This is a genomic window from Acinetobacter sp. 797_lipA (assembly GCF_058243025.1).
This window is the reverse complement of the sequence record NZ_JBZAYQ010000001.1, coordinates 1,843,920-1,901,590: the sequence shown is the minus strand read 5'-3', so window position 1 is coordinate 1,901,590 and position 57,671 is coordinate 1,843,920. Positions and strand designations below refer to the sequence as shown.

Annotated in this window: 48 protein-coding genes, 2 tRNA genes, 3 rRNA genes, 1 pseudogene and 1 riboswitch (2 of these 55 cut by a window edge); of the genes and pseudogenes, 36 read left to right on the top strand and 18 right to left on the bottom strand. The window is 40.2% G+C overall.

Translation table 11 applies throughout. The features are described from left to right. Nucleotides 1–290 carry the end of a DEAD/DEAH box helicase gene (locus AC4CU2_RS09245; protein ID WP_490768697.1) on the top strand. It extends 3,094 nt beyond the left edge of the window, so only the last 290 of its 3,384 coding nucleotides appear in the window; the start codon falls outside the window, past its left edge; the stop codon is at nucleotides 288–290. After that, nucleotides 274–1,449 (top strand): hypothetical protein, encoded by a 1,176-nt coding sequence (locus AC4CU2_RS09240; RefSeq protein WP_490768696.1) that lies wholly within the window; start codon nucleotides 274–276, stop codon nucleotides 1,447–1,449. Before AC4CU2_RS09245 ends, AC4CU2_RS09240 begins: the two co-directional genes overlap by 17 nt. Before the next feature lie 13 nt (nucleotides 1,450–1,462). On the opposite strand, the gene AC4CU2_RS09235 is transcribed toward AC4CU2_RS09240, so the two are convergent. Further along, a complete protein-coding gene (locus AC4CU2_RS09235) occupies nucleotides 1,463–2,491 on the bottom strand; it encodes an IS701 family transposase (RefSeq protein WP_007116247.1) in 1,029 nt (342 codons plus the stop codon). Between the two features lie 109 nt (nucleotides 2,492–2,600). On the opposite strand from AC4CU2_RS09235, the gene AC4CU2_RS09230 reads away from it, so the two are divergent. From AC4CU2_RS09230 to AC4CU2_RS09215, 4 genes are all read left to right on the top strand, one after another. Then, nucleotides 2,601–2,897 carry a hypothetical protein gene (locus tag AC4CU2_RS09230; RefSeq protein WP_490768695.1) on the top strand — a complete coding sequence of 99 codons (297 nt, stop codon included), beginning with the start codon at nucleotides 2,601–2,603 and terminating at the stop codon, nucleotides 2,895–2,897. Between the two features lie 7 nt (nucleotides 2,898–2,904). Continuing rightward, nucleotides 2,905–5,397, top strand: a complete 2,493-nt coding sequence (locus AC4CU2_RS09225) for an AAA family ATPase (protein ID WP_490768694.1) — start codon at nucleotides 2,905–2,907, stop codon at nucleotides 5,395–5,397. Beyond that, entirely contained in the window at nucleotides 5,394–7,235 is a 1,842-nt protein-coding gene (locus AC4CU2_RS09220) for a hypothetical protein (protein WP_490768693.1), read from the top strand. The genes AC4CU2_RS09225 and AC4CU2_RS09220 overlap by 4 nt, the downstream gene beginning before the upstream one ends. A 132-nt stretch (nucleotides 7,236–7,367) precedes the next feature. Continuing rightward, the gene (locus AC4CU2_RS09215) at nucleotides 7,368–10,412 is read left to right on the top strand and encodes a type I restriction endonuclease subunit R (protein WP_490768691.1); all 3,045 of its coding nucleotides are present in this window, start codon (nucleotides 7,368–7,370) and stop codon (nucleotides 10,410–10,412) included. Here AC4CU2_RS09215 and AC4CU2_RS09210 read toward each other — a convergent pair. Next, nucleotides 10,380–11,312, bottom strand: coding sequence for an IS5-like element ISAha1 family transposase (locus AC4CU2_RS09210; protein ID WP_234951019.1), 933 nt, complete (start codon nucleotides 11,310–11,312; stop codon nucleotides 10,380–10,382). The two genes, AC4CU2_RS09215 and AC4CU2_RS09210, sit on opposite strands and share 33 nt — an antisense overlap. Before the next feature lie 55 nt (nucleotides 11,313–11,367). Here AC4CU2_RS09210 and AC4CU2_RS09205 point away from each other — a divergent pair. After that, a pseudogene (locus AC4CU2_RS09205) lies at nucleotides 11,368–11,936 on the top strand (transglutaminase-like domain-containing protein); the annotation flags it as partial. A gap of 71 nt (nucleotides 11,937–12,007) precedes the next feature. On the opposite strand, the gene AC4CU2_RS09200 reads toward AC4CU2_RS09205, so the two are convergent. Together AC4CU2_RS09200 and AC4CU2_RS09195 are read right to left on the bottom strand one after the other, a co-directional pair. Then, a complete protein-coding gene (locus AC4CU2_RS09200; RefSeq protein WP_010326781.1) occupies nucleotides 12,008–12,880 on the bottom strand; it encodes an NAD(P)-dependent oxidoreductase in 873 nt (290 codons plus the stop codon). A 15-nt stretch (nucleotides 12,881–12,895) separates the two neighbouring features. Beyond that, entirely contained in the window at nucleotides 12,896–13,987 is a 1,092-nt protein-coding gene (locus tag AC4CU2_RS09195) for an alpha/beta fold hydrolase (RefSeq protein WP_490768689.1), read from the bottom strand. Between the two features lie 142 nt (nucleotides 13,988–14,129). Between AC4CU2_RS09195 and AC4CU2_RS09190 the strand changes: the two genes are divergently transcribed. The 9 genes from AC4CU2_RS09190 to trpB all read left to right on the top strand — a co-directional run bounded on the left by AC4CU2_RS09190 (nucleotide 14,130) and on the right by trpB (nucleotide 21,806). Continuing rightward, nucleotides 14,130–15,317 carry an O-succinylhomoserine sulfhydrylase gene (locus AC4CU2_RS09190; RefSeq protein ID WP_490768688.1) on the top strand — a complete coding sequence of 396 codons (1,188 nt, stop codon included), beginning with the start codon at nucleotides 14,130–14,132 and terminating at the stop codon, nucleotides 15,315–15,317. Between the two features lie 28 nt (nucleotides 15,318–15,345). Beyond that, nucleotides 15,346–15,675 carry a YbaB/EbfC family nucleoid-associated protein gene (locus AC4CU2_RS09185; protein ID WP_004697049.1) on the top strand — a complete coding sequence of 110 codons (330 nt, stop codon included), beginning with the start codon at nucleotides 15,346–15,348 and terminating at the stop codon, nucleotides 15,673–15,675. Nucleotides 15,676–15,691: 16 nt separating this feature from the next. Continuing rightward, nucleotides 15,692–16,288, top strand: a complete 597-nt coding sequence (gene recR, locus AC4CU2_RS09180) for a recombination mediator RecR (protein WP_490768687.1) — start codon at nucleotides 15,692–15,694, stop codon at nucleotides 16,286–16,288. A 205-nt stretch (nucleotides 16,289–16,493) separates the two neighbouring features. Next, nucleotides 16,494–17,636 carry a ribonuclease D gene (locus AC4CU2_RS09175; protein ID WP_490768686.1) on the top strand — a complete coding sequence of 381 codons (1,143 nt, stop codon included), beginning with the start codon at nucleotides 16,494–16,496 and terminating at the stop codon, nucleotides 17,634–17,636. 129 nt (nucleotides 17,637–17,765) lie between these two features. Continuing rightward, the gene (locus AC4CU2_RS09170) at nucleotides 17,766–18,074 is read left to right on the top strand and encodes a YcgL domain-containing protein (RefSeq protein WP_490768685.1); all 309 of its coding nucleotides are present in this window, start codon (nucleotides 17,766–17,768) and stop codon (nucleotides 18,072–18,074) included. Nucleotides 18,075–18,096: 22 nt separating this feature from the next. Next, nucleotides 18,097–18,480 (top strand): hypothetical protein, encoded by a 384-nt coding sequence (locus tag AC4CU2_RS09165; RefSeq protein ID WP_336000658.1) that lies wholly within the window; start codon nucleotides 18,097–18,099, stop codon nucleotides 18,478–18,480. A gap of 22 nt (nucleotides 18,481–18,502) precedes the next feature. Further along, nucleotides 18,503–19,354, top strand: coding sequence for an AAA family ATPase (locus AC4CU2_RS09160; RefSeq protein ID WP_004697065.1), 852 nt, complete (start codon nucleotides 18,503–18,505; stop codon nucleotides 19,352–19,354). A 13-nt stretch (nucleotides 19,355–19,367) separates the two neighbouring features. Continuing rightward, a complete protein-coding gene (locus tag AC4CU2_RS09155; protein WP_005401232.1) occupies nucleotides 19,368–20,555 on the top strand; it encodes a vWA domain-containing protein in 1,188 nt (395 codons plus the stop codon). Between the two features lie 42 nt (nucleotides 20,556–20,597). Then, a complete protein-coding gene (gene trpB, locus AC4CU2_RS09150; RefSeq protein WP_490768684.1) occupies nucleotides 20,598–21,806 on the top strand; it encodes a tryptophan synthase subunit beta in 1,209 nt (402 codons plus the stop codon). A gap of 133 nt (nucleotides 21,807–21,939) precedes the next feature. On the opposite strand, the gene AC4CU2_RS09145 is transcribed toward trpB, so the two are convergent. From AC4CU2_RS09145 to AC4CU2_RS09135, 3 genes are all read right to left on the bottom strand, one after another. After that, complete coding sequence (locus tag AC4CU2_RS09145; RefSeq protein ID WP_005401235.1) at nucleotides 21,940–22,371, bottom strand: CBS domain-containing protein; 432 nt, start codon at nucleotides 22,369–22,371, stop codon at nucleotides 21,940–21,942. A gap of 131 nt (nucleotides 22,372–22,502) precedes the next feature. After that, nucleotides 22,503–22,883: a DUF2750 domain-containing protein gene (locus AC4CU2_RS09140; RefSeq protein ID WP_005401236.1), complete on the bottom strand. Its 381-nt coding sequence runs from the start codon at nucleotides 22,881–22,883 to the stop codon at nucleotides 22,503–22,505. Between the two features lie 140 nt (nucleotides 22,884–23,023). Next, a complete protein-coding gene (locus AC4CU2_RS09135) occupies nucleotides 23,024–23,257 on the bottom strand; it encodes an SEL1-like repeat protein (protein ID WP_004697075.1) in 234 nt (77 codons plus the stop codon). A gap of 217 nt (nucleotides 23,258–23,474) precedes the next feature. Between AC4CU2_RS09135 and AC4CU2_RS09130 the strand changes: the two genes are divergently transcribed. Next, on the top strand, nucleotides 23,475–23,834 hold the full coding sequence (locus tag AC4CU2_RS09130) for a hypothetical protein (protein WP_004697078.1): 360 nt from the start codon (nucleotides 23,475–23,477) through the stop codon (nucleotides 23,832–23,834). A 377-nt stretch (nucleotides 23,835–24,211) separates the two neighbouring features. On the opposite strand, the gene AC4CU2_RS09125 is transcribed toward AC4CU2_RS09130, so the two are convergent. Both AC4CU2_RS09125 and AC4CU2_RS09120 read right to left on the bottom strand, forming a co-directional pair. Continuing rightward, complete coding sequence (locus AC4CU2_RS09125; RefSeq protein WP_279692280.1) at nucleotides 24,212–25,804, bottom strand: M16 family metallopeptidase; 1,593 nt, start codon at nucleotides 25,802–25,804, stop codon at nucleotides 24,212–24,214. After that, nucleotides 25,804–27,183 (bottom strand): M16 family metallopeptidase, encoded by a 1,380-nt coding sequence (locus AC4CU2_RS09120; RefSeq protein WP_279692279.1) that lies wholly within the window; start codon nucleotides 27,181–27,183, stop codon nucleotides 25,804–25,806. The genes AC4CU2_RS09125 and AC4CU2_RS09120 overlap by 1 nt, the downstream gene beginning before the upstream one ends. A gap of 195 nt (nucleotides 27,184–27,378) precedes the next feature. Here AC4CU2_RS09120 and ftsY point away from each other — a divergent pair, with 195 nt between their 5' ends. The 9 genes from ftsY (at nucleotide 27,379) to rrf (ending at nucleotide 36,831) form a co-directional block, all read left to right on the top strand. Continuing rightward, a complete protein-coding gene (ftsY, locus tag AC4CU2_RS09115) occupies nucleotides 27,379–28,485 on the top strand; it encodes a signal recognition particle-docking protein FtsY (RefSeq protein WP_005401241.1) in 1,107 nt (368 codons plus the stop codon). Between the two features lie 194 nt (nucleotides 28,486–28,679). Further along, nucleotides 28,680–29,366: a nitroreductase family protein gene (locus tag AC4CU2_RS09110; protein WP_490768683.1), complete on the top strand. Its 687-nt coding sequence runs from the start codon at nucleotides 28,680–28,682 to the stop codon at nucleotides 29,364–29,366. 172 nt (nucleotides 29,367–29,538) lie between these two features. After that, entirely contained in the window at nucleotides 29,539–30,132 is a 594-nt protein-coding gene (locus AC4CU2_RS09105) for a nitroreductase family protein (protein ID WP_004984621.1), read from the top strand. 197 nt (nucleotides 30,133–30,329) lie between these two features. After that, on the top strand, nucleotides 30,330–30,992 hold the full coding sequence (locus tag AC4CU2_RS09100) for a DUF2057 family protein (RefSeq protein WP_005401243.1): 663 nt from the start codon (nucleotides 30,330–30,332) through the stop codon (nucleotides 30,990–30,992). A gap of 426 nt (nucleotides 30,993–31,418) precedes the next feature. Further along, nucleotides 31,419–32,956, top strand: a 16S ribosomal RNA gene (locus AC4CU2_RS09095). Nucleotides 32,957–33,017: 61 nt separating this feature from the next. Next, a tRNA-Ile gene (locus tag AC4CU2_RS09090) sits at nucleotides 33,018–33,094 on the top strand. Between the two features lie 68 nt (nucleotides 33,095–33,162). After that, nucleotides 33,163–33,238 (top strand) — tRNA-Ala (locus tag AC4CU2_RS09085). 409 nt (nucleotides 33,239–33,647) lie between these two features. Next, nucleotides 33,648–36,541, top strand: a 23S ribosomal RNA gene (locus AC4CU2_RS09080). A gap of 175 nt (nucleotides 36,542–36,716) precedes the next feature. Continuing rightward, nucleotides 36,717–36,831, top strand: a 5S ribosomal RNA gene (gene rrf / locus AC4CU2_RS09075). The 16S, 23S and 5S rRNA genes sit together here with 2 tRNA genes alongside, the layout of an rRNA operon. 226 nt (nucleotides 36,832–37,057) lie before the next feature. Here the strand turns inward: rrf and AC4CU2_RS09070 are convergent. The 5 genes from AC4CU2_RS09070 to AC4CU2_RS09050 all read right to left on the bottom strand — a co-directional run bounded on the left by AC4CU2_RS09070 (nucleotide 37,058) and on the right by AC4CU2_RS09050 (nucleotide 42,895). Next, the gene (locus tag AC4CU2_RS09070) at nucleotides 37,058–37,618 is read right to left on the bottom strand and encodes a lytic transglycosylase domain-containing protein (RefSeq protein WP_317110699.1); all 561 of its coding nucleotides are present in this window, start codon (nucleotides 37,616–37,618) and stop codon (nucleotides 37,058–37,060) included. A 705-nt stretch (nucleotides 37,619–38,323) separates the two neighbouring features. Continuing rightward, on the bottom strand, nucleotides 38,324–39,523 hold the full coding sequence (locus tag AC4CU2_RS09065) for an acyl-CoA dehydrogenase family protein (protein ID WP_490768682.1): 1,200 nt from the start codon (nucleotides 39,521–39,523) through the stop codon (nucleotides 38,324–38,326). A gap of 17 nt (nucleotides 39,524–39,540) precedes the next feature. Continuing rightward, nucleotides 39,541–40,836 (bottom strand): acyl-CoA dehydrogenase family protein, encoded by a 1,296-nt coding sequence (locus AC4CU2_RS09060; RefSeq protein WP_490768681.1) that lies wholly within the window; start codon nucleotides 40,834–40,836, stop codon nucleotides 39,541–39,543. 222 nt (nucleotides 40,837–41,058) lie between these two features. Then, a complete protein-coding gene (locus AC4CU2_RS09055) occupies nucleotides 41,059–42,432 on the bottom strand; it encodes an ABC1 kinase family protein (RefSeq protein ID WP_490768680.1) in 1,374 nt (457 codons plus the stop codon). Between the two features lie 157 nt (nucleotides 42,433–42,589). Then, the gene (locus AC4CU2_RS09050; protein ID WP_062034879.1) at nucleotides 42,590–42,895 is read right to left on the bottom strand and encodes a hypothetical protein; all 306 of its coding nucleotides are present in this window, start codon (nucleotides 42,893–42,895) and stop codon (nucleotides 42,590–42,592) included. A gap of 193 nt (nucleotides 42,896–43,088) precedes the next feature. On the opposite strand from AC4CU2_RS09050, the gene AC4CU2_RS09045 reads away from it, so the two are divergent. The 10 genes from AC4CU2_RS09045 (at nucleotide 43,089) to AC4CU2_RS09000 (ending at nucleotide 53,153) form a co-directional block, all read left to right on the top strand. Then, on the top strand, nucleotides 43,089–43,511 hold the full coding sequence (locus AC4CU2_RS09045; RefSeq protein WP_201707214.1) for a lysozyme inhibitor LprI family protein: 423 nt from the start codon (nucleotides 43,089–43,091) through the stop codon (nucleotides 43,509–43,511). 105 nt (nucleotides 43,512–43,616) lie between these two features. Next, nucleotides 43,617–44,627, top strand: coding sequence for a 50S ribosomal protein L3 N(5)-glutamine methyltransferase (gene prmB, locus AC4CU2_RS09040; RefSeq protein WP_010326759.1), 1,011 nt, complete (start codon nucleotides 43,617–43,619; stop codon nucleotides 44,625–44,627). Nucleotides 44,628–44,642: 15 nt separating this feature from the next. Further along, nucleotides 44,643–45,734, top strand: coding sequence for a chorismate synthase (gene aroC, locus AC4CU2_RS09035; protein WP_490768679.1), 1,092 nt, complete (start codon nucleotides 44,643–44,645; stop codon nucleotides 45,732–45,734). A gap of 445 nt (nucleotides 45,735–46,179) precedes the next feature. Beyond that, entirely contained in the window at nucleotides 46,180–46,536 is a 357-nt protein-coding gene (locus AC4CU2_RS09030; protein WP_490768678.1) for a hypothetical protein, read from the top strand. A gap of 31 nt (nucleotides 46,537–46,567) precedes the next feature. Next, nucleotides 46,568–47,319, top strand: a protein-coding gene (locus AC4CU2_RS09025) for an IS5 family transposase (protein WP_101495461.1) whose coding sequence is annotated in 2 segments (ribosomal slippage) — nucleotides 46,568–46,904 and nucleotides 46,904–47,319 — 753 coding nt in all. Because the reading frame shifts where the segments join, the coding sequence is not laid out codon by codon here. A gap of 34 nt (nucleotides 47,320–47,353) precedes the next feature. Further along, nucleotides 47,354–47,803: a hypothetical protein gene (locus AC4CU2_RS09020; RefSeq protein WP_490768677.1), complete on the top strand. Its 450-nt coding sequence runs from the start codon at nucleotides 47,354–47,356 to the stop codon at nucleotides 47,801–47,803. Nucleotides 47,804–48,048: 245 nt separating this feature from the next. Further along, a riboswitch (glycine riboswitch) is annotated at nucleotides 48,049–48,135 on the top strand. A gap of 132 nt (nucleotides 48,136–48,267) precedes the next feature. Next, on the top strand, nucleotides 48,268–49,512 hold the full coding sequence (locus tag AC4CU2_RS09015) for a D-amino acid dehydrogenase (RefSeq protein ID WP_490768676.1): 1,245 nt from the start codon (nucleotides 48,268–48,270) through the stop codon (nucleotides 49,510–49,512). A 182-nt stretch (nucleotides 49,513–49,694) separates the two neighbouring features. Beyond that, nucleotides 49,695–49,922, top strand: a complete 228-nt coding sequence (locus AC4CU2_RS09010) for a hypothetical protein (protein ID WP_490768675.1) — start codon at nucleotides 49,695–49,697, stop codon at nucleotides 49,920–49,922. A 255-nt stretch (nucleotides 49,923–50,177) separates the two neighbouring features. Next, nucleotides 50,178–51,608: a GGDEF domain-containing protein gene (locus AC4CU2_RS09005; RefSeq protein WP_490768674.1), complete on the top strand. Its 1,431-nt coding sequence runs from the start codon at nucleotides 50,178–50,180 to the stop codon at nucleotides 51,606–51,608. A 54-nt stretch (nucleotides 51,609–51,662) separates the two neighbouring features. Next, nucleotides 51,663–53,153, top strand: coding sequence for an amidase (locus tag AC4CU2_RS09000; RefSeq protein WP_490768673.1), 1,491 nt, complete (start codon nucleotides 51,663–51,665; stop codon nucleotides 53,151–53,153). Between the two features lie 55 nt (nucleotides 53,154–53,208). Here the strand turns inward: AC4CU2_RS09000 and AC4CU2_RS08995 are convergent, their stop codons facing one another. The 4 genes from AC4CU2_RS08995 to AC4CU2_RS08980 all read right to left on the bottom strand — a co-directional run. Continuing rightward, entirely contained in the window at nucleotides 53,209–54,363 is a 1,155-nt protein-coding gene (locus AC4CU2_RS08995; protein ID WP_490768672.1) for an MFS transporter, read from the bottom strand. Between the two features lie 139 nt (nucleotides 54,364–54,502). Further along, nucleotides 54,503–55,264, bottom strand: coding sequence for a 3-oxoacyl-ACP reductase (locus AC4CU2_RS08990; RefSeq protein WP_490768671.1), 762 nt, complete (start codon nucleotides 55,262–55,264; stop codon nucleotides 54,503–54,505). Nucleotides 55,265–55,437: 173 nt separating this feature from the next. After that, nucleotides 55,438–57,378 (bottom strand): esterase/lipase family protein, encoded by a 1,941-nt coding sequence (locus AC4CU2_RS08985; protein WP_490768670.1) that lies wholly within the window; start codon nucleotides 57,376–57,378, stop codon nucleotides 55,438–55,440. 133 nt (nucleotides 57,379–57,511) lie between these two features. After that, a protein-coding gene (locus AC4CU2_RS08980) for a zinc-binding metallopeptidase family protein (protein WP_490769224.1) crosses the window boundary here: on the bottom strand, nucleotides 57,512–57,671 show its 3' portion. Its footprint extends 920 nt past the window's final position; only the last 160 of its 1,080 coding nucleotides appear in the window; the start codon falls outside the window, past its right edge — the gene reads right to left on this strand; it ends in the stop codon at nucleotides 57,512–57,514.

Sequence of the window (57,671 nt, the reverse complement as noted above, 5' to 3'; positions counted from 1 at the left end):
CCTTCCAAGGTAAAGAGTTTGATGTGGTATTTGTTTCTTTGGTGCGTACTTTGCCGAAAGACTTCAGTGTCGAGGAATTAGACGACATTAATAAGGATGAAGCATTGACGCGAGCATATGGATTTTTGCGGGTAGACAACCGATTAAACGTTGCGCTCAGCCGTCAACGCTCTTTGTTGATTGTTACAGGGGATCACGAATTAGTTGTACATCCAGCAACTCAGGAAGCAGTGCCTGCATTACCTGCATTTTTAAAACTATGTGGAGGTCAACATGGCAAAGTTTTCTAACCAATTTCTATCTTATTATGATGCTTTTCCAAAAGGTAATGCCGAAAAAAATATGGTTTTTTTGCCAATCTGGATTTGGCGAATTTGGGCACCTGTTGCTGGAAAAACAACTGATATTAATGTCTTTCAAAAGACCCTTTTAGAATTTTTGCATATTGGTCGGCAGGATCGTCAAGAGCTAGCACATTGGATTGGTGTAGATGTAGAGCTTGTTAATCTTATTATAGATACAGAATTAGAAACTGGTGGCTTGATTCAGCTTGACGTAAAAGATCAAAAAATTACGCTGACTCCTAAGGGAGTGCAGACATTAGATGATGAAATTGAGCGTACTGAAGATTTACAAGCCTACTATTTAGTACAGGATGCAATTACGGGGGAATTGTGGCATCGCTTAATTCCCAATGAGCTTGCATTGTTAGATGTACAAGAGATCGACTCAAATATTTACATCCAAGGAAGTCGAGATTCAGGCAAATCGATCAGTGTTTTTTTAGCGGAGCCAAGAGAACATAAAGAACCTCTAGCACCTACACCCTATAAAATTACGCAAACCATCAAAAATCATAATATGGCAATGCGTGGAACTTTAGTGCGTGATCATGAGCATAGGGGAAAATATTTAGATGGACAAAATTTAAAAAACTATGAGTTTTATTCTCAAAAACCAGAAGCGTTCTTTATTTTATCGCATTTAGAGGAAAGTTTAGATTCATCGCATGTTTGTCAGTTACAAGACCCATGTCATGTATCACCATATGATGAATGGATACAAAATTTGCATTTTGAACTTGCAACGAAACATCAGGGCTTCTCGAAAAAGGTTAAAAGATATTTAAAACAAGATATCCATAGTGAAGAAACGATAGATGAGTTTGAAACTCGCTTGTTGGAAGAAATTTCTTTTGAGCTTTCTGTAGATTTTCCATTTTCAGAACGTATTGAAAATCTTACACAACATTTACAAAGACTTTTAACACGAAAGAAAAAATTGGAAGAGACGGGGCACTATTATGATATTGATGATTTGTTAAGTCAGTGCCAAAAAGCATTAGAGGCATGTTTTAAACATATGCTCTGTGTACGGAAGCATAAACACGCAAATACAACACCTCTAAAGTTAAATTATGATCAGTTGAAAACCATTTTAATATTATAGGACTTACGCACTATTATTTATAGATTCTCTGTGGTAGCAGATGATTTTTATCGAGAATAAAGTCATCAATGAAGTTTTTGATAACTGGTCTAAATAATTTCTTCTGCCAACGATATACATTTTCAAAGATCCGCTCAAACTGGTTCTTTTGTATCTCGACGTAGGCCATCAAGGCTGAAAAAATATGATTCAAAATCAGTTTAGATCGTCTTACTTGAAACTTTTCAATATGACAAACCTGTTTAATCACCCGGTGATATTGCTCTATTTTCCAATGACTTGAATGTAATTCATGAAAACCCTCAAAGGACAATAAATCATCTTCATCTTGATGCACAATATAAAACCTCTGCTGTTCTTTTAACTGAGTCTTAAATAATTGTACAAAGCCAAAATCTTTGAGCCAGACCACTTGACCCTGATGGAAATTTGGCAATAAACGCAGTTGAAACCATTGTCCTTTTTCTGGGGAAACCTTACGGTTACAGTCGATACCAAACATAAATCGAATACCATATTTTCTTATGGTTTTTAGATTTCCAGTCGATGAATACCAACTATCACCTGTAATAAATTGAATCTTTGCACCCCAACTGAGTACTTCACTTAACATATCCATAAAGTAATCATTCTTGGTTTTACTTTCAGATTTGTCATAAATTCGGAAATTAATTGGAATATTTTGACCATTCTGATCTGTCGCATACAAGGTAATGAGATTAATACCCTTGACGGATCGGTGGTGTTTGCCTGACCAAAAATAGCTAACCAAGTCCATATGTTGACTATAGGGTTTATCTAAAACAGTATCATCAATACTGACTATAAGTTTATTATTATCAATATGTTGAATTGCTTCTTGATATAGGTCGTGAGGTGTGTAGTCTTCACGTTCTAGAAAGCGATTTACACTATCATGCGAGATGTTATAAGTCTCGGCAAGTTGTGTGCAGCTAATAGAGTTCGGTTCTGTCATGAGAAAGCCCATATAAATGGGTAATGTACAAGTTGCTGTAGAAGCATGTTTAATTCGTCTGATCACAGATACTTTATAAAGTATTTTAATACTTTTTTGAATCCGTCAATGCGTAAGTCCTATATTACAAGTAGGAAATTTTTTTCCCGAAGATACTTTGGACAAGCTGAAAAAAGTGAATTCTGCACAAGTATATAGTGCGAATGGATATTCAGCAGGTAAGTATCAAGAAGTGAGAGTGTCTCTAAAACCACTTATTTTTTCAAATCTATTATGTGTATCAGAGCATCAGCAACATCCTTTAATACGTCGTGATCTTTATCAAACTGATTTAACAAAACTCATCGAAATTTGTGAACGACGAAATGAAGGTAATCATGATTCAGGTGAAGAAGTCGATATAACAACAGCATTAAACCTATCTGAATTTACTTTAGATTGGATTTCATTTTATACAGCAATTGAGGCGTAATATTTAAATGGCAAAAGCATCAAAAAAAGCAAATCGTTATCAAAATACAGGTATACCTTCTGCTCAAGTGGATACAAAAGAAAAAGTATCTATTTCACCATTATTTCAGCAAGTTACTGGTGTAATTGTTGATAAAGAAAAAGAGGAGCTTTTGGTACGTGATGAGGTTTTACGTCACGAAATGCAAGATGCCCTGCAAAAATTAGAATCGGCATTAGAAGACACACGCTTAACTAAAATAGATTATGAAGAGAAAGTAAAACTTCTTGCAGATGAAGATGAACGATTAATGACTCAGGAAAATCGTTTACAAAAGCAAGAACAGGAACTTAAATTTATAGAGCAAGATATCGAGATTAAAAGAAATGAATTTATTGAAGAAAATAAAAAAGTTGCTTTAGAAAGATCAGTTCTAAAATCTGAACAATTGAAATTACAAGAACAGTTAGCTGAGTTAGCAGAACTTAAAGCAAACGCTGAGTTAGGTTTTGCGATTGAAAAACAAAAAGCTTTAGAAGAGAAGCGAGAGGAACTAGGAAAACTACAGACTGAAGCTTTAGAAAAACTATCGAAAAATGCAAAGCGACTAGCAGAAAAAGAGAAAGTTCTGCTCGAGCGTGAGGAAAGCCTTCGTGTAAATGAAGCAGAAGCAATTGCTGGTTTTATAAACGAAAGAAAAACGATATTTCTTCAACAGCAAGATGAAATTCAAGTACTCCGAGATGATTGGAGCAAAGAAAAACAACAACAGCAACAAGAGTTAGCACAAGCTAAGCATGATATTGTTGTTAAAACAGTTGAAATAGAACAATTACAGAATAATCTGCAAGATGACAAAGCCCAATTTGATGCAACGATTGAAGCGATGAGAAATAGCATCCAACGTGAATTTAGTGTGCAGCTGACTAAATTAAAGTCATCAAATGAAAGTTTAGAACAGAGCCATAATAAGGCCCTAGATGAAATTGATGCCTTAACCGAAAAATTACAGCAATATGCCGATTTAGAAAGACAACTTGAAGGTTTAGGTGTACTTGAAATTCAAGAAGAATTGGCTCATTTACGTGAAAAAAATCGAGACTTAAGAATCAAGTTAAGTGAGCGAACAGAAGAAGGCTTAGAAGAAGAAAACGAACGACTAGAAGAGTTGTGTGATGATTTGGAATCACAAGTTTTTGATCTTCGTCAAAAAAATAATGAATTAGAAAATGAATTGAATAATTCACGTCTGAGTGTCATGGCGAAACATCATTTACAACAAGAAAAACGTGTTTTAGAACAGCATAAACGAGTACTTGACACGAGCATTACTCAATTACAGACCCAAATTGATGATTTAGTAGAGAAGCAGCAAGGTGAATTACCCTTTAAAAGCCTTAGCGAAATGGATCAGATCTTTAGAAGTGAAGCGAGAGGACTGCAAGTTGTACCAGAGCTTCAACGATTTGTATCAATCATGCAGTCAAATATTGCTAAACAAAAGTTTTATTACAGCCTAAAAGATATTCGTTTATTTATTGCGGGTTTAGCGATGAGTAAACTTCATTTACTACAAGGTATCTCAGGAACAGGTAAAACAAGCTTAGCACGTGCATTTGCTAAAGCTATTAATAATGCGATGGGTGAGGAGCAGGAAAAACTATACTGTGAAATTGTTCGAGTACAAGCAGGATGGCGTGATCGTGAGGATTTATTAGGTCACTTTAATGCGTTTGAAAAACGTTTTTATACCAAAGAGGCTTTACAAGCATTGTACCGTGCCCAACAGCCAAAATTTAAAGATACTTTGCAAATCATTTTGTTAGATGAAATGAATTTATCACAGCCTGAACAATATTTTGCAGATTTCCTATCATTGATGGAAACTCCAGATCGTGCAGAAATTAATTTGTTAGATAGTGCTAATGAAAAAGCTCCAGAGCTGTTTATAAATAAACGTGCCATTAAAATTCCACAAAATGTATGGTTTATTGGTACAGCCAATCACGATGAAACTACAAAAGAGTTTGCTGATAAAACTTACGATCGTGCCCATGTCATGGAAGTTAAACGTAGTGAAGAAGAGGTTGATATCACTTATGCAAACACTGAACAGTATTCATTTACGTCATTAATTCAAAGCTTTGAACAAGCTCAACACAAGCATAAAGCCGTGGTGAAAAATATCTTCACTCAATTGCAAAATAGTCTGCTTGAAGATGCTTTAAAAGCGGTGAATGTCAGCTGGGGAAATCGTTTAGAACGTCAAGCATACAGCTTTATTCCTGTATATATTGAGATGGGAGGCTCAGTGTCGGAAGCGCTTGATCATCTATTTGCGACTAAGGTTTTCCGTCAGGGGAAAGTGACGGGTCGATACGATACTCGAGTAGATAAAATCGAACTCATTATTTCATGTTTACAAGACGCTTGGCTGGATCTTGGTTTAAAAGATGAAAAACCTGTAATGAGCTTAGCGTTATTGAATCAAGATGTTGAGCGCTTAAAAGGTAATCTATGAAACTAATAGATCGACTTACTCAACAGACTGTAGATGCGGAGGAACTATTGCACGTTGATGCAATAGTTCCTGAACGATATGTTCTTGCGATGGATTGGGAACTTCAGTCTATAACACTGCCAAAATTCAGTTTTTTATTTGCTGATGGTGGCTCAATTCGACTGAACTCAAGTAAAAGTCTACATACTTATGTGCCTGAACTAACGCTGACCATTACTGAATCGATCAAATATATTGGTGAATTAGTTAAAGCATGCTCTCTTGATGAATCTTTTCAGGAGTTACCTAACCCATTAGTTCCGAATACTGTTTTTGATTCAGAAACTCAATTGAAACCTGTAGAAAAATTACTTCAAGATGTGATCGAAAAGGGGCATCTATATCATATTGCTTATAACCCTCGTATGGATATGCGCTATGACGAAGAACTCGTTGATGTGAGTCGAGCTAAAAAAATATCAAACAATGCGCATCGTTATTTGGCAGGGCATTCAGAAACATGGCAGCAACGAAGCTTAGTTGGTATTCGGCCGAAGAAAGTACTCTCTAAAGTCAGCGATGATGAACTGCTCATTTATGAAAATAAGGTCTTTGCACAGTTATTGGATAAATTAAGATTCTATGTTGCATCACGTTTAAATGATTTATTACAACAGCAAGCTAATTTACAAGCAGCTTTAAATTTAGGGGATTCTTCAGACACATATTATAAATTGAGTCATGAGCTATGTGAACTTTGGGCAGATAATCTCACTGCTGATGAAACAGAGAATATTCTCTCTCAATTAGAAGAAACGATTTTCTACAATGAGCAGTTATTGTCTACGATTAAGAAGCTACAATCATCTGGTTTATATGTGCAGATTCCACCACCACATCGCAAAGTGGCTGATCAACTACATAAAACAAATATATTAAATTATGACCAACATTATCGTCATCTAAATCGTTTATGGTCAACTTTGTATGAGCAAAAAAATAAAATACCAAGTGTAAAGGAAAAGACAGAAAGCTATTGGAATTTTCAGCATGATTATACTGAAGAATACAGCTTACTCATTATTTTTAAAGCATTCTCTAACTTAGGTTTTGAGATTTCAAAAACTCTAGATCAAAGTTCTGACTATTCATTACAAAGAGGAAATTTCCACTTTGCTTTGAAATTGGATGAAGAGCTAAAAATCTGGAAAATCAGTTCACGATATGATGTCTTGAATATTGTTCCAATAGCTAATGAAAGTAGTGATGAGATATTTGAAGAAGTAGAGAAGCATTCAAATCTTGTTATTTTTTCATTGGGTGGAAATTTAGAAATTCAAAAAGCATATGAACGTTTTGTATGGGCGAATCCGTTTAATTTTGAAGCCATAGAAAAATTGATCGTTATTCTGTTGAAATGGATCTATAAACCGATTTTACAATCATACTCAAAAGATTTGAAACTTGGTAGAGTTCCTCAGTCTGTAAGAAATGAACTTAGTTTACACGCTTATACTGTGCATCAAGATGGTCAAATACAATTGATCAATATGCTCAGTTCACAGCAGTTAAGTACTTTAGAATCCGTATGTATATCAGCAAATACGGCGAATATTTATCAAGTGATTCGAAAGCAACATGATGATTACCTCAATATTACGAATTGCCCGATTTGCTTATCTAAGGCAAATTTTGAACCACGATCATCAAATCAAACTTTTATTGCTGAATGTACAAATCCGGAATGTGAGGTGAACTACAAACTGGTCAGTGATGCCAATCAGAATAAAGAGTTTTATTTACAGGCCCCTGGAGACTGGAGAGACGGTGGAAGATGGAAATTAACTTTCAAAGTGTAATGGTGTTAGAAGTATATGCACGTAAAATCAAGTTTTGACTTGGTAGAAAGTGGTTTACCTATCTATATATCCGTAGATTCATGTTATTTTTAACATAATGATTTTATAAATAAATTAAAAATGAGGGCTGTAATGCAATCTCAGAATTTTGAGTTTTTAAGAGAAAAATTTCCACTTTTAGCAGACTTAGGTGCACTTGCGGAAGCTGTAATTTACACAGATCCGGAAAGTGCGACGACACGTTTGCGATCTTTTGCAGAAGAAGTGATCAAGTCAATTTATGAGTTTGAATCATTACCCCGAATTGCTAAAGCGAATTTTGCAGATTTGTTATTTGCATCTGACTTTCAAAATAGTATTACACCATCGCTCCTGTATAAATTGGATTACTTAAGACAACAAGGTAATTTGACAGCGCATGGTGCATTGGGCAACCAAAAAACTGCTTTTGCCTGTTTAGGTACAGCCTTTGGAATTGGGCAGTATCTGATGGTGAACTATGAGAAAGTACCCCTTGAATCTTTACCAGAATTTAAAAATATCGAAAAGATCTCTGCGACTGAAAAAGAGCTTAATTTACAATATGAAGAGAATCAAAAATTAAGGGAAGAGCTAGATCAAGAGAGGTTAAAGAACCTAAAAGCAGAAGCAATCACGACTGAACTCGCTCAACAGAAGCGTGCAAGAAGTACGGATGTTGCTCAGAGTTTAGAGTGGAATGAAGAAAAAACCCGGAAATTTATCATCGATAATATGGTTTTAACTGCTGGGTGGGACATTACAGATACCGTACAGGTTCAGCTTGAATTTCCTGTAGAGATGAAAGATAGAACAAAAGGCTATGTTGACTATGTATTTTTTGACTTAGAAGGCCAGCCGATTGCCGTTCTGGAAGCAAAGAAAACTAGTGTAAGTGTGCATCAGGGTCGCGAGCAAGCACGCCATTATGCAGATGCTTTAGTGGGGATGGGCTATAAGCGTCCAGTGATTTTTTATAGTAATGGCTATGAAACTTATATTTGGGACGATGCACGATATAGCAGCTACCGCCAAATTTATGGTTTTTATAGCCGTGACAGTTTGGCAAATTTACGTTTCAAACATCAATTTGCCAATAAAGAGTTAGAGCGCAATAACCCTGATTTATCGATTGTTGAACGCCCGTATCAGATTGAAGCGATTAAAACGTTAAGCCGTAAATTTCAGGATCAAGGTCGTAAGGCTTTAATTATTCAAGCCACAGGTACGGGTAAAACCCGTGTCGCGATTGCATTAGCAGAGTTGCTGATTCGAGAACACTGGGCACAACGTATTTTATTTTTATGCGACCGACGAGAATTGCGTAAGCAAGCTGATGATGCTTTTAAAGACTTCTTGGGGAGCGAACCACGTTGTGTAATTGGCGATACCAATAAGGTACCAACAGATTCACGTATTTATATTGCCACATATCCGGGAATGATGAATCGCTTTGCACAGTTTGATGTAGGGTTCTTTGATTTGATCATTGCCGATGAAAGCCATCGCAGTATCTATAATCGTTATAAAGATTTGTTCGATTACTTCGATGCCTTACAAGTAGGTTTAACTGCGACACCAGTAAAATTTATCAGTCGAAATACCTTCCAAATGTTTGACTGTACCAATACACAACCGACGTTTGAGTTTGGCTTAGACAAAGCGATTGAAAATGATCCTGCTTACTTAGTGCCTTTCAAAGTCAAAGATGTCACTACAGAGTTCTTACGTGAAGGGATTCATTACAATCAATTGTCTGAAGAGCAAAAACAACAGCTCGAAGATGACCTTGGGGTGGAGATTGCTCAACAAACCGCGATCAAAGGCAGTCAAATTGGTAAGAAGATTTTTAGCGAATCAACAGATACGCTTATTCTAGAAAACTTGATGGAAAATGGCATCAAAGATGCCAATGGCAGTTTGATTGGTAAAACCATTATCTTTGCACAACGTCAGGATCATGCTGAGCATTTAGAGCAACTCTTCTGTAAGCTTTATCCGCAGCATGGTGCACGCGTGTGTAAGGTGATTCACAATAAGATTCATCAAGTCGATCGACTCATCACGGAGTTCAAAGAACCAAATAATGATTTCCGTATCGCAATATCTGTAGATATGTTGGATACAGGAATTGATGTGCCTCAAGTGGTGAATTTGGTCTTTGCTAAACCTATCATGTCATGGGTGAAGTTTTGGCAAATGATTGGTCGTGGTACACGACTTTGTCCAAATCTATTTGGTGAGGGTAAAGATAAGAAAGAATTTTATATTTTCGATCATTACGGTAACTTTAAATATTTTGAAGAAGAATATGAAGAACCGATCGATGTGAAGTCGATTTCTTTATTACAAGCGACGTTCCTTGCACGTTTAGATTTTGCCAAAGCGGCTTTAACTCGTAGCAATATTGACGGTTTTGAGATTTCAACCAACTTACTCATGGCGGATATTAATGATTTGCCAAATGACAGTATTACGGTGAAGAAAAACTTACGTGTCGTGCATCAATTACAACAAACCCAGTTGGTCAAAGAATTTAGTGCAGCGACACAGCATATTTTATTGGAAAAAATAGCACCGTTGATGGATGCACGTGTGTTGAAAGAAAAAGAAGCGATTGCTTTCGATAAGCTGATTGCACTTACACAAGAAGCGTTGATCCGTAAATCGAGCGCTTATGAAACTTGTAAGGCTCAAGTGCTTGCGGAAGTTTTGTCTCTTGCAGTTAATATTCAGGCGGTGCGACAAAAAGCAGAGCTGATTAAGGCAGTACAAACACAGGCCTATTGGTCTGAAATTACAGTCAGTCAACTTGAGCACTTACGCCTAGAGTTAAGACTCCTTATGCAATTTAAACAAGCAGGAAATACCATAGGTGGTGCGTGGGCAACACCGACCACAACAACCTCAGATGGTGAAGTGCAAACTGTCGAAAAACAGGTGAAGCTCAGCAGTAACGAAGCGATGCTTTATCGGAAAAAAGTCAAAGAAATTTTGGATCAAATGATCGAGAGCAATACGGTATTACAAAAAATCCGTCAGCAACAACCCGTTGAAGAAGGTGAGTTGCAGATGGCTTTGTTGCACAAACATTCAAAAGCTAAACTTCTTCCAAGTTATCTAAATTTAAGTGGCAACTTGGGTGTGAGGTCGGCCTAAATCTGTAAATTTATTTAATACGGCCACACGTGCATGAATCTCATTGACTTGGCTTTGAAAGTTTCTCGCACGGAGTTTATCGCCTAATAATTTGATGCAATGCATCTTAGTTTCAACCAAACTTCGCCGATGATAGCCTGACCAATTTTTCCATATTGTTCTTCCTAAACGTTTAACTGTTCGAAGTAATTCATTTCGCTCTAGCGAGCTGGTCTTTGTATCTTTACAAGGTTTCGCATTTTTTCTTGGCGGAATCACCGCATGTGCTTGTCGGTCTGCAATTACTTGACGGCATTGCTTGGTGTCATAAGCCCCATCAGTATAGACAGAGTCAATCTGCTCATCTTGTGGAATCTGATCGAGTAAATCACCAAGCACTTGTGAATCACTCACATTATTTGTAGTGAGTTGAATAGCGCGTATTTGAAGGGTTTCAGCATCTATACCAATATGAAGTTTACGCCATTGGCGACGATATTCAGGTTGGTGTTTCTTACGCTTCCATTCACCTTCGCCTAGAAACTTTAAGCCAGTAGAATCGACGAGTAGCTGGAGACCATTACTGCTTTTTTGATAGTTAATTGCAATATCAATATGCTTTTGTCTTCTGCAGATGGTGGAATAGTCTGGTGCTGTCCAATCTAATCTACAAAGATGAATGAGACTTTGCACAAAGCCAGTGACCATGCGTAAAGAAAGACGAAATAAGGATTTGATCATTAAACAGCATTGGATGGCTGTATCTGAATAAGTTTGATTTCGACCATGTTTACCTTTGGGTTGAGCGTACCATTGCGTCTTGGGATCAAACCAAATTGAGAGATTTCCTCGATTTATTAATGCACTGTTATAAGAAGACCAATTGGTTGTACGATAGATTTTAGGTGTGGGCTTATTCATTTGAGAATTATATTGTGGAATAAGCCTTTAGAGATAGGTTTGTGCAACAAAGCCATTTGGCTATAACACGGGAGATATGATACAGGCATCTCAGTCCTAAGGGACGGTTATGGTCAGTGTAATACCAAAGCAACGTTATTGATGGCGTTACTGCGAGCGGTGGGTGTAGCCACTCGGATACATGGGTTTACCATCGATAAAGCCTTACAAAAAGGTGCCATCCAAGGCATTTGGTATAAGTTATCGCCCAAGAATATTTTACATAGTTGGGTCGAAGTGCATGTGAATGAACAATGGTATATTTTGGAGGGTGTAATTCTTGATCGACTCTATCTAGAAAAATTACAAAGTATAAATAAGCATCAAACAACAACCTTTTGTGGTTTTGGGGTATTTACCGAGAATTTTGAAAATCCACCTATTGATTGGAATTTGAATGATACTTTTATTCAAGACAAGGGGATTAATCAAGATTTTGGTTTATTTGATAGCCCAGATGATTTTTATAATATACATCAACAAGAACTTAGTCCGATACAGCGTATAGTTTTTAAATATGTAGTCAGATATTTAATGAATCAAAATGTCGATAAAATTAGAAATAAACAAAAAGCCTCTTTATGAGGCTTTTTGTTCGGCCATCGGAATAGCTTAACTTATGATTAAAGTTAAAGTATGACTGACTATGATAAGCATTACTCTAAAGTAATTTTGCTCCATGACTCATATAGTTTAACTGCGGAAGAAAAATCGCTGTCTGCTTCAGATAAATCACTGGCAGTTTGAATTAAACTTTGAGCCAGTCCAATCACAGGTGCGGATAGTTTTGCTTCGCGGACTAAATCAACGGCAATGCCCGTATCTTTTGCTAATAGAGGGAGTGCAAAAGTAAGCGGGAAGCTGCGGTTCAGAATGCGCTGTGGTAAAACAGTTTCAGTTACGCCACTTTTACCACTCGACGCATTAATGCAATCTAATGCTTCATTTAAGTTTACGCCATGGGCTTTTAGGGTGGTAAACCCTTCGGCAACAGCACAGAGGTTCACAGCCAAAAGCATATTGTTTACGGCTTTAACTGCAAAACCAGCACCCGATTCGCCCACGTGTTTAATCAGTTTACCAAACGCTTGAATAGCTGGTAGTGCGCGTTCAAAAGCAGCTGTATCACCACCGATCATAACCGTAAGGGTTGCATTATCAGCGCCAATAGTTTGACCACTCACAGGTGCATCTAAAAAGTCCACACCATGTTGTTTAAGTTGTTCAGCTACTTTTTTTGCAGAAGAGGGTACACCGCTGGTGCAATCAACCCAAATACTGCCTGCTTTAAGCTCAACTTGCGCAAGTAAGTCTTCAATATCTTGACTGGTTGGAAGGCAAGAGAAGACTACATCGGCCTGAACGGCTTGCGCAAGTTCCACTGCCTGCGTGCCATAGGCTTCTGCATGTTGTTTTGCTTTATCAAAATTGCGATTCCATACCCACACGTGTTCAAAGTGTTTAGGTAAGTGTGATGCCATGCGATAACCCATGGCGCCTAGACCGATAAATGCAACTGACTGAATCATGTCAAACCTTAGTATTTAAATTTTACTTGAACGTTCACTTAACCACTGAGCCAGTTGTGGCCAAAATTCATCGGCACTACGCTTACTCGACATCAGTCCTAAATGTCCCCCTGGGATAAGAGTAAACGTGACATCGGTGCTACTTGTCAATTGGGTTAATGGCTGAGCTGCCTCTGCTGTAACGAGTTGGTCTGTTGTGCCTGCAGCCACAAGCAATGAGCACTGTATATTTTTTAAAGCTATGCTTTTCTCATTTAATGTGATTAGTCCAGTTTTGAGTGGATTACGCAGCCAAACATTAAAAAGCATGTCTTGATTGATGCCGCCAGGATAATCAATCATACGATTGAGAAAACCGCCGATGGTGGCATGCTCATACAAGGCTTCATGGTCATCTAAATTAAGCAGTAGATTCTTATGACTTTGAAACCAGCCAATAGGATCAATGATTTTAAAACCAAAAGTATTTAACCCTCCAGAGGTATGAAGCAGACGCTTCGGTATTTTGCCCTGATAAATTTGCTGTTGTATTGCTTTGCTTTTTGAAATGATTCGATTGAGATATGCAAAGAACTGGCCATTTCGCCCAGATTTATAACTGTCAATTGGACTCCCTAAAACCATTAAATTTTTCACAAAATTGGGTTGATGTAAGGCGGTATACAAGGTCACGAAAATGCCAGCCATACTCCAACCATGCAGAGAAATTTGCTCGCTATCACTATGTTTTAAAATGCTTTGTATACAGAGTGGAATATAATGATCAATAAACGTCAGAAAGTTAAAATGACGGTTATGAATATTTAATTTCCCCCAATCAATCACATATACGGCAAAACCTTGCTGTTGGAAGTACTTCACCAGTGAGCGATAAGGATAAAGGTCGTAAATAGACATATTGATGGCTAGCGGGACCACAAAAACTAAGGGTTCTTTATACTTACGCACTTCAGGCGCGTAATAGCGAATTTGGGTCAGATCAAATGTTTCAATCACTTCATAAGGTGTGCTTTGTGACAAAATGAGTGACTTTCCATTAAAAATGCGCGTAGAAAGATTCTTTAATTTATTTTGATGTGTTGAAATTTTAGTTTTTAAAGCGTGCATATAGGTCTTAGATCTCAAATAAGCAGAAAGTTTGATCGAAGTCTAATCAATATTCGCGTATTTTACCTTGACCTTAAATAGCCTAGACGCTCAAAATGTTGGCAATTCTTTACAAAGGCAGTCCGTCGACTGAACCAGAGCCATGAGCCTACAAGACGAATTTGAATACCAATTAGATACCTTAGCCATTCGTACTGGGCATACGCGTAGTTTCGAGGGAGAACATGGCGAACCTATCTTTCTAACTTCATCATTTGTCTATGAAAATGCAGCAGAGGCCGCAGCAAAATTTTCAGGTCAAGAGCCAGGGAACATCTACTCGCGTTTTACCAACCCAACTGTTGCAATGTTTGAAAAACGCCTTGCAGCTTTAGAAGGTGCAGAACGGACAGTGGCAACCAGTTCAGGTATGGCCGCAATTATGGCCGTGGCAATGTCGTTTTTAAAACTAGGCGATCATGTGATTTGTTCACGTGCGGTATTTGGTTCGACCGTATCTTTGTTTGAAAAATATGTGGCTAAGTTTGGTGTAACTGTCGACTTTGTCGATTTAACAGATTTAGATGCATGGAAAAATGCCGTTAAGCCTGAAACTAAATTACTCTTTGTTGAGTCTCCGTCGAATCCTTTGGCTGAAGTGGCAGACGTTCAAGCACTTGCTGATATCGCACATGCCAATGGCGCACTTTTAGCGATTGATAATAGTTTTTGTACACCCGTTTTGCAGCGTCCAATTGAGTTTGGTGCGGACTTGGTGATTTATTCAGCGACGAAGTATTTGGACGGTCAAGGTCGTGCTCTTGGTGGTGCAGTAGTGGGTAGTTATAAACTACTCGAAGAAGTGTTTGGTTATGTGCGTACTACAGGGCCTTCAATGAGTCCTTTCAATGCATGGGTATTTTTAAAAGGCTTAGAGACTTTACGTTTACGTATGCGTGAGCACTCAGCAAGTGCGCAAAAGCTGGCAGAATTCTTAAATACACACCCGAAAGTCGAAAAAGTGTATTACGCAGGTTTACCAGAGCATATTGGGCATGAACTTGCAGCGACGCAACAAACAGGCTTTGGTGGGATCGTTTCTTTTGAAGTGAAAGGCGAGCGCGAAGGGGCTTGGACTGTTATTGACAATACTCAGTTTATTTCAATTACAGGCAACTTGGGCGATGCCAAATCGACCATTACCCATCCTGCAACGACTACCCATGGCAAACTTTCACCAGAAGCGAAACAAGCCGCAGGAATTCGTGAAGGTTTAATTCGTGTTTCTGTTGGTTTAGAAGATATTGATGATATTATTCGCGATATCACACGTGGTTTAGACTTAATCTAATTTTTTAATTTTATGTTCGGAGATTTTAATGAACATTAATATGTTAATGCAGCAAGCTCAACGCATGCAAAAAGACATGGAAAGCAACATTAAAAAAGCTAAAGAAGAGCTTGCGCAAACTGAAGTGCATGCTGAAGCTGGTGGTGGTTTGGTTAAAGTGACGATGACTTGCCGTAATGTGGTAAAACGTATCGAAATCAATCCTGAATTATTGCAAGATGATGCAGATATGATTGAGGACTTAATTGCTGCGGCAATGAATGATGCTGCACGTCAAGCCGAAGTAATCACTGAAGAGCGTATGAAAGCTGCGAACTCAGGTGCAGGCTTACCGCCGGGTCTTGCTGGTTTATTCTAATTAAGGAATACGTATAGTGTTTAGCGATCGTTTTGATCAATTGGTACAAGCTTTACGTATTTTGCCAAGTGTTGGGCCGAAATCGGCTCAGCGCATGGCGCTTCATCTGATTATGAAAAATCGTGAAGGGGCTGTGGGTCTTGCACATGCTTTGAACGAAGCCACTAGCTATATTCACGAATGCAGTTTGTGCCACTCACTGACTGAAAACGAAGTTTGTGATATTTGCGTCTCGCATGAACGTGACGATCAACTACTTTGTGTGGTTGAGTCTCCCGCAGATGTGATGGCGATTGAGCAAAGTGGCAGTTTCCGTGGTAAGTACCATGTATTAGGTGGGCATTTATCTCCACTTGATGGTATTGGGCCTGAAGAGATCGGCATTCCTTATCTAATCCAGCGTTTAGGCGATGGTAAAATAACAGAAGTGATTTTGGCGACCAATGCAACGGTAGAAGGTCAGGCCACAGCGCACTATTTGGTCGAGGCAACGAAACATTTACCGATCCAAATGACGCGCATTGCACAAGGCGTACCACAGGGTGGTGAACTTGAATATGTCGATAGCCATACCTTAAGCCAAGCTGTACATAATAGAATGCGAATGAAATAAGTATTTCGATACTTGTTTCATTTTTTAGTTGAGCTACAAGATTGAAATCTTGAGTAAGATAAAAAAATATTAATTTGAATCTAGTTGTATAAAAAAATCACAAAAAACGCCAAATAATTAAAAAACCCTTAGAAATCTTGATAGCTAAATGATCTTATTCAGGTAAGATAGCCCAAAGAGCATCTAGCATTAGACGCAGTAGGATATGTTTCAGTTTATTCAGCAGCAACAAGACTTAACACCAGTCTTAGAAAAAATGGATCGTAACGAAGTCTATGGACTCGATACAGAATTCATCAAAGTCGATACCTTATGGCCAAAGTTAGGCGTATTTCAAATCAATGTCGAAAACAATGTCTATTTACTCGATGGTACGACACTCGATTTATCTGAATTTTGGAATAAACTTTTTCGCGCACAACAAAATGTCTTTCATGCATGTAGTGAAGATATCGACCTGATTTATCACTATGCACAGCATAAAACCTTAAACAATGTATTTGATACCCAAGTGGGCATGTCATTTTTAGGACATGGTCTACAAGTCAGCTATCAAAATGCCCTGAAACAAATGTTGGATGTCGATATCGATAAAGGGGAAACGCGCTCAAACTGGTTGGCACGTCCATTAAGCCCTGCACAATTGAGCTATGCGGCAAACGATGTGCTGTACTTAATGAATCTCTCAGAAAAAGTTAAACAAGAACTAGATTCAAAGTCACTCTTAAACTTTGCACTTGAGGACTGTAAGCATCTGACGCAAGAAATCGCGACAGAAACGCCTTTGCATTTACTCTATCAAGATATTGGTAACTATCGACATTCACGTCGTCAGTTAATGCAGTTACAGCAGTTGGCTGTATGGCGTGAACACATGGTGAAAGCTTTAAATACACCACGTAGTTTCATTTTGAAAAACTCAAGCATGATTGATTTGGTTGAGAAAAATCCGAAAAATGCGTTTCAGTTATCGGGTGTAAAAGACATACGTCAAAATGTTGTCCGTGAGCACGGCAAAACCATTTTAGATTTGGTGAAGTTCTTGCCTGAGCAAGCAGATTGGCCACTACGTATGGCACGTCCGATCCGTCATTCTTCAAAAGATGTGGGAGAGAAGATTGATCACTTAATTCAAAATGTGGTCAATGAAACCAGTATTCCTAAAGAAGTATTGATGCGCAAAAAGTGGATGAACGCGCTGCATCAACATGTGGTTTTTCATAATGATGAGCAAGACTTGCCTGATTATTTATTAGGTTGGCGCTATGATTTGTTAACCCAACCTTTAATTCAACTCCTACGCCGTGATGAAAGCTATCTTTCGACGCAAATGAAAGTCATGGATTAATAATTAGTCAATTGGTCTGAAGTTTGAATATTTATACAAAATCACGACTGATGCGTTAATCATGACTAATGTCAGCTGCTTTTATTTGATGTATCCTGTGGCTTGAGTTATTTGAGTGCTGTTTTAGATATGCAATGTTCTATTTATAAATCAAGCAAAAAAGATGAAATGTATCTTTATATTGCTTGTCCAACTGAAGCTGATCAAGCCGCTGAAGATTCTAGCCCATTGAATGTTTTACCTGAAGCTGTTCGTGTTGCATTTGGTCGAGCGACTTTTGTGATGTCATTAGAGCTGAGTGAAGCGCGTAAATTGGCCCGTGTAAATATATTGCATGTCATGGATTCGATTCAAACTCAAGGCTTCTTCCTACAAATGCCGCCAGAAGGATTAATCAATCCGAACGCTGCGGCACCAGAAGGCCTTCGTGGCGCATAAAGCATAATTCAGGAGTTGCACCGTGGATAGTTTTCTTTCAATGCTCGATTCAATTCCTGAAGACAGTATTGCTGTCACAGTTTACCTTTTGGGCAGTTTGCTGATTTTGTGGTGTTGGTATTCCATTGCTACACGCCTGCCAAAGCTGTTGGGTGGTATCACATGGATGATGATCTTTGCCATTTTATTGACGCCAACGGTTTCCGAAGGGCCAAATTCATCGATTGCACCGGCTATTTTTGGCTTGCTTTTTGGTGTGTTAACGAAAGAATCAGCACTCATTTGGTCAAATTTGTCACTGATTCTCTTTGTCATGGGTGTGGGGCTTGTGATCGGTTTCTTTTGGTCAAAATATGTGGCTAATAAAACCAAAGTAGTTGTCAATAACAATCATTCACCGCTGTAATTAATAAAAATAAGGTTTAATCATGTCTGTTGAAACACAACAATTTACGGGTACAGATCAGTACATCGCTACCGATAGTTTAAAACTTGCTGTAAAAGCTGCACGTAGCTTACAAAAGCCTTTATTGGTCAAAGGTGAGCCAGGTACGGGTAAAACTTTACTGGCTGAACAAGTGGCTGAAAGCTTAGGCTTAAAATTGTTGACTTGGCACATTAAGTCAACCACAAAAGCCCAGCAAGGTTTATATGAGTATGACGCGGTTTCACGTCTACGTGACAGCCAACTGGGTGACGACCGTGTTTATGACATTAAAAACTATATTAAACCAGGTAAATTGTGGGAAGCGTTCACCAGTGAAGAACGTTGTGTTTTATTGATTGATGAAATTGATAAGGCGGACATTGAGTTTCCAAACGACTTGTTGCATGAATTGGATAAGATGTCTTTCTATGTCTATGAGACGGGCGAAACCATTACTGCATCACAACGTCCTATTGTGATTATTACTTCAAATAATGAAAAAGAACTTCCAGATGCATTCTTGCGTCGTTGTTTCTTCCATTATATTGAATTTCCAGATGATGCAACTATGCGTGAAATTATTGATGTTCATTTTCCGCAAATTTCAACGGCATTGGTCAATGAAGCATTACAAGTTTTCTTCAAATTACGTCAAGTTCCGGGTCTAAAAAAACCACCATCAACTTCTGAATTGATTGACTGGTTAAGCTTGCTCATGGCTGATGATATGCCAGAAGATGTACTGCGTAATCATGATAAGTCTAAAGCCATTCCACCTTTATATGGCGCACTCATTAAAAACGAACAAGATGTACAGTTGCTTGAACGTTTAGCCTTCATGTCCCGTCGCTAAAGGAGAAACACGCATGTTTGTGCGCTTGTTTTATACCTTACGAAAATACGGTGTTCCCGTCTCGACGCGTGAACTAATCGATCTGAATGAAGCTGTTGCTTCAGGTTTGGTCTTTGCCGATCAAGAAGAGTTCTATCAACTCGCCAAAACCATTATGGTGAAAGATGAACGCTTCTTTGACAAATTTGACCGAGGGATGAAAGACTACTTTGATGGCATTTCAACTTTTGATTTAGATGATTTACTCAATAAAGTTCAAAAGTTACCGAAAGACTGGTTTGATTTGGAACTCTTAGAAAAGCATCTAAGCCCTGAGCAGCGTGAAGAATTAAAGAAAGCGGGTTCATTAGAAGAACTCATGAAAATGCTGGAAGAGCGCTTACGTGAACAGCATAAGAAACATCAGGGTGGAAACAAGATGATCGGCACTGGAGGAACGTCTCCATTTGGTGCTTATGGTGATCATCCTGAAGGGGTGCGTATTGGTGGGCCAGGACGTAAACGTTCTGCTGTAAAAGTTTGGGAACAACGTAAATATCAGAATTTGGATGATGATCAAATTCTCGGGACGCGCCAAATGCAAATGGCATTGCGTCGTTTGCGTAAATTTGCCAGACAAGGTGCGGCTGAAGAGTTAGACATCGACGGTACAATTCGTGAAACAGCGAAGCAAGGCATACTCGATGTGCAGCTCGTGCCTGAACGTCGTAATCGTATTAAGGTGCTGATGTTGTTTGATGTGGGTGGATCAATGGATTCACACATTGCACAATGCGAAAAACTGTTTAGTGCGGCGAAAACTGAGTTTAAAACTTTAGAGTATTTCTATTTCCATAACTGTTTATATGACTATGTTTGGAAAGACAATGTACGCCGCTCAAGTACCCGTATGAATACGTGGGATTTATTCAATACCTATGGACGCGACTATCGTGTAATTGTGGTTGGAGATGCCTCTATGGCACCTTATGAACTCAATTCTGTGGGTGGTTCAGTTGAATATATGAATGATGAAGCAGGCAATGTCTGGCTACAGCGCTTACGCAATCATTTTGAAAAAACAGCATGGTTGAACCCAGAAGAAGACCGTTATTGGCATTACACTCATACGATTGGTTTGATTAAGCAAATTTTTGAAGACCATATGTACCCAATGACCCTCAAAGGCGTTGAGGATATGACTAAGTATTTAGCACGATAAAGCTGGAAAGAAAGCACATTTTAAGAATAAGGATCATAAAAAATGGATCATCAAATTAATGGTATTGCTTTGCCTAATGAAGCAGGCTTTTTTGGGAAATATGGTGGTCAGTTTATTCCACCTCACTTAAAAGCGGCAATGGATGACATTAAAGTCGCTTACGAGCAAATTCGTGTAACAGAAGAATTTCAAACTGAACTTGCTGAACTGTTTGCACACTATGTTGGTCGTCCAAGTCCGTTGTTTTATGCAAAACGGTTATCTGAACAGTTGGGCGGGGCGCAGATCTATCTTAAACGTGAAGACTTAAACCACACAGGCGCACATAAAATTAATCACTGTTTGGGTGAAGCGCTGCTTGCAAAATATATGGGTAAAACCAAAGTGATTGCAGAAACGGGGGCAGGCCAACACGGCGTTGCATTAGCAACAGCCTGTGCTTTGGTCGGGATTCCGTGTGAAATTCATATGGGGCAGGTGGATATTGAAAAAGAACATCCCAATGTCGTCAAAATGAGAATCCTTGGAGCAACACTCATTTCAGTGACACGTGGTACTGCAACATTGAAAGATGCTGTGGACAGTGCTTTTGAAGAGTATTTAAAAGATCCAACCCATTATATCTATGCTATTGGTTCGGTTGTTGGGCCACATCCATTTCCAATGATGGTGCGCGACTTCCAGTCGATTATTGGTAAAGAAATTAAAGAACAAACCCATGAGCGCTTTGGTGCGAACCCAGATTATGTGGTTGCATGTGTCGGTGGCGGTTCAAATGCTATGGGGGCTTTCACCGCATTTTTGAACGATGCAGATGTGAAACTGATTGGTGTCGAACCAGCAGGTCATGGTCTAGATACTGACATGCACTCGGCAACCTTAACTTTAGGTAAACCAAGTCAGATTCATGGTATGGCGTGTTATGTACTTGAAAATGATCAAGGTGAACCGTTACCAGTACACTCAATTGCTTCAGGTTTAGATTATCCTGGTGTCGGGCCACAGCACAGTCTACTGAAAGACTTGGGTCGTGTCGAATACACTACAGCGACTGATCAAGAGTGCTTGGATGCGTTTATGCGGTTGTCGCGAGTTGAAGGAATTGTACCTGCGCTTGAAAGTTCACATGCTGTGGCGTGGGTGCTTCGTGAAGCTCCAAAGTTGGCCAAAGATATTAAAATTGTGGTGAATGTATCTGGTCGTGGCGACAAAGATGCAGACTATGTCGCTGCAAAATTAGGTCTGAACTAAGTTTTAAGCCTTTCATAGTTATATAAAAATCCCTGCTTAGTGCAGGGATTTTTATATGGTTTCAACTTTATTTTTTATCATTAGTAGCCAATGCTGAGTATACGTTCATTATTGAACACCTCACCATTAAAACTTAACCTGAAATATACTGTTGTAGTTGCTCAATCAGTTTCTTTTGATCATCCATTGCCGCTTTCACCAAGTCACCAATAGAAATGAGTCCCAATAATTTATCTTGTTCAACCACGGGCAAGTGACGTAGATGGCGATCTGTCATAAGGTCTAAACATTCTTCAACCGTAACTGCTGTTGTGACCGTCAGTACTTTTGCTGTCATAATTTCATTGACTGTGGTTTGCTTTGAAGTACGTTCCATCAACATGACTTTGCGCATGTAGTCACGTTCGGACAATATACCTACAACGCGTTCTTCGTGTGTGACCACAAGTGCACCAATGCCTTTATCTGCCATAAGTGAAATTGCTTCAAAAACGGTGGCTTCAGGGCTGATGGTGTAGATTGCTTGATGTACTTTATCTTTTAATACTTGAGCAACATTGGTCATAGGGCATATCCTCGGTTGTGGTTATTGTTTTATATTTAAATTAGCGCGATTTAAAAAAAAAGCAAATACTTTACAGTCATAGCTCTCAATAAAATAATAAGTTCATTGAGCTTTATTGTTCTTAATGGGCCTTAAGCTGGTGCTAGAATATGGTCATTGAAGAAAAAGTGACGCATTTGAGACGTACTGAGCTTCATGCGCTTTGTGCCATTACATAGCGCAGGGGTGACTTTTAAGCGTGACAGAGTAGGCAATAATGCGCTTTGGAAATCCTGCGGCGTGATTTTTTTAGGAATATAGTTTGGCCAGTGCAATTGAGCATATTGGTGTGCGTGTAAACCATTGAGCCAAAAGGGGAAAACATAGTCATCGTGATCTGAGGTCATCGCCCAGCCTTGCTGTTCAGCGTTGTAAAGCCCCCAAAGAATACCGCAGTACATCATGCCTCTTAGAATATTGATTTTTAAATATAAATGATTTGAAATCGGTTGTAGTTTCAAAATTTTGTACATAGCGTTATGTCATTAAGGAACATGACGCTATTTTAAATAATTAAGATGAAAGTTCAGTGTAAGCTTTGCATAACTATGTAAATAAATATGTCATATCAAAATGTTAGGCTTAAAAAAAACGCCACCTAGGTGACGTTTTATTATGCTTTCATGGTGGCAAGCTGTTGCCAGTATTGTGCTTTAAGCGAGTCGCGCTCTACGCGGAAACCTTGATAATAAAGTTCTGCCAAAAATAGTGCTGCTTTACCGTGACCAGCGCGTGCAACGCTTTCTAACTGTTGTACTGCTTCTACGAAGTTCATTTGTGATTGAATGGTGTTTACTGCATCCGCATACGCATGTTCTAAGTCATGATGAGAGATTTGTTGAATCATATTAAGCTCCTTATTCTAATTATGATCACTTAAAGGTAATTTTACCTTTAGATATAAATATCACGCTAATGTTAAATATTTATTACAAATTGCTGGAATTGTCAAATATATTGTCGAGTATTCTTCATCTTATTTTGTTTACATGATTAAACAATGAACAATCAAAAGATTGAATATGATAATAAAACAGGAAACTGTATTTTATAAGGAGAATAACATGACAAATACATTAGACGGTTTTGATTTTGATATGCCTCCAACTGTTTCTCAAATTGTAGCGTTGGCGCAATATCACCGAACGCTATTAGATGAAGCAGTTTTCCATCAAGAAATTCATCTTGGGGATTTTTGTTTGGCACAACGTAAACGAGTTTATGATTTCACACGTCAGCTTGATGAAAATCAACGGGCTGATTTTTATGAAACATACAATGGGGAGCTAAGACGTATTGCCGATGACGATCCTGCACACCCTGCAGATGCAGAAAATGGTGTTGGGGCTTTCGCCATTATGATTGCATTGGGGGTAATTGCCTTGGTGCTCTATTTTGCAGTTATTCGTAGCATTGTTGGTTAGACTTTTGCTTTACAAACAATCTGACTTGCTGAAATTATGTCCTCTTTAGCATTAATGGGGGGCATTTTTCAGCATTTCAACTTGTGATTATGCAATTCGCTACTTACACTAGTTTCACTAGAGGTAGGTTATGCACATTGCGATCCAAAAAATTCTTAAATTAAAATCACAGATTACGCTTGTACAAATTTATAATGGTCTGATGGCATCGATCATTATGCTTATTGTCATTTTATCGAGTATTGCCTTATCTCGACCCATTTCTCCAAGCCAATTTGAAAATGTAAGTCGCTTATCTCATCAAGCGACTTTCCCAGAAACACAAGAGATGGCACAAGATCTGGTTTTGGAAAACCAGATTTCCTATATTGATTACTTTAGATTAATGCAGGCTCATCAGTTTGAACAGAATCGGGCGAAGCAGCTTCCGGCATTGGCTCCGGAGGTTCAATAATCGCAGGAATTTGATCAGGATGCGGTATGCTTTGCTTAATGTTCGGATCAAGATTCAATTCTAAAATATGTCGAAGTTGCTCTTTATCTAAGGCGTTACTGACAATCACAAGGGTAAGACTCTCAGGGTGAATGTGTTTACGTATTGCATTTTGGACATCTAAAGGCGTGATTGTAGCTAAACGTTTTGGGTAGTCTGCTAAATAATTCGCATCTTGCTGATAAAACCCTATAGAGCCGAGTTGTGCATTGATGTTTGCATTGCTGCTATAGCTGTTAGGTAGGCTGCGTAACATACCGGCTTTAGTTTCTTCTAACTGCTGTGCATCAATTGGTTGATGGACAAAGTCAACTAGGGCTTTATGCGCCACTTGTATGCTGTCCATGAGCTGATCTTGCTGGGTTGAATAACTTAGACTAAAACTTCCAGCCGCTTGACTAAATGTAAAAGCACTGTTTGCTCCATAGGTGTATCCACGTTTAACGCGTAGTTCTTTCATTAAAATGGAGCTAAATCCACCCCCACCCAACATACGGTTAGCCAGTTCGAGTGCTAAACGATCCGGATCATCCCGCGTGGTTGATAGATGTCCCATGGTGACGTGGGCTTGAGTTGAATTAAATACAATATGTTGAATATCAAAGTTAGGTTTATCTTGTGGTACAGCAAGTGGCTTTGCTTCTTTACCTTGCGGAAGGGCTGCACTTATTCGTTCAGCCAGTTTCTGCGCTTGTTTAACACTGAGTTGGCCTGTCAGTGCAATATTCATATTTTGACTAACCAGAAATTCATCTCTGAATTTTTTTAAGTGCTGAGTCGTAATTTTTTTAATACTGCCATTGGTTCCCGTAATCGGTTCCGCATAAGGGTGTGAACCGTAGAGCGCACGATAGAAACGAATGCTCATCAATCGACTCGGGCTCTCTTTCAATTGCTTCTGACCTACTTGAGTATTGCTCACCATCAAACTAATACTGTTATTTTTAAAAGTAGAGTCTTTTAATACTTCAAGCATCGTACTTACCGCAGCATCTAGTTTTTTAGGGTCAGACAACGAACGCAGTCGAACCACAAACATGTCACGGTGTGCAGCTACACTAAAACGAGCCCCGACTTGTTCAAAGGCATTCGCGATTTCAACTGCATCACGTTGCGTAGTGCCTTCATCGATGAGTTGTGCCGCCATATTGGCAACGCCATATAGTCCTTTTTCTACTTCTATATCTCGTGCAGAGCCTGCATTAAAGGTAAGTTGAATATCCACCATAGGTAAGGCGGGTGACTCAACAAATAGACTTCGAACTTTGTATTTGTTTTTAAGTTCATGTACATGTGGTGCTGTATAAAGGTCGCTAGTTTGAACTTGTTTTAAGCTTTGTAGAGAAGCAATAGACTGTAATGTACGTGGGTCATCATTGCTAACACTACTTGTACTTACATCTGCAATTACATTGGTAGTGCAAAAAGCAGACATGGTAATAAATAGCAGGCGAAAGGCGGTCTTTTGATTTTTCATTATTTTGCGGCCTTCTTTTCTGGTTGAAGGTACAACGTACTTAAGTTATCTCTGATAAAAGCAGTTTGAGCAACGTGCTGAATATCTTCAGGTGTAACCGCTTCAAAATGCTGTGGAAGCTGATCCATCAGTCGATAATTCAAGCCATTCACGGCTAAGTTTCCAATCATCTTTGCTTGCCCGATAATGTCATCTTGACCATAAATTAAGTTTGCAACAAAGCGTGTGCTAATCCGTTCAAGCTCTTGTGGTTGAACAAGTTCTGTTTTGAGTCGCTCAATTTCATATTCAATGGCTTTTTGTAGCTCAGGAAGTTCCACGCCAGTGACTGGAAGTGCAGAGATACTAAACAAACTGTCTCCACGGTTATAGGGGTCATAACTGACACTCAGTGCGGTCGCTAATTTTTTGTCGCGTACAAGGCGTTGTTGTAATCGAGAGCTGATCCCGCTATCTAACAAGCTTCGAATAAGTGTGAGCGCGTAAACATTTTCTGGATTGCTTGCTGTTGCAAGCGATTTGACATTCCAAGCCATATATAAATTTGGCACCTCAACATTGGTATTTTGCTCCATATGACGGTAGCCAACGTTCTCAAACTCAGTCACATCATTGCGTACAGGTGTTGGATGGCTTTTGATGTCACCAAAGTATTTTTGAACTTGTCTGAGGGCGGATTCTGCATTGACATCACCCACAATCACCAAGATCGCATTGTTTGGGCTATACCATTTTTGATACCACTGCTTCACGTCATCTAGACTTATATTTTGCAAGTGTTTCATGTGGCCAATGACGGGTTGACGATAGTGACTCGTGGGATACGAAATCCATTTGAAACGTTCGAAAGCGAGTGAGCGGGGGTTGTCATCGGTACGCAGGCGTCGCTCTTCCATCACCACTTTAATTTCAGGGTCAAAGTCTTGTTTCCGTAGTAAGAGATTGCGCATACGATCCGCTTCAAGCTCTAAAGCCATCGGAAAGTAAGTTTTGGGATAAAGCTGATAGTAATTGGTGTAATTGGTAAATGTTGCGGCATTTACTGTACCGCCATAAATTCGACTTAAGCGACTGAATTCGTCATTGGGGACTTTGGATGTGCCTTTAAACATCATATGTTCCAGTACGTGCGAAATACCCGTTATATTTCCAGACTCATCAGTGCTACCGACTTTGTACCAAATTTGGGTCATGACCATCGGGGAGCGGTGATCTTCACGGATAATCACCTGTAAGCCATTGCTTAAAGTGGTTTCAAAACTACTGCGGGTAAGTTCGCTGCGTATTTGTGCATGGGTGGTAATAGGTAAACAAAGTAGAGTTAAACCCAGTGCAACTAAACTTTTTTTATAAGAATGCGTGACTAATAAGTGATGCATATAAAATTTGGGCTCAGGTTGAAGTGAAGTTAAAGCATTTCAATAAATAACCATTCTTAAGAAAAATGCGAAGTAGATCAAGCGCCAGAAGTATTGATTTGTTAAGTGTTTACATAAAGTATTGTTGCTAAGCGAAAGCCTATCTTTTATGGTAGAATCCGTCTTTTTTAACGCAGTGCTTTTCAAGGATTCGGCATGCAACAGCAATCTAATGAGCAGAACAAATTTTTGATTGATGCTGATATCGGGGATGACGATGTCACACTACCAAGTTTACCTGTGGTCAATGTGCCAATCGTTGAAACAAAAGAGCAAACAGTGGTTAATCCAGTCATTGTGACTGAAACAAGCTCAGAAGAAACAGAAGCATCTGAACGGGGTGGTTTCTTTAGCCGAATGAAAGTCGGGTTGACCAAAACTCGTAAAAACCTTGCCGATGGTATGGTCAATATTTTGATCGGTGGTAAGGAAATTGATGACGAACTGCTTGAAGAGGTTGAAGAGCAGCTTTTGGTCGCAGACATCGGTGTTGATGCAACGAAAACCATTATTACCAACTTAACTGAACGTACTGCACGTGGCGATTTAATTTACTCGCACTCACTATATAAAGCACTTCAGGAAGAGTTGGTGGCTTTACTAGCACCACGTGTGAAACCTTTACATATCGATCCGAATAAAACACCTTATGTGATTTTGGTGGTGGGTGTAAACGGTGTGGGTAAAACCACAACCATTGGTAAATTGGCAAAACGCTTACAAGGTGAAGGCAAGAAAGTGATGCTTGCTGCGGGGGACACTTTCCGTGCGGCGGCGACCGAACAGCTTCAAATTTGGGGTGAACGTAATAATATTGCCGTAGTCGCACAAGGCCATGGCGCTGACAGCGCTTCTGTCATTTTCGATGCGTTTGAAAGTGCGCGTGCGAAAGGTGTTGATGTCTTGATTGCAGATACCGCAGGTCGTTTACATAACAAAGGGCATCTCATGCAAGAGTTGACCAAAGTAAAACGTGTCATGCAAAAAATCGATGCGACTGCGCCACACGAAGTTATGTTGGTGGTCGATGCAGGAACAGGTCAAAATGCGATTAATCAAGTAGAAATGTTTGATGAGGCAGTTGGTTTGACAGGCCTGACGATTACCAAACTCGACGGCACTGCGAAAGGTGGTGTACTATTTAATATTGCCAGTCGTACGCATGTTCCAATTCGCTTCATTGGTGTCGGCGAGAAAATTGACGACTTACGTCCTTTCTCTGCAAAATCCTTTGTTGCTGCTTTGTTCGAAACAGAGAAATAAGACTCAACAATACTGTTTTTAAAGTGTTAGATCAGTCACATAAACTCCGCTAAATGCGGAGTTTATTTTTTGATTCAATTTGTTTGTTTTAAAAACAAACATTTAGAAATCACGTAATGAATATAAGTGATTCTCCTGAGATTACACTAGTACCTAACACAATAGGCATCACTGTACATTTTGGGGAACACGGTATGGTTTTATTACATAAAATTGGACAAGTTCTAACAACGGATTTAACCAAAGACTTAAAATTTAAAAGAAATCACGAAGAAGACCTAAAACAAACCACATTTATCGATCAACTAAAAAAGCGACGTAGTATTTATGTTTTAGGGAAGCGTGTGCACTTAAGTCAGGTGTATTTAGCTGAATTGATCCAAGAGGCCGTGCGAAGTTGTCCTTCGGCACATAATTCACAAAGTACTTGTATTGTGATTTTAATGGGCGATTCACATCATCACTTTTGGAATGTCGTAAAAGAAGTGCAGCGCAAGTTAGTCCCCGCGCATATTTTTGCTGGTGCAGAATTCAAGGTTGATCAATGCTCGGCAGGATTTGGTACAGTTCTATTCTATGAAGATCAGCAGATCATTCAACAATTACAAAAGAAAATTCCTTTTGATGCGGCAGAATTTCCAGTTTGGTCAGAGCAAGTTTCTGGTATGGCCCAATATGCTGTATGGACTTGTTTAGCAGATGCGGGTTTGGGTGCGTCATTACAACATTATAACCCGAGTATTGATGCTGACATTTCAAAGGTTTTTGAGATTCCAAAACATTGGCTGTTACGTGCGCAATTGGTCTTTGGTTCGATAGAAGAAAAAGTCGCTGAAAAAGAACATTATAAAGATGAAGAGCGCTTTATGATCTATGCATAATGAGACGGAATAATCTGTAGTGGTTTCTAGATCAAGTTTTGTAATGTTATGGCATATTGTTCTATTTTTAAGACACTATGTCGCTGAATTAAGCATGTTCAAATTTGAAATTATAGCTATGATGAATATGAATCACATATAACAAGATCGTGAGATCGCTGAGGAAAATAATATGTCATTTTTAGACCACATCAAACAACGTCGTACCATTTATGCTGTTGGTAAAAATGTAGCATTAACACCAGAACAAATTGAATCTGTAATTAAAGAAGCGGTAAATCACAGTCCTTCTGCATTTAACTCACAGACTTCTCGTATTGTGACTTTGTTTGGTGAGTCGCATTTACAGTTTTGGAATGTGGTGCGTGAAACTTTACGTAAAATTGTTCCAGACGCTGCTTTTGAAGGCACAAATGCAAAAATTAATAGCTTTGCTGCAGGCTATGGTACGGTTTTATTTTATGAAGACCAAGATGTTGTAAAATCATTGCAGGAACAATTTGCGCTTTATGCAGATAATTTCCCAGTTTGGTCTGAACATTCTTCTGCAATTGCTCAATTTGCCGTATGGACTGCGTTATCTGAACAAAATATTGGTGCGTCATTACAGCATTACAATCCAATCGTAGATGCTGAGATTGCAGAGATCTTCGATATCCCTGCGAATTGGAAACTTCGTGCACAACTTGTTTTTGGTTCGATTGAAGCGCCTGCGGGTGAAAAAACATTTATGGCGGAAGCGGATCGCTTTAAAACATTCAATTAATCGCTAGTCATTAAAATGAAAAAGAGCAGAGTAGATCTGCTCTTTTTTTGTTTAAGGATTTATCTTTAAAATATCAAAGCTTAGCAATATATATTGTAGTTGCGAATTGGTTCTAAGCTCAGAAATTGTCATAAAATTGTCATTTATACACTGCATAGTGCAACTAAACTTTAATAAACCATCGATAGAGTGTAAAAATGACCTTACGCATAACCCTTGCAACAGCAGCATTGATGTTGAGTACTTCAGTATTTTCAGCGGTGACTATTACTGCTCCAGAGGAAATAAAAATTGAAGGCTTAAATGGGCAAGAGGTTAAGAGTCGTTTATTCAGTTCTGACAATAAATATAATATTGATGCTGGTGAAAATATTATCAGTGTTCGCTATACCCAGTTTTTTGAAGAGCATCCGGGTATTGGCTCACACGATATTGTTCGCTCAGGGATTGTAAATATTAAGACCCCAATTTTACAAGACCAACAGTCTTACCGTTTGGCACTGATCAATCCTCCGCAAAACCATGATGATGCCAAAGCTTATGCTAAGCAGCCGATCTTTGGTCTATACAATGCCAAAAATCAGTTACTGGTTGAGCAAAAGGGCAGTAAAACTCAAAATGCAGGCATTCTTCAAAATTTATTTAGCGATGCACCAACCGATCTAACTCAAAAAGCAACGACAGTGGTACAACCTGCACCGGTCTATACGTCACAAGCTGTTGTTGCGAAAGCTGGGACAGATAAACAAAAAGATTTAACAAGTTCTGGCAATGCTCAACAATTAATTAATACTTGGAAAAGTGCATCTAAATCTGAACGCCAAGCGTTTATGGCTTGGCTTGCTGAACAAGCACAGTAGCTGGTACATTCTAAAAAAAACAGCGTTAGCTGTTTTTTTTATTTAGATAGCGCATTTATATGGTGGATAACTTGATAATGTTGACCATAATTTAACCTAAAACGTATTTTTTGCTTTAAAAATAACCAGTCGAATGGTTTTTTTAAATTATTTATTTAAATGCTCTTGTGCTGCAAATAAAACTGTATAGAATACGCAGACACCAACGCAATGTAGTGAATAACTTAAAGCGAAGGTCTTGCTGATGACGAATCAGTAAGAAGATCATTAAGAGATTATGAAGAACAACTTGTGTGGATTTTTACTGATTGATCGATCGAAAATATTTCATTGATTGATGGTAAAAATTACTCGAAGTTTATTTGAGAAATATTTGTCAGAAAATTGATGAGCCAAGATTTGTAGCCATAAGCTACTAATGATTTTTAACTGAAGAGTTTGATCATGGCTCAGATTGAACGCTGGCGGCAGGCTTAACACATGCAAGTCGAGCGGGGTGATGTAGCTTGCTACATTACCTAGCGGCGGACGGGTGAGTAATGCTTAGGAATCTGCCTATTAGTGGGGGACAACATTCCGAAAGGAATGCTAATACCGCATACGCCCTACGGGGGAAAGCAGGGGATCTTCGGACCTTGCGCTAATAGATGAGCCTAAGTCAGATTAGCTAGTTGGTGGGGTAAAGGCCTACCAAGGCGACGATCTGTAGCGGGTCTGAGAGGATGATCCGCCACACTGGGACTGAGACACGGCCCAGACTCCTACGGGAGGCAGCAGTGGGGAATATTGGACAATGGGCGAAAGCCTGATCCAGCCATGCCGCGTGTGTGAAGAAGGCCTTTTGGTTGTAAAGCACTTTAAGCGAGGAGGAGGCTACTTAGATTAATACTCTAGGATAGTGGACGTTACTCGCAGAATAAGCACCGGCTAACTCTGTGCCAGCAGCCGCGGTAATACAGAGGGTGCGAGCGTTAATCGGATTTACTGGGCGTAAAGCGTGCGTAGGCGGCTTTTTAAGTCGGATGTGAAATCCCTGAGCTTAACTTAGGAATTGCATTCGATACTGGGAAGCTAGAGTATGGGAGAGGATGGTAGAATTCCAGGTGTAGCGGTGAAATGCGTAGAGATCTGGAGGAATACCGATGGCGAAGGCAGCCATCTGGCCTAATACTGACGCTGAGGTACGAAAGCATGGGGAGCAAACAGGATTAGATACCCTGGTAGTCCATGCCGTAAACGATGTCTACTAGCCGTTGGGGCCTTTGAGGCTTTAGTGGCGCAGCTAACGCGATAAGTAGACCGCCTGGGGAGTACGGTCGCAAGACTAAAACTCAAATGAATTGACGGGGGCCCGCACAAGCGGTGGAGCATGTGGTTTAATTCGATGCAACGCGAAGAACCTTACCTGGTCTTGACATAGTAAGAACTTTCCAGAGATGGATTGGTGCCTTCGGGAACTTACATACAGGTGCTGCATGGCTGTCGTCAGCTCGTGTCGTGAGATGTTGGGTTAAGTCCCGCAACGAGCGCAACCCTTTTCCTTATTTGCCAGCGGGTTAAGCCGGGAACTTTAAGGATACTGCCAGTGACAAACTGGAGGAAGGCGGGGACGACGTCAAGTCATCATGGCCCTTACGACCAGGGCTACACACGTGCTACAATGGTCGGTACAAAGGGTTGCTACCTAGCGATAGGATGCTAATCTCAAAAAGCCGATCGTAGTCCGGATTGGAGTCTGCAACTCGACTCCATGAAGTCGGAATCGCTAGTAATCGCGGATCAGAATGCCGCGGTGAATACGTTCCCGGGCCTTGTACACACCGCCCGTCACACCATGGGAATTTGTTGCACCAGAAGTAGGTAGTCTAACCGCAAGGAGGACGCTTACCACGGTGTGGCCGATGACTGGGGTGAAGTCGTAACAAGGTAGCCGTAGGGGAACCTGCGGCTGGATCACCTCCTTAACGAAAGATTGACGATTGGTAAGAATCCACAACAAGTTGTTCTTCATGACGATGTATCTGAGGGTCTGTAGCTCAGTTGGTTAGAGCACACGCTTGATAAGCGTGGGGTCACAAGTTCAAGTCTTGTCAGACCCACCAAATCTGACTAACAAGCATTATTAAATGCTGAATACAGAAAAACAGAGACATTGACTTATTGATAAGCTGGGGACTTAGCTTAGTTGGTAGAGCGCCTGCTTTGCACGCAGGAGGTCAGGAGTTCGACTCTCCTAGTCTCCACCAAATTTCAAGAATAGAAAAACAATGTTTTTCCTTGAAATTTAAGCAAGAAGCTATGCTTCGCGCAGATAGGTTGGATTACAGAAATTAGTAAGTTGAAGCTTATTAACTTCTGTGATTTATCACAGTTTCCTGACCTGACGAAGGCTGGAAAAATCATTAACAGAATATATTTGAGTTGAAATAATTTGTTCATACTCGTTTTTAAGATCGACATTAACAGTGATTTATTACTGATTGATGAAGATTGAAGAAATGAGTTACTAGCGAAATTAACTGAATCAAGCGTTTTGGTATGTGAATTGAATTGAAGCTGTACAGTGTTTAAGTACACAGAGCAACAAACTGTATGATCGAGCAATCGATCTGTCCTAGTACTACTTGTAGGTGCTACGACTGTTTGGGGTTGTATAGTCAAGTAATTAAGTGCATGTGGTGGATGCCTTGGCAGTCAGAGGCGATGAAAGACGTAATAGCCTGCGATAAGCTCCGGGGAGGCGGCAAATATCCTGTGATCCGGAGATTTCTGAATGGGGAAACCCACCTGTCATAAGGCAGGTATCGTATGATGAATACATAGTCATACGAGGCGAACGAGGGGAAGTGAAACATCTCAGTACCCTTAGGAAAAGAAATCAATTGAGATTCCCTCAGTAGCGGCGAGCGAACGGGGAAAAGCCCATTAAGTCATATAAGTTCTAGTGGAATGCTCTGGGAAGTGCAACCATAGTGGGTGATAGTCCTGTACACGAAAGGGCTTATATGATGATGTCGAGTAGGGCGGGGCACGTGAAACCTTGTCTGAATATGGGGGGACCATCCTCCAAGGCTAAATACTCCTGACTGACCGATAGTGAACCAGTACCGTGAGGGAAAGGCGAAAAGAACCCCTGTGAGGGGAGTGAAATAGATCCTGAAACCGCATGCATACAAGCAGTGGGAGCCGACTTGTTCGGTGACTGCGTACCTTTTGTATAATGGGTCAGCGACTTACATTCAGTAGCGAGGTTAACCGCATAGGGGAGCCGTAGAGAAATCGAGTCTTAATAGGGCGTTTAGTTGCTGGGTGTAGACCCGAAACCGGGTGATCTATCCATGAGCAGGTTGAAGGTTGGGTAACACTAACTGGAGGACCGAACCCACTGTCGTTGAAAAGCCAGGGGATGACTTGTGGATAGGGGTGAAAGGCTAATCAAACTCGGTGATAGCTGGTTCTCCCCGAAAGCTATTTAGGTAGCGCCTCGGACGAATACCATTGGGGGTAGAGCACTGTTTCGGCTAGGGGGTCATCCCGACTTACCAAACCGATGCAAACTCCGAATACCAATGAGTACTATCCGGGAGACAGACTGCGGGTGCTAACGTCCGTAGTCAAGAGGAAAACAATCCAGACCGCCAGCTAAGGCCCCAAAATTATAGTTAAGTGGGAAACGATGTGGGAAGGCATAGACAGCTAGGAGGTTGGCTTAGAAGCAGCCACCCTTTAAAGAAAGCGTAATAGCTCACTAGTCGAGTCGGCCTGCGCGGAAGATGTAACGGGGCTAAAACTATATGCCGAAGCTGCGGATTTGCAATTTATTGCAAGTGGTAGGGGAGCGTTCTGTAAGCCGATGAAGGTGTATTGAGAAGTATGCTGGAGGTATCAGAAGTGCGAATGCTGACGTGAGTAACGACAATGCGAGTGAAAAACTCGCACGCTGAAAGACCAAGGGTTCCAGTCCAACGTTAATCGGGGCTGGGTGAGTCGACCCCTAAGGCGAGGCCGAGAGGCGTAGTCGATGGGAAATTGGTTAATATTCCAATACTTCTATGTAATGCGATGAGAGGACGGAGAAGGTTAAGTCAGCCTGGCGTTGGTTGTCCAGGTGGAAGGTTGTAGGCATGTATCTTAGGCAAATCCGGGGTACTCTATGCTGAGAACTGATAGCAAGCTGTACTTGTACAGTGAAGTGGCTGATACCATGCTTCCAGGAAAAGTCTCTAAGCTTCAGTTACATAGGAATCGTACCCGAAACCGACACAGGTGGTCAGGTCGAGTAGACCAAAGCGCTTGAGAGAACTCTGCTGAAGGAACTAGGCAAAATGGTACCGTAACTTCGGGAGAAGGTACGCTGCCGACGGTGATAGGATTTACTCCTTGAGCTATTGGCAGCCACAGAAACCAGGCCCCTGCAACTGTTTATTAAAAACATAGCACTCTGCAAACACGAAAGTGGACGTATAGGGTGTGATGCCTGCCCGGTGCTGGAAGGTTAATTGATGGGGTTAGCGTAAGCGAAGCTCTTGATCGAAGCCCCAGTAAACGGCGGCCGTAACTATAACGGTCCTAAGGTAGCGAAATTCCTTGTCGGGTAAGTTCCGACCTGCACGAATGGCATAATGATGGGGGCGCTGTCTCCAGCAGAGACTCAGTGAAATCGAATTCGCCGTGAAGATGCGGTGTACCCGCGGCTAGACGGAAAGACCCCGTGAACCTTTACTGCAGCTTGACATTGAACTTTGATCTTACTTGTGTAGGATAGGTGGGAGGCTTTGAAACCGAGACGCTAGTTTCGGTGGAGCCAATCTTGAAATACCACCCTGGTAATATTGAGGTTCTAACTCTGTCCCGTTATCCGGGACGAGGACCATGTCTGGTGGGTAGTTTGACTGGGGCGGTCTCCTCCTAAAGAGTAACGGAGGAGTACGAAGGTGCGCTCAGCGTGGTCGGAAATCACGCGTAGAGTATAAAGGCAAAAGCGCGCTTAACTGCGAGACCCACAAGTCGAGCAGGTACGAAAGTAGGTCTTAGTGATCCGGTGGTTCTGTATGGAAGGGCCATCGCTCAACGGATAAAAGGTACTCTGGGGATAACAGGCTGATACCGCCCAAGAGTTCATATCGACGGCGGTGTTTGGCACCTCGATGTCGGCTCATCTCATCCTGGGGCTGAAGCAGGTCCCAAGGGTATGGCTGTTCGCCATTTAAAGAGGTACGCGAGCTGGGTTTAGAACGTCGTGAGACAGTTCGGTCCCTATCTACCGTGGGCGTTGGAAATTTGAGAGGATCTGCTCCTAGTACGAGAGGACCAGAGTGGACGAACCTCTGGTGTACCGGTTGTGACGCCAGTCGCATCGCCGGGTAGCTATGTTCGGAAGGGATAACCGCTGAAAGCATCTAAGCGGGAAGCCTACCTCAAGATAAGATTTCCCTAGGACTTTATGTCCTCTAAAGAGCCGTTGAAGACTACGACGTTGATAGGTTGGATGTGGAAGCATAGTGATATGTGAAGCTGACCAATACTAATTGCTCGTGAGGCTTGACTATACAACACCCAAACAGTTGGTGTTGTGGTTCAAATCACTGCAAACAACTTGATTTAGTTATAAAGCTAGATAAAATATCCAACTCAAATATACCTGTTAATAACTCATTTGATGAAAGTTAGGCACGAAGAGCACTGCTCTGAGGTTAGACCCAACGAATAGTCATAAACAGTTGTGCTGGCGACAATAGCAAGAGTGAACCACCTGATCCCTTCCCGAACTCAGAAGTGAAACCTCTTAGCGCTGATGGTAGTGTGGAGTTATCCATGTGAGAGTAAGTCATCGCCAGCTCATTAATTCTAAATCCCCCTCCGCTTAATGCAGAGGGGGATTTTTTTATGCAAGGAATGGTAAATAATAGAGAAAAAGATGCAGCTAAAGATAGCCTCTAAAATTTAATAGGGAAAAATAAGAAGAAGTAATCAGATGAAAAGAGCCGAAAATAAGCTATCTATAAGGGCCTAAATGGTAAAAAAGCCAGCATTTGCTGGCTTTTATGTCTTATATTTACAAGATGTTATAGAGCACCTTTTAAGTTTTCCTGATGTACTTTAACCTGTTTGGCATATTTCTTTCCTTGACGCTTCATTTTCCAGCTCGAATGATAGCCTGTTGGACCGACATTATAATAAGCTAAAGCTTTGGGCCAACTTTCTGCTTTTTGGTTATAGTTAGCGAGAATGTAGGTGCCACAATTAATATTATTAATCTCTTCAAATAAATCGCCAGGACAGGTTTGTTGCCAATAGCGTGGGATAACTTGAGTAAGTCCAATAGCACCAGCAGGGGAAACAGCATAATTTCGATAGCTGGACTCTTGTCTTATAACCGCTGCAACTAGTAATGGATCGACCTTATAGCGATCGGCACTTTGTACAATCATAGGTGCAATACGTAGTGCGGTAGTTGGTTCAACAGCATATGCCTTTTGAATGCCATTGGCTAATTTTGCTGAACGCTTTTCTACGGAACCACCACCAAGTGATGCACAACCAGTAAATATTAAAGTTGTTGTTAAAATTAAAACAGATTTAGCTTTAATATGAGCTGTTGGCAAGTATCGTTGATAATTCAGCAAACTGTATATCCATTGGTATAATATCTGAGAAGATCATATTGAGCTGTGCAATTACAGTCAAGTTGAGACAGAAGGTACTATTTTATGGTTTTGTTAAATCCGTACTTTATTTAAGCGAAATAGAGGCGATTAATCGAAAGTCTAGATTTTATGCTGTGAGTAGAGCCACTTGCAAAGACAGTTTTGTCACATAAACCCATAGTATTTAATTTTTCCATAAGTAATTGCATGGACAAGTTAAAGAAATTCCTCTTGCTTATAGTAAATAGCCTAAGTGGAATCTAAGTTGGTAAGACTGGCATTCTCCAAATATTAGGGTGGAAATTAGGAGGATATAAGGCCTAATGTAAAGACATGACTGACGACTGATAAAAAACTTTTAAATTTCAAAAAAGAGTGATTTACACGCAACAGAAAACAGCATCGGCTATTTGTTTTATGATGATACTCATCAATATTATTAAAAAAATAGAATAGGCATATATAGAAAATTAAAGGCTTTTATCTAATATTAAATTTGCTCAATAAATCTAAGTTCTGTGATAGCGATACGTTTTTTGAAGCGCAATAAATAAGTTCAGGCGTTGTTAGTTAGCATGAATTTAAGTCCAACGATTTCTTATTTTACATTACTTTCAATGTGAAACCATGATTCTTTATTTAGAGAAACCATGGTTTCAACATGTCCGAATGGGACGTTTTATATTATTTCAATTCGCTTGATGACTTTCCGAGTTCACGGCGCGCGATGATGAGTTGCTGAATCTGTTGCGTACCTTCAAAAATATCTAGAATTTTAGAATCTCTTGCCCATTTTTCTAAAAGCTCATCTTCGTTGTAACCGACTGTTGATGCAAGTTCGACGCACTTAAGGGTAATTTCATTACAAATTCGACCAGCTTTGGCTTTGGAGATAGAGGCTTCTTTTGAGTTTGGCTTTTTGTTATCTGCCATCCATGCAGCTTTTAAGGCCAGTAAACGAGCCGCTTCCCATTCGGCTTCCATGCGATAAATTTGGCTCGCAATATGAGTCGTTTGTAAGTATGGCGTTATATATTGAGGATCCAAATAATCGCTGAAGATCTCTTTAATGCGTTCTAGTGAGGCCTTGGCACAGCCTATAGCCATCGCTGCAACGAGCGGACGGGTATTATCAAAAGTTTCCATCACGCCAGCAAAGCCTTTAGCAATGTCAATTTCCGCATTTCCCAATAGGTTATTGGCAGGCACTCGGCAGTCGATTAAACGAATAACTGCGGTATCAGAGGCTTTGATTCCTAGTTTATGTTCTAAACGTTCTACTGTCATGCCAGGAGTCCCTTTAGGAATCACAAAAGATTTGATCGCTGAACGGCCTAATTTTTTATCCAGAGTTGCCCAAACGACGATAGCGTCGGCACGGTCACCTGAAGTCACGAAAATCTTTTCACCATTTAAGATGTAATCTTCACCATCTTTTATTGCCGAGGTGCGAATAGCGGCAGAGTCCGAGCCACAGTTCGGTTCAGTGATTGCCATGGCTGCCCATGTGTTTTTGAAACGCTCTAACTGCTCTTCATTGGCAACAGCTGCTATCGCTGAATTTCCTAGACCTTGGCGGGGCATCGATAGGAGTAAAGCGGTATCTCCATAACACATTTCAATTACACTTAAAGCGGTAGAGAGATTCACTCCATTTTTATTGCCTTGTTCATTGGTACCTCGCTTACCGACAGCAGCCCCCGCATTCATACCTTCACCACCCTCATTCATACCATCGACCAAAGATGCCAACATATCCAGTTCTTTAGGATAGCTGTGTTCAGCTTTGTCGTATTTTCGAGAGATAGGGCGAAGTACATTGATGGCCACTTGATGGGCTTGATCAATCAGTAATTTAAATTTCTTAGGGTTTTGTAAATTCATGCCAGTTTTCCTTTTTATTATGCATGTAGGCAAGAGTGAACAATCGCTGTTGCACGTAAATCACGATACCAACGCTCAACAGGATGTTCTTTGGTGAATCCGTGCCCACCTAAAATCTGTACACCATCGGTGCCAATTTTCATGGCTTTTTCGGCACAAAGTAAGCGTGCTAAATAGGCTTCACGGTGAAATATCTGCCCAGATTCAGCTAGACTTGCGGCATTTAGAATGAGCATACGCATTGCATCAATTTCAATGGCCATATCGGCAATCATAAAAGCAACACTTTGACGGTGAGAAATTGGTTCACCAAAGGCGGTACGTTCATTGGCATATTCAATACAATATTTTTTGACCGCTTCACATGTGCCGACCGCCATTGCACACCACATTAAATTGCCGAGGTCTAAAAATGCCGTGTAGTTGAAATCTTCATCACCTAAGCGTAAAGCAGGGGTTTGATTAAAAATTAAAGTTGCTGTTTCGGTTGCTTTGAGCCCCATAGCGGGAGATTTTTTAAACTGAATACTTTCATCCCGTCTGAGAATAAAAACTTCAGCTTGGCCATTAAGTTCGGCATTAACAAGGAAAATATCTGCACTTTCAGCCAATAGTACCAGTGTCTTTTCACCTTGAATAAAATATTGACCATCACGTGAAATGGCTTTGGTTTTTAACTGGTAAGGATTAAAAGCAGGCGTAACTTCTTGAATTGCAAAGCTAGCGCGAATGCTACTGTCTTGCGCAAAACTATTTAAATATAAAGCTTGTACTTGCTCAGAACCCCATTGTGTAACGGCATTAATCACACTAAAGGTAGAGAGCATACCCGCGGCTAAACTAAAATCACCTTTGGCCAAATGCTCTGCAATAAGTACATTACTCAGAATATTTTTCTCAGCAGCGACACCACCGAGTGCCTCAGGCAAAGCATAAAAGTTCAGACCTAGCTCTTCGATATATTGCCAAAGTTCTGTTGGAAAAGTTTCATTTTGATCGGCACTTGCGGCTAATGGGTAAAGTATATCGGCGGCAAACTGTGACATGGTGTCGATGGTCATTTGCTGATCTTCTGAATAGTTCAGATCAAATAATGATTTTTCTTGATTATTGAGTCGCTGTTTATGCAGATCCTTATTGGCTTTAAAGGCTTTTTGTGTTTTTGATAAAGTCTTATAGCCCGCTTTTGAGCCTTGATATAGCGATTTCTCCACAAATTTTCTAAGCTTTAATTGGTCAAGTACGTCGCTACTTGCCATTTTTGTGATCAGTGATAAGCCAAATCCCTGCGCCTTATTTACCATATTTGTCATTATTTTCATCCAGCAGAATTATTCTGTGGTTTTATGCTGACATAGCGGCATACGAATAACTATGTCATGACTGACATGATGTATTGTCAAAGATAAACGGTATGTGGTGTATTTTAAATTATTCTAATATTTTGTTTTTTAAATTTTTTATTGAATCGTTTGGAATTGAAATGATGGATCAATTGACCAAAATGACGCAATGTCATTTTGGTCAATGAGCCTTTAGATAAATTTTTTGACCATTGCACGAACATTGGTTTTCGCTTCAATCACAGTCATAAAGGTATAAGCACCAATGAATTTACGGCTGATAAACATAAACTCTTTGGGTGGAACACTGAAATAACGAGATGCCATCGACTTAGAAGCTTGTTGCATTACACGGCTATGAAGTTGGCTTGCTTTCCAGTCATAAGCAAAGTGTTCATCCATAACACCAGCAGGTAAGTCTGGGTTGTTGCTTGGGCTGCTGAATGCTTCAGTTGCAAGTAAGAAGACTTTAGCCATATCCGGTTTAATGCTTTGAGGGATAGAGTCGAAAAACTCATAGCCTGTCATTGCTTGAACCATTTCTTCACTACTATGATTAAACCCAGCATGAATGAGCTTACGTGCAACGCCAAGTAAGTGTTCATCAAACTGTCGGATTGCGCCAAAATCAAGCAGAACGATTTTATCCAAGATGTCATTGCCATTGCCTAAGCGAACGAGGTAATTACCAAAGTTCGGGTCGGTCTGCATTTCACCCCATTCAAAAATCTCGCGTACCGCAATTTCAAGTGATGCTTCGCCAAGTTTGTTGCGACGTTCTTGCGGCAGAGACAGCATGACAGGGCTGTTAATCGGCACGCCACGTTCAAATGTCATACACAATACTTGGTCTGTGCAGTAGCCATCTATAATTTGCGGAACGATGTAGCGTGGGTCTTCTTTTAAGCGAGTAGCAAAGCGGCGTGTGGTTGCAGCTTCGATTTTATAATTGACTTCACGGTGCATCATCTCACGAACTTCATCGAACCATTGGTCGAACTCGCGTGTTTGCGGCACCATACGTGTCAGTTTAAGCATGTTTTTGAACAGGCTCATGTCTGAGTCAATGGCTTCAGCAACGCCTGGATATTGAATTTTCAATACCATCTCTAAACCATCAGACTTACGCGTTGCACGGTGGACTTGTGCGAGTGATGCAGTGCCCAGTGGCTCATGATCGATGGTCAAATCATCTAGCTTAGAACCCAATTGGATGTGCAGTTGCTGTTTAATCGCAGGCCACGCTAAAGCGACCGTTTGATTATTTAAGGTATTTAAGGCTTGCGTGATTTCTTCAGGTAGAAAGTGTTCACCATAAAGCGCCATCATTTGGCCAATTTTGACGATAGAACCTTTAAGTTTGCCTATTTCAGAAACAAGATAATCGGCCTGTTCTTTCATTGCTTTTTTGCGTTTCTTTTCTTTTTCTTCTTCGCTAGAAAACATAGTTGTCGCATTAGAAGCAGCCCAACGTGTTCCAGCAAGCAACGAAGCTTTGGCAATCGATAAACGACGATCCATAGAGGAGGTTTTCAGTTGTTTAAGCTTATCGTTGTGATCTGACATAATTCAGTAAAATCCTTTCATCAGCAAGGGCAGCATTTTAGATTGTAACGGATAATATCGTGTATTCACGTATTAAAAAAGTTCAACTTGCTGAATCTCGAGTTAAAAAAGGCCATAAGTGTTAAGCAACCATCTAAATATAGCCTAATCGGGATTGTTACATGCGAAATTTTACTTTAAGCGTATTTTTCTGAATCAATTCATCTTTATGCGTTTGTATGTGTTGCAGGATCATCTCTTGTACTGGTTGGTGCATAAACCCATGTGCATAACCTTTAACAATGATGATGCTCGGTAGGCTAAAAAAGAAATATCGAGCATCTTCAAGGGTTGCACATTCATAGATCCCTTGCTGTTGCAACAGCTTCTGGAAATAGGCTTTTTCAGTGTCGACATGATTGTTTTCGGTGTCATTCCAATAGCGTTCACGCATCGCCATTAAATTGTTGTGTTTATAACTCATAAGTTTGGGGAATATTGGCAGAAGAACTCACTTTATAATAAGGCTGTTTGATCAGGTTTCAATGCAAAGCCTGTGACTTCATGTAAAAAGCTGTGTGGTGGAAATTTTATAGAGGGCTAGTATGTTCATACAAAATAGGATGTTATATTAAAGCGCTGCAGCACGTAGATGTTGTGAATGACTAGATTAAAAAATGAATGAAGAAAATTTGCTTTGGGGAAAGGAATTGAAACAAATATTTAGTGCGTTGCTTGTTGTGGGATTATTCAGTGGTTCAGCCTATGCAATGGGCCCAACTAAAAAATATGAAGCATGCATGAAGCAAACTGGCAATGTGTTGAGTGAAATTGATGCATGCATGAGTAAAGAATATAAAGTACAAAAGAAACGCTTAAAGAAAGTATTTAAGCCGTATTTAGCGAAGGCTCCTGTAGAAGAGCAAGGACTGGTTAAACAGTCTCATCAGCAATGGCTGGCGCAGCGTGATCAGATTTGTAATAACAAACCTATCGTGAAAAATGAAAAGACTGAATTACAGCGTATTTCGTGTCTGATGCAAATGACACAAACCCGTGCAGATATGTACGAAGCACGTACAGGCCGTATCAGCAAATAAGCGCAACGCGCATGAAAATGTGTTTGCTGTGCATCAAAACATTATAAATCATAGAAAAACAGGGTATCATAAGGCGTTTTTATTATGACCTTGGAGACGCCTTTAGTGGATCGCCCGACTATTAGCCCTGAACATATACAGGAAGCCGCTGAAAACTTAAGCACAATTCGTGATTTTATCCGTTTTGGAGTGACAGCATTACGTCAATACGATGCACATTTAGGTCAAGGTACAGAAGACTATTTTGCTGAAAGTTCAGCTTTGGTTTTACAAACTTTATCTTTAGATTGGAATGCGGATGCTGAAATCTTAGAGTCGAAGCTACTACCAAGCGAAAAGACAGAAGTTTTAAGCTTATTAGAACGTCGTATTAATGAAAAAGTACCGACTTCATATTTGCTTAATTTGGCATATTTTGATGGCAAGCCATATTATGTCGATGAACGTGTACTGATTCCGCGTTCACCGATTGCAGAATTGATTCAAAACCGTTTTGCACCTTATTGCTTAGGTGAAAATGGCCAAATGGGTGAGGCAGTCAACAACTTGCCAGAAAACCCGAATCCAAAAACGCCACAACGTATTTTAGATATGTGTACGGGCTCAGGTTGTATCGCGATTGCTTTGGCTTATGCCTACCCAGATGCCGAAGTAGATGCAACGGATATTTCTAAAGAAGCTTTAGAAGTGGCTCAAATTAACTCGGAACACCACGACAAACAGTATCAAGTGGCTTTACTTGAGTCTGACCTGTTCTCCAAAATTCCTGCTGAAAATCAATACGATCTTATCGTGTCTAATCCACCTTATGTGGATGCTGAAGACATGGCAGATTTACCTGAAGAATTCCATCATGAACCTGAATTGGCTCTGGCAGCAGGTCAAGATGGCTTAGATTTGGTTCGTAAAATGTTAGCTCAAGCGCCAGATTACTTAACTGAAGATGGTCTCATCGTGATTGAAGTGGGTAATTCTGAATGGGCAATGCGCCAAAACTTTAATACTGTTGATTTTTACTGGTTACAGTTCCAAAAAGGTGGTACAGGAATCTTTGCATTGACTGCGGCTCAATGTCGTCAATTCCGTGATTTATTCATTCAATCTGTTCAAGCATAAAAGGAGTCGTTAGACATGGCAGGTAATAGTATAGGGCAACTCTTCCGTGTAACGACTTGTGGTGAATCTCATGGTGTAGGCTTAATGGCGATTGTGGATGGTGTTCCACCGGGCCTTGAGCTTACAGCAGACGATTTGCAAAAAGATTTAGACCGTCGTAAGCCGGGAACCTCTAAATTTGCCACGCAGCGCAAAGAACCTGATGAAGTTGAAATCATTTCTGGTGTGTTTGAAGGTAAAACAACAGGTACACCAATTGGTTTATTGATCCGTAACACCGATCAAAAATCCAAAGATTACGGCAATATTGCACAAAGCTTCCGTCCGGGACATGCGGACTATACTTATACACAAAAGTACGGTTTCCGTGATTACCGTGGCGGTGGTCGTTCAAGTGCGCGTGAAACGGCGATGCGTGTGGCTGCGGGTGCAATTGCGAAAAAATACTTGGCTGAAAAGTTTGGTATTTTAATTCGTGGTCATGTGACCCAAATTGGGACTGAAATTGCGGAAAAATTGGATTGGAATGAAGTACCTAATAATCCATTTTTCTGTGGCGATGTCGATGCCGTACCGCGTTTTGAAGCACTGGTAACTTCATTGCGTGAGCAAGGCACTAGTTGTGGGGCAAAGCTTGAAATTTTGGCTGAAAAAGTGCCTGTAGGTTGGGGTGAGCCTGTTTTTGACCGTCTAGATGCTGACATTGCCCATGCCATGATGTCTATTAATGCTGTTAAAGGTGTTGAGATTGGTGATGGTTTTGCTGTTGTGGGTCAGTTTGGACATGAAAGCCGTGATGAGTTAACCACCGATGGTTTCCTTGCGAACCATGCAGGGGGCATTTTAGGCGGTATTTCGAGTGGTCAAACTATTCGTGTTGCAATTGCGTTGAAACCAACAGCGTCTATTACCACACCGGGTAAAACGATTAATATTAATCGTGAAGATACTGACGTATTAACCAAAGGTCGTCATGACCCTTGTGTGGGTGTGCGTGCGGCTCCGATTGCAGAAGCAATGCTTGCGATTGTTTTAATGGATCACTTTCTGCGTCATCGTGCTCAAAATGCAGACGTCGTTGCACCATTTGCACCGATTGAATACTAGAAAACTCTCTTTATATTTAAGAGAGTACATATTAAAGTCAGACTTCGGTCTGACTTTTTTATTTGCGTATGAAAGCTAATCTTAAATGTAAGAAAAGAGTTGTTGGCATATTATGTGCGCTATGGCTATCACGATACTCATCAAACGGCATCTTACCTATTTAGTGCCAATGTAGGACAACCGTTGATGAATCTTCATTTGGTCCTACTGAGTAAGCAAATTTAGAGTTGGAGTCTTTCTCGTTTCTGAAAGAAATCATCAATAACACAGAATAATTGGGTATGAGCCGTTTATAGCACAAGGAACATAAGGGTTAGAGTCGTAAGTTTAGTGTGGTCACACAGTGAATGGCTTTAGTTCTTCTCTTTTTCAAGTCAATTTCTTATCCGTGATTCGGGTTAAGTCATTTAGAGAGTTCATTTTTAAAAGAAAAAAGAAGGGGCATATGAATAAAAAAATTAGCACAGTCAGACGAGGCACCATTATATTTTTATCACTACTCACAGTTTTGGTTATTTCATTGTTGATATACGGCTACGACAGTATGCATGACCCTGAAAAAGTTAAAGCGCGTTTATATGCTTGTGGAAAATTTGGTGATCAGCACATGCTCATTGATAAGCAGTATTTATATTATGGCAGAGTGACTTATCAAGGTGTGAATTATTGGGGGAAAAATATAAAAGAAGAACACGAGGCCAAAGGTTGTGATGATCAAATTCAAAGTATTGCTTTGAAAGTGAAATGGCCTGAAATGAAAGCATCTAGAGAAGGCTTTAAACTAGGGCTTGTTGAGAATTAACAAAGGCTACTGATTAATTTATAATAGTACTATGGATAGATACATACTTACTGATGCCCAATGGGCAAAAATGGAACCTTTTTGCCTAGGTAAAGTGACCGATCGAGGTCGTAGTGGAAAAGATAATCGATTATTTTTAGAAGCAGTCCTATGGATTGCCCGTACAGGCAGTCCATGGCGTGATCTACCTCCTCATTTTGGTAAATGGAATACCGTCTTTAAAAGATACCGTGATTGGGTGAAAGCTGGTGTATTTGAAACTATTTTTGCATCTGTAAATGAAGATGTTGATTTGGAATACGCCATGATTGATGGAACGATTGTTAAAGTTCATCGACATGGGCAAGGTGCAAAAGGGGGACTTTCAAACAGTCTATAGGTAAATCTCGAGGTGGAATGACCTGTAAAATTCTTGCCTTAGTGGATAGTCTAGGCAACCTTATTAAATTTCGATTAATGCCTGGTCAATATCACGATTTAGTAGAAACCAAACCTTTAATTGAAGATGTTGATTTTCAAGCATTACTGGCTGATAAAGCATTTGATGCAGATTGGCTCATCCAAGAACTCAATGAACGTAAAGTGAAAGTGGTGATCCCACCTAAATCTAATCGAAAAGTAATGAGAGCATTTGATACGATTATGTATAAATGGCGTCATCTCATTGAAAACTATTTCTGTAAGTTAAAAGAATTTAAACGTATAGCGATGCGTAGTTGTAAAACAGATACGAGTTTTGAAGCCATGATTCAATTGTGCGCGAGTTTAATTAACTCTCGGTAATTCTCAACAGACCCTAGATTCTGAAAATAAAGATGTGATCAAAATCGCATTAAACCAACGTTCCGTTTGGAAAGAGGAGTGGGGAAGTAAAGACTTCTTTAATTATTTTGGTCAGTTAAAAAGAAAACTAAGAAAAGGAATGTTTTCTTCTAGTGGAGAAGAGGTGAGTGAAATATGGGTAGATGAAACAAAAACATTTAACTCAGATTTAGGGCTCTATGAAATAGAGGTAAAAAGTGATGACGGTGTTAGAAAAAAGGTGTATTGGCAGGAGCATAAAGGTAAAGGGGTAAGTCTCACTATTGTATGTCTTTATTTTAAGAGTGCTGCAACAAGTTGTGAATTTAATACACATCAGCCCAATTATGGGTTTAATACGAGTTATATCACTATAAGCTTTCACAGTGAGTTACTACCGCATTGGCAAGAAATTTATCAAAATGCAGAACAACTCATTCATTCTTTTAAGGTTGAGAAAAAATAAAATGAAACATTCAAAGAAGTATAGACCGTAACCATGCGCAAAGATGTTTAGATGACCTCAGGATAGCGCTAATGTCCGATAGCATGCGTCCTCTTTTGAAGCAAAAGATAGTCATGTTAGCCAGTATAGTGCAACGCTTGTCCTAAGCTGAGGCCGTACTCTATAAAAATAAACGAAAGATAATACTTTAAGAGCAGTTTCCAATTGGGTGATTACATGGTATATAAATTGCTCATAGAATAATAAGCATTATTGCAGGAGAGAAATGTTCTGCATTCGCCGAAGGAGCAACGACCCCGGAAACTCTCAGGCAAAAGGACTGTAATAATGAAAAAACTCTGGAGAGAAGTGTTCAATCACTCACCGAAGGGGATGGTTTAAAACGTCATGGGATGTTTTAGATCGAAGCTCTCAGGTACACATGACAGATGGGGTTGACATCAAACAATAAAAAGGAGGTGTCTATGTGTCATGTCGTTGTCATTGGTGCTGGAATTACAGGCGTCACAACTGCGTATGAATTAAGTCAACTGGGTTATCAAGTGACAGTTGTGGATCGGCATTTATTTCCAGCCATGGAAACTTCTTTTGCAAATGGTGGACAACTGTCCGCATGCAATGCGGAAGTTTGGAACCAAAAATCGACAGTGCTGAAAGGCATGAAATGGATGTCTCAAAAATCTGCCCCTTTATTGCTCAATCCTGCATTTAGTGTGCATAAATATGCATGGCTGATGGAATTTCTGGGCAATATTAAACATTATGAGGCTAATACCCACGAAACAGTACGTTTGGCTTTATTGGCTCGTCAACGCTTGTTCGAAATTGCGGATAAAGAGTCAATCGACTTCAATTTAGAAAAACGTGGTATTTTGCATTTTTATCATAATAAACAAGATTATGACGTTGCTATTCGAGTTAATGATTTACTCAATAAAGGTGGACTTGAACGTTCTGGCGTGTCCAACGAAGAAATTAAGCAAATTGAGCCGACATTGACCGGCGAATATTATGCTGGATTTTATTGTGAAGGTGATGCGACGGGTGATATTCATAAGTACACCACAGGTTTGGCTGAAGTCACCAAAAAGTTAGGTGTGAAGTATCGTTTTGGTATGGATGTGACAGATATCGAACATTTAACTTCAGGTGTTGAAGTGAAGTTACAGCCAAGTTCAGAGAATGTTGAACTGCTTCCAAATGAAGTGGAAATGTTGGCTGCCGATGCAGTTGTGGTTTGTGCTGGTGTGGGTAGTTATCAATTGGCCGAATTGGTTCAAGAGCGCGTCAATGTTTATCCTGTAAAGGGATATTCGATTACTGTCATGCTGAATGATGAAGAAAGTCAGCAAAATGCGCCGTGGGTGAGCTTGCTAGATGAAAGTGCGAAAATTGTAACTTCACGTTTAGGTAAAGATCGTTTTCGTGTTGCGGGCACTGCTGAGTTTAATGGCTATAACCGTGATATCCGTGCAGATCGAATTCAACCTCTTGTTGACTGGACCAACCGTAACTTTAAAGTTTCGACAGAGCATGCGGTGCCTTGGGCAGGTCTTCGTCCTATGATGCCGAATATGATGCCTGTAGTGCGCCGTGGAAAGTTAGAACGTGTGTTCTTTAATACAGGACATGGGCACTTAGGTTGGACGCTATCTGCGGCAACTGCGGCAATGATTAGTCAGGAAGTGGCGACAGCGTATCCAATTTAATTGGGTGCATCCTTGAAGGGATAAAAAACAAGTTGGCTTCGAGCTTGTTTTTATCATTTTTGTTCAATGGTGTTATAATTCTGCCTTAAATTCAAAAGATTGCTCACAAACTAATACTTTAAACTTGAGCAAAAATAAGTAGTATTGTTTCAAGCAATTGATGACTAATGTGAAGGTGAATAATGGTTAACATGAAAATGGCTTTGGTGGTTTTAGCTTCTGCAACAATGCTGTCGCTTGCTGCGTGTAGTGACAAAAAACAAGAGACTGAACAACCGCCAGTGGAAAGTTCAGCAACTGAGACACCAGTGACCAATATTGAAGTTAGTCCAGAGATGATTGATGCTGCACCTTTAGAGTCTGAAGAAGCAGGTGCATCAGCACCAGCGGCAGCGTCTGAAGCAAAATAAGTCCAAAGATGATAAAAGCCTCCCAATGTGGAGGCTTTTTTTATGGGTGAGAGTGATATCAGCGTTTAATCGTAAATATCTAGATTCAGGATATAAATCAAAAAATCATATTGAAACCATAACGAACAATCGATAGAGTTTATTTAGTAAATATTGTCAATCTGTGATGGTTTTCATCAATGCATCCTTTGCAAGCAAATGGACAGTAGAAAACATGATGTTTAATCATAACTCATGTAAAAATGAGGGAATATTTTGTACGCAGTTAAGCTCACAGAAGTATCGTTGAATTTTAAACAGCATGGCCGAGCATTTTTGATTGTTGCTGCGGTGATTTTTGTCTGCTGCTTGCTTGGGATATTCACTCGACCGATTGCATATTTCGCTTATTTTTGGCCAGCTAATGCAGTACTGATCGGCTTATTTTTAAGGTTTAAGCCACTCAGAAATGTTGGTGGTTGGTTGGGTGCATTTATTGGTTATATGTCGGCAGATTTAGTCACTGGGAATCATCTTGAACTGACTTTAGCTTTAACGATCGCCAATTTTATGACGGTAGGCGTTTCGTTATTTTTTATCCATTATTTACAAATTGACTATCGTGCATATAACAAAGGCTTAAATTTTCTTTATCTTTTCTTGGTTTGTGTTTTTCTTGGGTGTTTTTCCAGCGCGATATTTGCCGTTGCGGTCGTTCCGTATATGCCACACACTTTTATGAGCACGCAAGACCTTTGGGCTGAGTTTTATATTTGGTGGACAGGGGAAGTTCTCAATTGTATTTCACTTTTACCCCTCATGTTGACCTTTCCTGCAGCGAAGAAATTAAAGTATCTTTGGACTAACCGTAGACAGTGGGAAACCCAGTTTGTCGATGTTTTACCCTTACTCTCAGTTTTAATTTCTGTGGCATGTACTCATCTGTTCTTTGGTCCTGGTGCCTTACTTTTCCCTCTAGCAGGGCTCATTTGGACGGCTTTAAGTTACAACTTATTTTATGTGAGTATCATTAACAGTTTGGTTTGTTTTGTGACGTATCATAGTTTAACGACCTATTATATTTCACGTACAGCAAACAACTTCTTGGCCACTTCTATTTCGGTGCGTATAGGGCTGTGCATGTTGATGATTGCACCTTTGCTTTTATGTATTGTGAGTCGTAATCGTCATGATCTGTATAAAGAAGTACTTTATCTGGCCAACCACGATCCCTTAACTCATGTGGGAAATCGCCGTTTTTTCTTCACTCAAACTGAAAACTTATTGAAGGAAAATTTGGTTAAATCGATGAGTATCATTGTGCTAGATATTGATCACTTTAAGAAAATGAACGATCAATATGGTCACTATATTGGTGATGTATTGCTACAAAGCTTTGCCACGACGGTGAAAAGTAATTTGCGTGAACAGGATTTATTTGCGCGTATGGGCGGTGAAGAATTTGTGGTGGTGTTAAATAATACCACTGAAATTGAATCGCAAATCATTGCAGAACGTATCTGCCGTGCTGTCGCTACTTCAAAAACTCAAGTGGCACATGCTGTTTTGAGTATGACGGTGAGTCTTGGTGTGGTGCATCAAATTTTACCAACTCACAATAGTCTACAGAGCTTGTTAAATCGTGCTGATCGGGCGTTATATCAAGCCAAAACTTTAGGACGCAATCAAGTACAACTTGCCTCATAGGTTAAAATTTAGTAAAAGTATAAAACAATAAAAACTATAGATACTTGGATAAAAATGAATTTTTCTGAATACCTTCGTTATGATGGGCTGGGTTTAGCTGAGTTGGTTGCACAAAAACAAATCCATCCCGCTGAATTATTACAAATTGCAATTGAGCGTAGCCAACAAACCAATCCTGCTTTAAATGCGATTATTATTCCGATGCATGATTATGCCAAGAACAGAGCGCAAAATGCATTGTCTGGCCCATTTGCTGGGGTGCCATTTTTAGTAAAGGATTTATTTCAAGAATATGCAGGTTATCCAACATCTTATGGATGCCAAGCATTTAAACGTACGGGCCATATTGCAGAACATAATGCAGAAATTGTAAACCGTTGGGAAAACACAGGCATTTTAACTTTTGGGCGTACCAATACCCCTGAGTTTGGTATCAAAGGCATTACGGAATCAGATGCTTGGGGAGCCTGTCATAATCCTTGGAATTTAAAACATAACAGTGGTGGTTCATCGGGTGGTTCCGCTTCTGCGGTGGCCGCAGGAATTGTCCCGATTGCGGGTGCGGGCGACGGCGGCGGGTCGATTCGAATTCCTGCATCGTATTGCGGTTTATTTGGTTTAAAACCAAGTCGTGGACGTACGCCGTGGGGCCCAGATATGAGTGAAGCAATGCATGGCGCTGCGATACAGCATGTATTGAGTAAAAGTGTAAGAGACAGTGCAGCCATGTTAGATGCAACGCAGGGTGCAGAGCATAGTTCATTGTTTAAAATTGAACTACCCAGCCAAAGCTATTTGGCCTGTCTACAGCAGCCTGTAAAAAAACTTAAAATTGCATTTAGTACTCAGTCGCCTATCGGAACCACAGTGTCTAAAGATGCAATTGATGCTGTACATCATACCGCACGTTTGTTGGAGTCTTTAGGGCATACAGTGGTCGAAGCACAACCTGAGATAGATGGTATGTCTTTGGCCAGAGACTTTATCACGACGTGGTTTAGTCAATTTTCTTATATGTTAGAGCAGATTAAGCAACAGGTTCCGACCACAGCAGGAGATTTTGAGCTGGATTCTTTAGCTTTGGCTGCTTTTGGTGCGAAAACGACTGCGTTAGAATATATTCATAATCTGAATAATTGGGGGGTGTATGTCACCCAAATGAACCAATTCTTTGATCATTATGATCTTTATCTGACTCCTGCTACAGCTTCAGTCGCACCCAAAAATGGGCAAATTTCTACCCCATCATGGCAAAAACCAATTTTAAAAAGTTTATTAAAAGTCGGCAAAGCACATCTGTTGGCACAAGGAAAACTGGTCGATAAAATTGTGAAAGATAATTTGCGTTGGGTGCCTTTTACTCAGCTAGCCAACATCACAGGTTTACCCGCGATGTCTGTACCTTTGTATTGGAATGCTGACAATCTTCCGCTTGGTTCGCAGTTTATTGCGCCTTTTGCCCGTGAAGATCTGCTCTTACAGTTGGCTAGTCAGCTTGAACAGGCCCAGCCATGGTTTCATAAATATAGTGAAATCAAAGTTTAGAAAGCTGATTAATGAAACTGCTGCAATTTATGCGCGCAAATCAGAAGAGAACTTTTTAAGCTTGAACTTCTTTGGGTAAGTAGCGAATAAAACCCAAACCGAGTAGAACCGCACAGCCTGCCAAAATAAAAATAAGTTCGCCTGACAGGCTGTGCCAATAATTTCCTGCAAGAATACTTCCAGACGCTACACCCAGTCCCCACATGGTGCTATACAGGGCTTGACCACGTCCTTGTTGTCCTAAACTAAAGTTTTGGAAAATGATACGCATCGCGATGAGATGAAATAAGCCAAAGCTAAAGGCATGGATAGTTTGTGCGAAGAACTGGATCGCAAAGATTTGTGGAAAAGAACCGACCATAAACCAGCGTAGCGCCGTGAGGATCAGACAAATAGACACCATGAGTCGCCATGAAAAACGTTTGAAAAAAATGTGAGCAATGGCAAACATAATAATTTCGGCCATGACACCGACAGCCCACAAAAAACCAATTTCTGTGGTTGAGTAACCGGCTTGTTTTAAGAAGTTGCTATAAAAACTATAAAAGGGCGCATGCGAAAAAAGCAGAATAAACTCGATACCGAAAAATGCCGCTACAACGGGTTTTTTTAAAATCGGTAATAATGGCTCGAGCTGCCCTTGTGAATGGGGTGCAGTGGTCGGTTCTTTTATGCTAAATGACCAAATAAAGGCCAAAAAAGAAATACACAGCAATAAAACTGGCAGCATAGAGATGGGTAAAATTTCTAATAAGGCTCCGATACCAAAAACCCCGACAATAAAACCGACCGAGCCCCACTTTCGAACTTTTCCATACAAAGCACTGCGTTGTTCCGCGAGCCAAAATAGAGTTACGCCTTCAAACTGAGCCAGAATGGCGTTTTGGAAGAAGCTAAAGATCAGCATGAGCAGGGCGATCGCCTGAAAGGAGTTTGGAATGATAAAAATCATGAACCAAATACAGGCTTCCATCCACGTTGCGACTCTGACCAAGAGCATCCGTTTCCCTGATTTATCTGCAATCCAGCCCCAAATAAAAGGAGCAAAAAAACGGGTAATGATCGCAATTGAGGAAAGGATACCGATTTCACTGTAGTTAAAGCCTTGATCTTCGAGATACAGGCTCCAAAACGGCATGAACGTGCCCACAATGGAATAATAGAAAAAGTAAAAACCAGCCAGTCGGTGCCGAATGGGAAAAGAAAGCATCGTACTGTATTCCTTGCTAGGATGAGCAAATTTTGAAGAAGACTTGAATCTAAATAAAGCTTCAAGTCGATGAAGCTTCGAGAATTTTAAAAATGGATTGTTTAATCATGCTTATTCAGAGTTTAGGGATTAAAGCTCATTAGCCTTTGACTAAACCACCATCCACAATCAAGTTTTGACCTGTCACAGCACAAGAATATGGCGATAAGAACATTAAAATGGCTGAAGCAAATTCCTCAGGTGTAACTACACGACGCAGTGGTGTTGCACTCGCGATGTAATCAAAAACTTCATTGGGTGTACTTTTGCTGGCATCGGTGGTTTGTAGTAAACCGCCAGAGAGCATATTGATATTAATGCCGTATTGACCAAGTTCATGCGCTGAGGTACGGGTAAATGCCAACAGTGCAGCCTTCGCCGTGGTGTAGTCATGATAAGGCACCACAGGGTTCTGCACCAGATTGGTTCTGATGTTTACAATGCGCCCAAACTGACCTTGTTTCATACCTTCAAGCGCTGCTTGGGTAGTATTCAAAGCGGCTTTAACTGCACCCTCAAATTGTTGTTGCATAGTTTCCCAGCGGAGCTCATGAACTTTTGGGCGGGCCTCGCCATTAAACTCGAACTGAATCAGCGCATTATTAATCACGGCGTTGATATGCTGTCCAAAATGCTGAAAGCTTGCGTCAAACATACTTTTGACTTGAGCATTGTCTGTAACATCAGCTTGGTAGATAAAAACCTGTTCGGGATACTGCTGAGCTAAGGTTTGTGCTGCTGCTTGGCTGTTCAAATAGTTCACGACTACACGAGCACCTTCATTGATTAAGGCGTGTGTAATCGCAAGACCTAAACCGCGTGCGCCACCTGTGACCAGTACAACTTGATTTTTAATGTGCATAATGTTTCCGAGCAGATAAATGCATGTATTTTTTAGATAAAGCAAGTATATCAAAACCTTTCCGTACCTGAGATTTTACAACCGCTGCTTTTCAAGTTTTCGATGCTCATTTAGCTGAGTTAGAGTATTCGGATAAAAATCGACAAGTAGTAGAACATTTTTAGTACTATTGATCATTGAGCCCGAGTTTGCTCAAGGTGTAACCTCAAAATACGCCGTAATTCTAATAATGTTTCTGCTTCCTCATGCACAGAGTGATTGCCTTTAATGATTTTTTCAGAGACAGCCTGTTCTAAATGTGAACTGGAATAGGGCACAATACCATCGCTTATGTCATGTATGTCATTGGTCTGACGGTGATTACCAATAATAGAATGATAAGGAACTGTGGATACCGGCATGATGTTACTGGTCAAAGCCATAAAGCGTGACTTTGGACTTAAGTCGTCTGGGCCAGATTGCACCATGCCTTTGGTGCTAGAGCTACCATTGAGTTGTATATCCACTTGGTTAAAGAAAGTAATCGGCAACTTCACCATTTTCTTCACCAATTCCATGTACCAGCGGTCAGACAGTTCACTACCACGGTGAGGTGTAGCAATAAAAATTGCACGTCCAATGGGTAAATCAGAATGAAATTGAAAACGTTCTTTGATTACGGGATATTGTTGTAATCGGGTGTATTGCTCATAGTTTAATAGTGGAATCACTTGCTCAGAAATATCGTGCTCACTAATCAGTAAGCGACTAATAACGCCGCCCATACTGTGTCCAATCAGCACGGCGTCACTGGCCGAGCGAGAGTTGGGTTGAACTTGTGCAAAGGCTTGTTTAAGTAGTGCATGAATCTGAAAGCGGCTTTCAACAATTGGCATATTGGTTGAATAAAACACCTGCCATACCTGAAAGTTTTCTCGTAAAACTTTATCCCCCAAAATGTTATTGGTCAGATTGACCCAAGTTTCAGGGCTGCTGGCGAGACCATGAATAAGTACAATCACTTTTTTATTCGGTTGGTAGGGTTCAAGCATATAGACATGTGGCATACGCAATCGCTCAGTTTTATCGAGCAAGGTTAAGTAGCCTGTAGAGCCCAGTTTATTTTCTGCCAGCCAGTAGGCAAAAGGCACAGAATAATTCGCCGTGAGAATGTATTTTTGTTGATGTATGTCTACATACTTTTGCGTATAAGGATTAAACAGCTCAATCTCAAAAACAGCTTTGCCATTAAGCACATCTTCAATAGTGCTTTCCGGGTCTAATGGCTGCGCCGCTGCGGTTACGGACAAATAGCGTGCAGGATGGATATTGGGATTGGTTTGATTTTGATAAAACGATATCGGGTCAAGAATAAAATCATTTTTATGAATAGGGTCCGCTTCAGTCACAACCACAAACTCTGCGCCCAAACCATCTTGACGATTGACTTGATAAAAACCTGAAAAATTTAAGTTATAGCTGGATTGAACTCGGTTAATGGTTTTACTTTTCAGTTCAGGATAGTGTTCTAAATTTACAATATATTGACGTTGTTGGACGTTGAGTTGCGTGGGAACTTGATAAAAAGGTTGTGTACGGTACGCCGTGGTAATTAAACGTGACAAAGCGACATTGTAAAAAGTGCGGACATGCATTTGTCTTTGATCAAAAACACGGGTACTTGGGCTTTCTTGCATTTTAAATAAATACACATAGCTATAACGTAAACTCTGGTCGAAGGCCCCAAGGCTCTCTTCTAAGCAGTGATTATTTTTACTGTGAGGCTGTTCTTGGACACAGTTGCGTTGTTTTGAAAACTCGAAAGCTTGAGCCAAATACAGTTCACTTAAGGCGGCATAGCGCTCATCTGCTGCAATATCCGTCTGTGTGTTTAAGCGTTGCAAACATGTTTCAAATTCAGCGGTACATTGTTGTGGCGTCAGGCTGAGTAACTTGAGTAAACTGGTGGTTTCCGCACTCAATTGGTCGTGGGTTAAGATATTTTCAGACTTGCTACGAATAGCTTGATGGATATTATTTTCTTTGACTTTGACCAACTGGCAGGCCGGCAGTAAAACAATCGTTAGCCCTAAAATGATTGGTCGCGTGAAAGCATGATGTTTCGTTAAAAGCATATTTTTTAGCACGGACGTTATCTATATAGGCTAAAGATGTCTTTCATTTTAAGATAATTTCTAACGAGTTACATCCAAATTCGGTCCGATCTTTTGTGTCCCTAGACATAACTTAAGAACGCTTATATTCAGCTCAAGCAATTTGGCGAGCAAAGGCTTTGCCCAAAACATGTTTATGTATAAATCGTAATTTATCGAGAACTGGCCCTGATAGCGTAAAAGGATAAGCATCTTCTAAACCCATACTGCGATTTAACGCATTTAAGTTAAAAGTCAGTGTCATCCACTGTTTG

Excerpts from the sequence above, each read along its gene's own strand:
- AC4CU2_RS09240 (WP_490768696.1), top strand. The coding sequence starts at position 274 with ATGGCAAAGTTTTCTAACCAATTTCTATCTTATTATGATGCTTTTCCA.
- AC4CU2_RS09225 (WP_490768694.1), top strand. The coding sequence starts at position 2,905 with ATGGCAAAAGCATCAAAAAAAGCAAATCGTTATCAAAATACAGGTATA.
- AC4CU2_RS09220 (WP_490768693.1), top strand. The coding sequence starts at position 5,394 with ATGAAACTAATAGATCGACTTACTCAACAGACTGTAGATGCGGAGGAA.
- AC4CU2_RS09215 (WP_490768691.1), top strand. The coding sequence starts at position 7,368 with ATGCAATCTCAGAATTTTGAGTTTTTAAGAGAAAAATTTCCACTTTTA.
- AC4CU2_RS09210 (WP_234951019.1), bottom strand. The coding sequence starts at position 11,312 with ATGAATAAGCCCACACCTAAAATCTATCGTACAACCAATTGGTCTTCT.
- AC4CU2_RS09200 (WP_010326781.1), bottom strand. The coding sequence starts at position 12,880 with ATGATTCAGTCAGTTGCATTTATCGGTCTAGGCGCCATGGGTTATCGC.
- AC4CU2_RS09195 (WP_490768689.1), bottom strand. The coding sequence starts at position 13,987 with ATGCACGCTTTAAAAACTAAAATTTCAACACATCAAAATAAATTAAAG.
- AC4CU2_RS09190 (WP_490768688.1), top strand. The coding sequence starts at position 14,130 with ATGAGCCTACAAGACGAATTTGAATACCAATTAGATACCTTAGCCATT.
- AC4CU2_RS09185 (WP_004697049.1), top strand. The coding sequence starts at position 15,346 with ATGAACATTAATATGTTAATGCAGCAAGCTCAACGCATGCAAAAAGAC.
- AC4CU2_RS09175 (WP_490768686.1), top strand. The coding sequence starts at position 16,494 with ATGTTTCAGTTTATTCAGCAGCAACAAGACTTAACACCAGTCTTAGAA.
- AC4CU2_RS09170 (WP_490768685.1), top strand. The coding sequence starts at position 17,766 with ATGCAATGTTCTATTTATAAATCAAGCAAAAAAGATGAAATGTATCTT.
- AC4CU2_RS09160 (WP_004697065.1), top strand. The coding sequence starts at position 18,503 with ATGTCTGTTGAAACACAACAATTTACGGGTACAGATCAGTACATCGCT.
- AC4CU2_RS09155 (WP_005401232.1), top strand. The coding sequence starts at position 19,368 with ATGTTTGTGCGCTTGTTTTATACCTTACGAAAATACGGTGTTCCCGTC.
- trpB (WP_490768684.1), top strand. The coding sequence starts at position 20,598 with ATGGATCATCAAATTAATGGTATTGCTTTGCCTAATGAAGCAGGCTTT.
- AC4CU2_RS09145 (WP_005401235.1), bottom strand. The coding sequence starts at position 22,371 with ATGACCAATGTTGCTCAAGTATTAAAAGATAAAGTACATCAAGCAATC.
- AC4CU2_RS09140 (WP_005401236.1), bottom strand. The coding sequence starts at position 22,883 with ATGTACAAAATTTTGAAACTACAACCGATTTCAAATCATTTATATTTA.
- AC4CU2_RS09135 (WP_004697075.1), bottom strand. The coding sequence starts at position 23,257 with ATGATTCAACAAATCTCTCATCATGACTTAGAACATGCGTATGCGGAT.
- AC4CU2_RS09130 (WP_004697078.1), top strand. The coding sequence starts at position 23,475 with ATGACAAATACATTAGACGGTTTTGATTTTGATATGCCTCCAACTGTT.
- AC4CU2_RS09125 (WP_279692280.1), bottom strand. The coding sequence starts at position 25,804 with ATGAAAAATCAAAAGACCGCCTTTCGCCTGCTATTTATTACCATGTCT.
- AC4CU2_RS09120 (WP_279692279.1), bottom strand. The coding sequence starts at position 27,183 with ATGCATCACTTATTAGTCACGCATTCTTATAAAAAAAGTTTAGTTGCA.
- ftsY (WP_005401241.1), top strand. The coding sequence starts at position 27,379 with ATGCAACAGCAATCTAATGAGCAGAACAAATTTTTGATTGATGCTGAT.
- AC4CU2_RS09110 (WP_490768683.1), top strand. The coding sequence starts at position 28,680 with ATGGTTTTATTACATAAAATTGGACAAGTTCTAACAACGGATTTAACC.
- AC4CU2_RS09105 (WP_004984621.1), top strand. The coding sequence starts at position 29,539 with ATGTCATTTTTAGACCACATCAAACAACGTCGTACCATTTATGCTGTT.
- AC4CU2_RS09100 (WP_005401243.1), top strand. The coding sequence starts at position 30,330 with ATGACCTTACGCATAACCCTTGCAACAGCAGCATTGATGTTGAGTACT.
- AC4CU2_RS09065 (WP_490768682.1), bottom strand. The coding sequence starts at position 39,523 with ATGAATTTACAAAACCCTAAGAAATTTAAATTACTGATTGATCAAGCC.
- AC4CU2_RS09060 (WP_490768681.1), bottom strand. The coding sequence starts at position 40,836 with ATGACAAATATGGTAAATAAGGCGCAGGGATTTGGCTTATCACTGATC.
- AC4CU2_RS09055 (WP_490768680.1), bottom strand. The coding sequence starts at position 42,432 with ATGTCAGATCACAACGATAAGCTTAAACAACTGAAAACCTCCTCTATG.
- AC4CU2_RS09050 (WP_062034879.1), bottom strand. The coding sequence starts at position 42,895 with ATGAGTTATAAACACAACAATTTAATGGCGATGCGTGAACGCTATTGG.
- AC4CU2_RS09045 (WP_201707214.1), top strand. The coding sequence starts at position 43,089 with ATGAATGAAGAAAATTTGCTTTGGGGAAAGGAATTGAAACAAATATTT.
- aroC (WP_490768679.1), top strand. The coding sequence starts at position 44,643 with ATGGCAGGTAATAGTATAGGGCAACTCTTCCGTGTAACGACTTGTGGT.
- AC4CU2_RS09030 (WP_490768678.1), top strand. The coding sequence starts at position 46,180 with ATGAATAAAAAAATTAGCACAGTCAGACGAGGCACCATTATATTTTTA.
- AC4CU2_RS09015 (WP_490768676.1), top strand. The coding sequence starts at position 48,268 with ATGTGTCATGTCGTTGTCATTGGTGCTGGAATTACAGGCGTCACAACT.
- AC4CU2_RS09010 (WP_490768675.1), top strand. The coding sequence starts at position 49,695 with ATGGTTAACATGAAAATGGCTTTGGTGGTTTTAGCTTCTGCAACAATG.
- AC4CU2_RS09000 (WP_490768673.1), top strand. The coding sequence starts at position 51,663 with ATGAATTTTTCTGAATACCTTCGTTATGATGGGCTGGGTTTAGCTGAG.
- AC4CU2_RS08995 (WP_490768672.1), bottom strand. The coding sequence starts at position 54,363 with ATGCTTTCTTTTCCCATTCGGCACCGACTGGCTGGTTTTTACTTTTTC.
- AC4CU2_RS08990 (WP_490768671.1), bottom strand. The coding sequence starts at position 55,264 with ATGCACATTAAAAATCAAGTTGTACTGGTCACAGGTGGCGCACGCGGT.
- AC4CU2_RS08985 (WP_490768670.1), bottom strand. The coding sequence starts at position 57,378 with ATGCTTTTAACGAAACATCATGCTTTCACGCGACCAATCATTTTAGGG.